The organism is Streptococcus timonensis, from assembly GCF_900095845.1.
In the GTDB taxonomy this organism is placed as follows: Bacteria; Bacillota; Bacilli; order Lactobacillales; family Streptococcaceae; genus Streptococcus; species Streptococcus timonensis.
In genome coordinates, this window is the sequence record NZ_FMIX01000004.1 from 7,501 (window position 1) to 64,807 (window position 57,307).

General features: G+C 39.0%; 59 protein-coding genes, 1 tRNA gene and 1 pseudogene (2 of these 61 running past the window's edge). 52 read left to right on the top strand and 9 right to left on the bottom strand.

Features of this window, described 5'->3' with window-relative positions:
* The 4 genes in view from BQ2679_RS03230 to BQ2679_RS03245 are tightly spaced (at most 59 nt apart) and all read right to left on the bottom strand, a layout consistent with a single transcriptional unit that may run on beyond the window.
* A protein-coding gene (locus BQ2679_RS03230; protein ID WP_000598356.1) for a DUF3173 domain-containing protein crosses the window boundary here: on the bottom strand, positions 1-144 show its 5' portion. Its footprint begins 51 nt before the window's first position; the window shows 144 of its 195 coding nt (coding positions 1-144); it begins with the start codon at positions 142-144; the stop codon falls past the left edge of the window.
* A 59-nt stretch (positions 145-203) separates the two neighbouring features.
* Positions 204-590: a hypothetical protein gene (locus BQ2679_RS03235; protein WP_075566112.1), complete on the bottom strand. Its 387-nt coding sequence runs from the start codon at positions 588-590 to the stop codon at positions 204-206.
* A 2-nt stretch (positions 591-592) separates the two neighbouring features.
* Positions 593-1,789 carry a replication initiation factor domain-containing protein gene (locus BQ2679_RS03240; RefSeq protein WP_075566113.1) on the bottom strand — a complete coding sequence of 399 codons (1,197 nt, stop codon included), beginning with the start codon at positions 1,787-1,789 and terminating at the stop codon, positions 593-595.
* Positions 1,790-1,829: 40 nt separating this feature from the next.
* Positions 1,830-2,303, bottom strand: a complete 474-nt coding sequence (locus tag BQ2679_RS03245) for a hypothetical protein (protein ID WP_061454679.1) — start codon at positions 2,301-2,303, stop codon at positions 1,830-1,832.
* 320 nt (positions 2,304-2,623) lie between these two features.
* Here BQ2679_RS03245 and BQ2679_RS03250 point away from each other — a divergent pair, with 320 nt between their 5' ends.
* The 20 genes from BQ2679_RS03250 (at position 2,624) to rpmH (ending at position 21,636) form a co-directional block, all read left to right on the top strand.
* Positions 2,624-3,070 (top strand): helix-turn-helix transcriptional regulator, encoded by a 447-nt coding sequence (locus tag BQ2679_RS03250; protein WP_006147801.1) that lies wholly within the window; start codon positions 2,624-2,626, stop codon positions 3,068-3,070.
* Positions 3,071-3,322: 252 nt separating this feature from the next.
* Positions 3,323-3,994: a CPBP family intramembrane glutamic endopeptidase gene (locus BQ2679_RS03255; RefSeq protein ID WP_075566115.1), complete on the top strand. Its 672-nt coding sequence runs from the start codon at positions 3,323-3,325 to the stop codon at positions 3,992-3,994.
* 198 nt (positions 3,995-4,192) lie between these two features.
* Positions 4,193-4,813 (top strand): tetratricopeptide repeat protein, encoded by a 621-nt coding sequence (locus tag BQ2679_RS03260; protein WP_075566117.1) that lies wholly within the window; start codon positions 4,193-4,195, stop codon positions 4,811-4,813.
* Between the two features lie 784 nt (positions 4,814-5,597).
* Positions 5,598-6,749, top strand: coding sequence for an N-acetylglucosamine-6-phosphate deacetylase (gene nagA / locus BQ2679_RS03270; RefSeq protein WP_075566119.1), 1,152 nt, complete (start codon positions 5,598-5,600; stop codon positions 6,747-6,749).
* A 195-nt stretch (positions 6,750-6,944) separates the two neighbouring features.
* Positions 6,945-7,307 carry a DUF1033 family protein gene (locus BQ2679_RS03275; protein ID WP_075566121.1) on the top strand — a complete coding sequence of 121 codons (363 nt, stop codon included), beginning with the start codon at positions 6,945-6,947 and terminating at the stop codon, positions 7,305-7,307.
* Positions 7,308-7,376: 69 nt separating this feature from the next.
* Positions 7,377-8,318 carry a competence type IV pilus ATPase ComGA gene (gene comGA / locus BQ2679_RS03280; protein ID WP_075566123.1) on the top strand — a complete coding sequence of 314 codons (942 nt, stop codon included), beginning with the start codon at positions 7,377-7,379 and terminating at the stop codon, positions 8,316-8,318.
* The gene (gene comGB / locus BQ2679_RS03285) at positions 8,266-9,282 is read left to right on the top strand and encodes a competence type IV pilus assembly protein ComGB (protein ID WP_075566124.1); all 1,017 of its coding nucleotides are present in this window, start codon (positions 8,266-8,268) and stop codon (positions 9,280-9,282) included. The genes comGA and comGB overlap by 53 nt, the downstream gene beginning before the upstream one ends.
* A 252-nt stretch (positions 9,283-9,534) precedes the next feature.
* Positions 9,535-9,798: a competence type IV pilus major pilin ComGC gene (gene comGC / locus BQ2679_RS03290; protein ID WP_075566126.1), complete on the top strand. Its 264-nt coding sequence runs from the start codon at positions 9,535-9,537 to the stop codon at positions 9,796-9,798.
* Positions 9,761-10,195: a competence type IV pilus minor pilin ComGD gene (comGD, locus tag BQ2679_RS03295; RefSeq protein WP_075566128.1), complete on the top strand. Its 435-nt coding sequence runs from the start codon at positions 9,761-9,763 to the stop codon at positions 10,193-10,195. The genes comGC and comGD overlap by 38 nt, the downstream gene beginning before the upstream one ends.
* Positions 10,158-10,460: a competence type IV pilus minor pilin ComGE gene (gene comGE / locus BQ2679_RS03300; protein ID WP_075566131.1), complete on the top strand. Its 303-nt coding sequence runs from the start codon at positions 10,158-10,160 to the stop codon at positions 10,458-10,460. Before comGD ends, comGE begins: the two co-directional genes overlap by 38 nt.
* A complete protein-coding gene (comGF, locus tag BQ2679_RS03305) occupies positions 10,423-10,884 on the top strand; it encodes a competence type IV pilus minor pilin ComGF (RefSeq protein WP_075566135.1) in 462 nt (153 codons plus the stop codon). The genes comGE and comGF overlap by 38 nt, the downstream gene beginning before the upstream one ends.
* Positions 10,862-11,299: a competence type IV pilus minor pilin ComGG gene (gene comGG, locus BQ2679_RS03310; protein ID WP_075566137.1), complete on the top strand. Its 438-nt coding sequence runs from the start codon at positions 10,862-10,864 to the stop codon at positions 11,297-11,299. Before comGF ends, comGG begins: the two co-directional genes overlap by 23 nt.
* Before the next feature lie 58 nt (positions 11,300-11,357).
* Positions 11,358-12,059, top strand: a complete 702-nt coding sequence (locus tag BQ2679_RS03315) for a histidine phosphatase family protein (RefSeq protein WP_075566139.1) — start codon at positions 11,358-11,360, stop codon at positions 12,057-12,059.
* A 189-nt stretch (positions 12,060-12,248) separates the two neighbouring features.
* Positions 12,249-13,955, top strand: a complete 1,707-nt coding sequence (locus BQ2679_RS03320; protein WP_075566141.1) for an ABC transporter ATP-binding protein — start codon at positions 12,249-12,251, stop codon at positions 13,953-13,955.
* Position 13,956: 1 nt separating this feature from the next.
* Positions 13,957-15,723 (top strand): ABC transporter ATP-binding protein, encoded by a 1,767-nt coding sequence (locus tag BQ2679_RS03325; RefSeq protein WP_075566143.1) that lies wholly within the window; start codon positions 13,957-13,959, stop codon positions 15,721-15,723.
* Between the two features lie 135 nt (positions 15,724-15,858).
* A complete protein-coding gene (locus BQ2679_RS03330; protein WP_075566145.1) occupies positions 15,859-16,548 on the top strand; it encodes a gamma-glutamyl-gamma-aminobutyrate hydrolase family protein in 690 nt (229 codons plus the stop codon).
* A gap of 175 nt (positions 16,549-16,723) precedes the next feature.
* Entirely contained in the window at positions 16,724-18,073 is a 1,350-nt protein-coding gene (locus tag BQ2679_RS03335) for a glucose-6-phosphate isomerase (protein ID WP_075566146.1), read from the top strand.
* A 129-nt stretch (positions 18,074-18,202) separates the two neighbouring features.
* The gene (gene gltX / locus BQ2679_RS03340; RefSeq protein ID WP_075566148.1) at positions 18,203-19,663 is read left to right on the top strand and encodes a glutamate--tRNA ligase; all 1,461 of its coding nucleotides are present in this window, start codon (positions 18,203-18,205) and stop codon (positions 19,661-19,663) included.
* A gap of 479 nt (positions 19,664-20,142) precedes the next feature.
* Entirely contained in the window at positions 20,143-21,357 is a 1,215-nt protein-coding gene (locus tag BQ2679_RS03345; protein WP_075566154.1) for a pyridoxal phosphate-dependent aminotransferase, read from the top strand.
* Between the two features lie 144 nt (positions 21,358-21,501).
* A complete protein-coding gene (gene rpmH / locus BQ2679_RS03350; protein WP_000831905.1) occupies positions 21,502-21,636 on the top strand; it encodes a 50S ribosomal protein L34 in 135 nt (44 codons plus the stop codon).
* 182 nt (positions 21,637-21,818) lie between these two features.
* On the opposite strand, the gene BQ2679_RS03355 is transcribed toward rpmH, so the two are convergent.
* Positions 21,819-23,663 (bottom strand): APC family permease, encoded by a 1,845-nt coding sequence (locus BQ2679_RS03355; protein WP_075566156.1) that lies wholly within the window; start codon positions 23,661-23,663, stop codon positions 21,819-21,821.
* 156 nt (positions 23,664-23,819) lie between these two features.
* Between BQ2679_RS03355 and BQ2679_RS03360 the strand changes: the two genes are divergently transcribed.
* The 12 genes from BQ2679_RS03360 (at position 23,820) to pflA (ending at position 35,142) form a co-directional block, all read left to right on the top strand.
* A complete protein-coding gene (locus BQ2679_RS03360; RefSeq protein ID WP_075566158.1) occupies positions 23,820-24,596 on the top strand; it encodes a TatD family hydrolase in 777 nt (258 codons plus the stop codon).
* Positions 24,593-25,156: a ribonuclease M5 gene (gene rnmV / locus BQ2679_RS03365; RefSeq protein ID WP_075566165.1), complete on the top strand. Its 564-nt coding sequence runs from the start codon at positions 24,593-24,595 to the stop codon at positions 25,154-25,156. The genes BQ2679_RS03360 and rnmV overlap by 4 nt, the downstream gene beginning before the upstream one ends.
* 133 nt (positions 25,157-25,289) lie before the next feature.
* Complete coding sequence (locus tag BQ2679_RS03370) at positions 25,290-26,699, top strand: SseB family protein (protein WP_075566168.1); 1,410 nt, start codon at positions 25,290-25,292, stop codon at positions 26,697-26,699.
* A gap of 30 nt (positions 26,700-26,729) precedes the next feature.
* A complete protein-coding gene (gene rsmA / locus BQ2679_RS03375) occupies positions 26,730-27,602 on the top strand; it encodes a 16S rRNA (adenine(1518)-N(6)/adenine(1519)-N(6))-dimethyltransferase RsmA (protein WP_075566170.1) in 873 nt (290 codons plus the stop codon).
* 1 nt (position 27,603) lies between these two features.
* Positions 27,604-28,482: a ribosome small subunit-dependent GTPase A gene (gene rsgA, locus BQ2679_RS03380; protein WP_075566172.1), complete on the top strand. Its 879-nt coding sequence runs from the start codon at positions 27,604-27,606 to the stop codon at positions 28,480-28,482.
* Between the two features lie 10 nt (positions 28,483-28,492).
* Complete coding sequence (gene rpe / locus BQ2679_RS03385; RefSeq protein ID WP_000085013.1) at positions 28,493-29,149, top strand: ribulose-phosphate 3-epimerase; 657 nt, start codon at positions 28,493-28,495, stop codon at positions 29,147-29,149.
* Positions 29,112-29,774, top strand: a complete 663-nt coding sequence (locus tag BQ2679_RS03390; protein WP_075566175.1) for a thiamine diphosphokinase — start codon at positions 29,112-29,114, stop codon at positions 29,772-29,774. The genes rpe and BQ2679_RS03390 overlap by 38 nt, the downstream gene beginning before the upstream one ends.
* Position 29,775: 1 nt before the next feature.
* Complete coding sequence (locus BQ2679_RS03395) at positions 29,776-31,032, top strand: DNA recombination protein RmuC (protein ID WP_075566177.1); 1,257 nt, start codon at positions 29,776-29,778, stop codon at positions 31,030-31,032.
* Positions 31,022-31,963 carry a 3'-5' exoribonuclease YhaM family protein gene (locus BQ2679_RS03400; protein ID WP_075566178.1) on the top strand — a complete coding sequence of 314 codons (942 nt, stop codon included), beginning with the start codon at positions 31,022-31,024 and terminating at the stop codon, positions 31,961-31,963. The genes BQ2679_RS03395 and BQ2679_RS03400 overlap by 11 nt, the downstream gene beginning before the upstream one ends.
* 101 nt (positions 31,964-32,064) lie before the next feature.
* Complete coding sequence (purR, locus tag BQ2679_RS03405) at positions 32,065-32,889, top strand: pur operon repressor (protein ID WP_075566180.1); 825 nt, start codon at positions 32,065-32,067, stop codon at positions 32,887-32,889.
* Between the two features lie 72 nt (positions 32,890-32,961).
* Entirely contained in the window at positions 32,962-34,218 is a 1,257-nt protein-coding gene (locus BQ2679_RS03410) for a diaminopimelate decarboxylase (RefSeq protein ID WP_075566182.1), read from the top strand.
* A 129-nt stretch (positions 34,219-34,347) separates the two neighbouring features.
* A complete protein-coding gene (gene pflA / locus BQ2679_RS03415) occupies positions 34,348-35,142 on the top strand; it encodes a pyruvate formate-lyase-activating protein (protein ID WP_075566184.1) in 795 nt (264 codons plus the stop codon).
* A 74-nt stretch (positions 35,143-35,216) separates the two neighbouring features.
* Here the strand turns inward: pflA and yidC are convergent, their stop codons facing one another.
* Together yidC and BQ2679_RS03425 are read right to left on the bottom strand one after the other, a co-directional pair.
* Positions 35,217-36,143: a membrane protein insertase YidC gene (gene yidC, locus BQ2679_RS03420; protein WP_075566186.1), complete on the bottom strand. Its 927-nt coding sequence runs from the start codon at positions 36,141-36,143 to the stop codon at positions 35,217-35,219.
* Between the two features lie 78 nt (positions 36,144-36,221).
* Positions 36,222-36,500: an acylphosphatase gene (locus BQ2679_RS03425; protein WP_075566188.1), complete on the bottom strand. Its 279-nt coding sequence runs from the start codon at positions 36,498-36,500 to the stop codon at positions 36,222-36,224.
* Between the two features lie 33 nt (positions 36,501-36,533).
* Between BQ2679_RS03425 and BQ2679_RS03430 the strand changes: the two genes are divergently transcribed.
* The 12 genes from BQ2679_RS03430 to BQ2679_RS03485 all read left to right on the top strand — a co-directional run bounded on the left by BQ2679_RS03430 (position 36,534) and on the right by BQ2679_RS03485 (position 46,403).
* On the top strand, positions 36,534-37,274 hold the full coding sequence (locus BQ2679_RS03430) for a TrmH family RNA methyltransferase (RefSeq protein ID WP_075566190.1): 741 nt from the start codon (positions 36,534-36,536) through the stop codon (positions 37,272-37,274).
* A 52-nt stretch (positions 37,275-37,326) separates the two neighbouring features.
* Positions 37,327-38,010, top strand: a complete 684-nt coding sequence (locus BQ2679_RS03435; protein ID WP_075566192.1) for a Bax inhibitor-1/YccA family protein — start codon at positions 37,327-37,329, stop codon at positions 38,008-38,010.
* A gap of 95 nt (positions 38,011-38,105) precedes the next feature.
* Positions 38,106-39,098 carry an aspartate--ammonia ligase gene (asnA, locus tag BQ2679_RS03440; RefSeq protein ID WP_075566194.1) on the top strand — a complete coding sequence of 331 codons (993 nt, stop codon included), beginning with the start codon at positions 38,106-38,108 and terminating at the stop codon, positions 39,096-39,098.
* Between the two features lie 61 nt (positions 39,099-39,159).
* Positions 39,160-39,699 carry a 16S rRNA (guanine(966)-N(2))-methyltransferase RsmD gene (gene rsmD / locus BQ2679_RS03445; RefSeq protein WP_075566197.1) on the top strand — a complete coding sequence of 180 codons (540 nt, stop codon included), beginning with the start codon at positions 39,160-39,162 and terminating at the stop codon, positions 39,697-39,699.
* Complete coding sequence (coaD, locus tag BQ2679_RS03450) at positions 39,689-40,177, top strand: pantetheine-phosphate adenylyltransferase (RefSeq protein WP_075566199.1); 489 nt, start codon at positions 39,689-39,691, stop codon at positions 40,175-40,177. Before rsmD ends, coaD begins: the two co-directional genes overlap by 11 nt.
* Positions 40,161-41,198 (top strand): SepM family pheromone-processing serine protease, encoded by a 1,038-nt coding sequence (locus BQ2679_RS03455; protein ID WP_075566201.1) that lies wholly within the window; start codon positions 40,161-40,163, stop codon positions 41,196-41,198. Before coaD ends, BQ2679_RS03455 begins: the two co-directional genes overlap by 17 nt.
* A 56-nt stretch (positions 41,199-41,254) precedes the next feature.
* The gene (locus BQ2679_RS03460; RefSeq protein ID WP_083237576.1) at positions 41,255-41,485 is read left to right on the top strand and encodes a DUF1146 family protein; all 231 of its coding nucleotides are present in this window, start codon (positions 41,255-41,257) and stop codon (positions 41,483-41,485) included.
* A 74-nt stretch (positions 41,486-41,559) separates the two neighbouring features.
* The gene (locus BQ2679_RS03465; protein WP_075566203.1) at positions 41,560-42,591 is read left to right on the top strand and encodes an acyltransferase family protein; all 1,032 of its coding nucleotides are present in this window, start codon (positions 41,560-41,562) and stop codon (positions 42,589-42,591) included.
* Between the two features lie 25 nt (positions 42,592-42,616).
* On the top strand, positions 42,617-43,903 hold the full coding sequence (murA, locus tag BQ2679_RS03470; RefSeq protein ID WP_075566205.1) for a UDP-N-acetylglucosamine 1-carboxyvinyltransferase: 1,287 nt from the start codon (positions 42,617-42,619) through the stop codon (positions 43,901-43,903).
* The gene (locus tag BQ2679_RS03475) at positions 43,890-44,084 is read left to right on the top strand and encodes a DNA-directed RNA polymerase subunit beta (RefSeq protein ID WP_075566207.1); all 195 of its coding nucleotides are present in this window, start codon (positions 43,890-43,892) and stop codon (positions 44,082-44,084) included. The genes murA and BQ2679_RS03475 overlap by 14 nt, the downstream gene beginning before the upstream one ends.
* Before the next feature lie 41 nt (positions 44,085-44,125).
* Complete coding sequence (locus tag BQ2679_RS03480; protein WP_075566209.1) at positions 44,126-44,956, top strand: DNA/RNA non-specific endonuclease; 831 nt, start codon at positions 44,126-44,128, stop codon at positions 44,954-44,956.
* 115 nt (positions 44,957-45,071) lie between these two features.
* Positions 45,072-46,403, top strand: a complete 1,332-nt coding sequence (locus tag BQ2679_RS03485; protein ID WP_075566211.1) for a hemolysin family protein — start codon at positions 45,072-45,074, stop codon at positions 46,401-46,403.
* 84 nt (positions 46,404-46,487) lie between these two features.
* Here the strand turns inward: BQ2679_RS03485 and BQ2679_RS03490 are convergent.
* Positions 46,488-46,558: transfer RNA gene (locus BQ2679_RS03490), tRNA-Cys, on the bottom strand.
* A gap of 178 nt (positions 46,559-46,736) precedes the next feature.
* On the opposite strand from BQ2679_RS03490, the gene BQ2679_RS03495 reads away from it, so the two are divergent.
* The 6 genes from BQ2679_RS03495 (at position 46,737) to BQ2679_RS03520 (ending at position 53,572) form a co-directional block, all read left to right on the top strand.
* Positions 46,737-48,719, top strand: coding sequence for a peptide ABC transporter substrate-binding protein (locus BQ2679_RS03495; protein WP_075566212.1), 1,983 nt, complete (start codon positions 46,737-46,739; stop codon positions 48,717-48,719).
* 65 nt (positions 48,720-48,784) lie between these two features.
* Positions 48,785-50,281 (top strand): ABC transporter permease, encoded by a 1,497-nt coding sequence (locus tag BQ2679_RS03500; RefSeq protein ID WP_075566215.1) that lies wholly within the window; start codon positions 48,785-48,787, stop codon positions 50,279-50,281.
* The gene (gene oppC, locus BQ2679_RS03505) at positions 50,281-51,207 is read left to right on the top strand and encodes an oligopeptide ABC transporter permease OppC (protein WP_075566217.1); all 927 of its coding nucleotides are present in this window, start codon (positions 50,281-50,283) and stop codon (positions 51,205-51,207) included. The genes BQ2679_RS03500 and oppC overlap by 1 nt, the downstream gene beginning before the upstream one ends.
* A gap of 8 nt (positions 51,208-51,215) precedes the next feature.
* Positions 51,216-52,283, top strand: a complete 1,068-nt coding sequence (locus BQ2679_RS03510) for an ABC transporter ATP-binding protein (RefSeq protein ID WP_075566219.1) — start codon at positions 51,216-51,218, stop codon at positions 52,281-52,283.
* A 10-nt stretch (positions 52,284-52,293) separates the two neighbouring features.
* Positions 52,294-53,220: an ATP-binding cassette domain-containing protein gene (locus BQ2679_RS03515; RefSeq protein ID WP_075566225.1), complete on the top strand. Its 927-nt coding sequence runs from the start codon at positions 52,294-52,296 to the stop codon at positions 53,218-53,220.
* A gap of 151 nt (positions 53,221-53,371) precedes the next feature.
* Positions 53,372-53,572 (top strand): mechanosensitive ion channel protein MscL, encoded by a 201-nt coding sequence (locus BQ2679_RS03520; RefSeq protein WP_075566227.1) that lies wholly within the window; start codon positions 53,372-53,374, stop codon positions 53,570-53,572.
* A gap of 226 nt (positions 53,573-53,798) precedes the next feature.
* Here the strand turns inward: BQ2679_RS03520 and BQ2679_RS03525 are convergent.
* Positions 53,799-56,213: pseudogene (locus BQ2679_RS03525) on the bottom strand (glycoside hydrolase family 95 protein); the annotation flags it as partial.
* A 284-nt stretch (positions 56,214-56,497) separates the two neighbouring features.
* Between BQ2679_RS03525 and BQ2679_RS03530 the strand changes: the two are divergent.
* Complete coding sequence (locus BQ2679_RS03530; protein WP_075226808.1) at positions 56,498-56,746, top strand: YneF family protein; 249 nt, start codon at positions 56,498-56,500, stop codon at positions 56,744-56,746.
* Between the two features lie 225 nt (positions 56,747-56,971).
* A protein-coding gene (gene racE, locus BQ2679_RS03535) for a glutamate racemase (RefSeq protein WP_075566231.1) crosses the window boundary here: on the top strand, positions 56,972-57,307 show its 5' end (the start). Its footprint extends 459 nt past the window's final position; 336 of the gene's 795 nt are visible here — the first part of the coding sequence; it begins with the start codon at positions 56,972-56,974; the stop codon falls past the right edge of the window.

Consider the following 57,307-nt stretch of genomic DNA (forward strand, 5'->3'; position numbering starts at 1 on the left):
TGGAATAGTACCAATCCGTTTGTTATCGTAGATATTAAAACCACGATTCACTAATAGTAATTTGCCAGTATGGATAATCTTTCTTGCAGTTCCTGGAGCAAATCCAAGTTCGATAAGGTCATCTTTTGTTACAGTTTTAATCATGTGATCTCCTTTTCTAATTAGATTAAGTAAGGGGAGGATTAACTCCCCTTGTCTAATACTTATTTTTGTTTTACATCTACTAAATGGATAGCATCCGCCTTGTAATACATTGTAGAACTAATCATAGTGGCTTGTAAATTGTCAAATGTGACTGGTACTTGATCCATTGCTTGGATATAGTCATTATCAACCAAGGCATCTGGATTGTCTACTGAGACTTGGGTTGATTTCTTTTTGAATTGTCCATCCTTGATTGTTACATTGTATTTCCAACCAATGATTTTATCGGTATTAAAACGTCTTTCACTACCATCTCGGTTTTTGATAATTTCTCCGTTTGCATCTGCTCGGACTTCCGTTTCAAATTTTGGAATGACTTCATCCAATTCAAATTTTGTTCCAATGTTATTAAAATTCCAGTCATTTTGTGAGAGCATTTTTGCCATATTTAATTTCTCCTTTTGATATTTTCTTTGATTGTGGGGATCAAATCCTCTCTTTTAAAGAGAATTGCTCTTTCTATTAATCCACTTGCTAAATCTGGTGGATATTCCATATTGTTGAGTGCGAGATAGTTAGATTTCTCATACTCATGCAGTAAGTTATTGTCGTATAGAAACTTATACGCTTTTAGAATAGCTCCAGAACCTTTATAGGTAAACCATTCTAATTTTTGTTCTAGTTCTGTTTTTGGTTTTGAAATAATGATAGAGACAGGTTTTGAGTGACCTAAAAACTTTTCCCAAGATCTCAAAGGTTTTGAGAAGTGACTATCACTATAGAACCTCACTTTTTCTTTGAGATATCCCTTGGTAAAGTTGAGAAGATCTATTTCCGAATCCAACCATTCTTGAATGAAGTAGTGAGCTTTTTCTTTCCTAAGTTCTAACTCAGTTCTTATCCAATTTTCTATATACCGCTTGCTGATACCGAGCTTCTCAGCTCGTTCTAAGCGCTTATCGTAAATTCTAAGTCTTTCATCATCATTTGGTTTTCTTAAATATAAGGTCTGACCGATTGTTTCATCTCCATAGGTATTGTAGTAGGTGCTTTTTCCATATATAAAGCGTTTCTTCTGACAGATCTTTAGAAGTTGATTAGGAGTGAAATAGGGTGTTTCATTAAAATCATCTATTGCAATATCAATTCGTCTGATTGAAAAACGATTGTAATTGTAGTAGAGGTTGTCCAGAAACTGTCTTTCGGATAGACTATTTGGATCTAATATCATATCTCTATAGAATTCAAGTGCCTGTCCTGACATGACAAGCATGTAGGACGACTCTTTCGATCCATAGTAGATACGGATATTCCCATAATGAAGCTGGCTATCATAGTTATAGTATTTAAGGCTCCCCTTATTCTCAATAAATAGGTCAAAGTCAAGAAATAGGATATCTTCGATTATTTCTTTTGGCGAAAATTCAGTCTTATCAAACTGAATTTGAATCCAGTCAAATACAGAACGTAAATGCTCATTTTTTGCCATAGATTTTGATTCAACTTTTTGCCTAATTTTGCCACCCTTAAAAACTCCAAAACCCTTGGTAATACTGAATTTTTTCGATGGTACACCTAACTTGCAGAGGGTGGTGTTACTACACACCCTATCGGTCAAAAATGGTCCGTCCGCATCTACGCTCATTTTCGGCTTTCTGCCTCATGGCTCAGCCGAAAACTCGCTATTAGCCGAACCTATTTTTTGACCTCTTGTTAACAAACCCTAGTAAGCCGGTTTGCATCGACTCTTCAATATCTTGGATTTTCTTTTTTAGGTTGGAATTCTCAATTTTTATCAGTCGCATTTCTCGCTTAAATTCCTGTTTTAAGGCGCTCAGTTCATCGTAGAGCTCATCTATTACTTGGTCAAGGGATTCTTGTTCATTGTCTGCTAGACTCCCAAATACGGCTTGTATAGCCTCTTTTAGACCTATTTCAAGTTTTAGTTTAGCTAACTTTTGAAATTGTCTAAGGTCTTCGTCTGTAAAGTCATAGGCAACTGTATAACTTAATTGATGAGTTCTTGGGTTTCTACTGATAGGAATTTTAATTTTCTTAAATTCCTTGCCACTTATCTCTTTAATCAGTTGGATCCAATTTTTAAGAGTAGAGGTAGAGTTTAGGCCAGAAATTTGATTGACTAACTCTTTATTGGTCATCTTTTTGTGAAACCTCCGAAATTTTCTTGTGCAACTGAAGAGTTTTCTGTGGTATAATTGTTACATAATATGTTTTGATCTTGGAACGAACGGCACATTTGTTTCAAGATTTTTTTATTTTGTCGAATCTTACCTCCTTTATTAAAATTTTTTAAATCGACTACTAGTTACATACGCTTTTACCTCCTTTTATGCTATAATATTCTCAATGGAATATTTAATCTTAAAATAAATATTCCTTATGGAATAATTCTATTTTATACCGTTTAGAATATTTTGTCAAGCAAAAATATACGAATAAGAATATCTATAGGAGAATTATGTATACAGAGGATTATAAATTTTCAGAGAGGTTAAAAACTCTCAGAAAATCAAAAAAGTTAACTCAAGTACAAATATCGGAATTAATTGGAGTTCAACAAGGGACATATTCTCGGTGGGAGAATGGAACGTTAGAACCAGGATTAGAATTCGTTGTGAAATTAGCAAATATCTTTGGTACTACTACAGATTATTTGCTGGGACAAAAACCTTATTCAATTATCAGTAGTTTACCTCTAGAACAATTAGATCTTACCAATATTGCAAACTTTTCAAAGGATGAGTTTGATATTTTGAAACATTCAATAGCAGTTTCGGTGGCAAGAAATAAAATAAAGGCAACAGAACTAAAAGATAGAGTTATAGAAAAAAATCAGTTGTCAGAAAAAGATGCAGAACTTTTGAATAAGATTTTTGAAGAAGTTAAAACTTATTGGGAAAAATAGGAGGACGCTAGTCTTCAAAATTTCCTCCCAAAATGTGTCTAAAATATTGACATGATTTAATATATTAAATATAATAGGTTAGGAAAAACATGATATTACAAAAACAGCGAATTGTTGAGTGTGTAACTTTGCTCGTGAAATCCTAGAAATCTTTTGGAGACCGTTTTTTAAGTCTTGAATTGTGCACCTAGTTTGACAATTCAGGACAAATGAATAACCATGTCGCCCTACTAAAGTTGAGGAGAAATATTTATGCCTGATTTTGCTAAAATAGATAAAAAGTCTGTATATACTACGATCATTGGTTTGTTTCTAATGGCAGTATTGTCTTTGACAAAGATAATACCTGAACTTTCTTTGTCAGGTCTCACTGTACTGATTGGTATTCTCTTTTTCTTTGTTCTTGAACATTTTGATAAAAAATCACATATAGAATCAGGTTTGCGCTTTAAATCATTTTTCGATGATCTGAAAAAACAAGGGGTAATTCTTTTGGTCTTGCTTCCTGTAGGAACCGCTGCAGCAACTTTGCTTATCGGCGATATGATATTTAAGGGCGCTTTTGCTAGTCATGTTTTGGGAAGAACGGATGGTATGTTATCCTTCGATAAAATACCGCTCCTTATGGTTCAAATAGTAATCGCAGCCTTAGGGGAAGAAATTGCATGGAGAGGTTTCTTTCTTGGTAAGTCAATGAGAATTATACCATTTTGGCTTTGTGCCATTCTATCTTCTTTATTGTTCGCGATAGCCCATATTTCTAGTGGAAGCGTTGGGCTTGTAAGCTACGATATTTTCATGATTTTTGTTGATAGTATTATCTATGCAATGATTTATAAAAAGTCTGGGAATTGTTTGATTTCTACACTTTCTCATATTCTTGGAAATGCAACAGGAATTCTTTTGCTAATGATGTATAGCTAGACAGATTTTAATGTTATCTAGATAATAAAGGATTTTCATTATAGGGAGGAAATGGTCGCTATCAGCAAAAGTGGGCTAGATGACTTGATTTATAAAAGTATGGTTTATTTGATTAAGTCTCAATAGGTAGAGATTAGTATATTCTTGTTGAATAATTTTATTTAATGAAGGTTGTTTATAGTTGAAAGGGGAAAATAGATGGTTTCTAAACTTGATACAGCTTGGGACTTGTTTCTGAAGGGAAAAACATCAGAAGCTAAAAAGTTGGTTGAACAAGATTTTTCCATTGATACCTGTACAGATTTTAGCCTTTTAAATCTGATGGGGTATTTATTATTGGCAGAAAAAGACTATGCCTCGTGTACTCGTATCTTTGAGAAATACATTTTATTAGCTCAACAAAATGAAGATAAAGAAAATGAACACATTGGATTACATCAATTAGCTATGATCTACAGAGATCAGGGTGATTTTCATAAGGCTTTAAAACTCATTGAAGACGAAGAGAAGATAGTTGAAGAGTATTTTCCAAACGATAATCTAAAGAAAGCTGTGAATAACTACGAACAAGGCTATGTGAGATTTAAATTAAACAACCTTGATGAAGCTCTTACATTCATGAATCTGTCATTGGAACAATCTTTAGAGACTGATGATGTGATTTCTCAAGCTTGTAGCTATAGAGGGTTAGGTGAAATCTATTTAGCCTTGGAAGATACGGAATTATCCAATAGATATTTCAAACGAGCTATAGAACTTTTCGAAAGTGTTGAAGAGTTTGAAGGGATAAAGGAAATTGAGGAATTGATTAACGAATGATTTTACATTTAGTTTTTGTTCTTAGTTTGCCTAAATAAAAAGTTTTAATATGCTATAAATCATGTATTTGATTAAGGGTGATAAGATGAGAGGTTGTGCTAGAAATGGAATTTCTATTTATTTTAATTATTTATATACCTTATTTCTTTTATTTAAATTGGAAGGATAAGCCTAAACAAAAAAATAAGTCCTTTTGCTATCTTTATAAGTTTTACATGATTTACTTGTGGTTTATCCTCATAATTTCCATAATGGCTATCGGTATTTTTTCCCTTGGAGTACTAGCTGTTAGAGGCGAAATACTTACGTTTGGTTTCTTTGTTTTATCTTTTTTAGGTATATTTCTATTTAGTTTATTTATTTTTAGTATTCTAAAAGAGATAAAGGACTTAAAGCAAATAAAAGATAAAATAAATAGATAGACGTAATCTAATTTGAATTGTCTTTATCTGGACTATACATCCGTATCTTGAACAGGTTACCAAAAAGTTACTAAAATTTGAAAAATGAGTCTATTTTGCAAGATTCAAAAGTCCTAAAACCCTATTAAATCAAGGATATAAGATTTAAAAAGTGTATTCATAGAACTCAAAATCCAGTGTCCGCAAGGACGTGCCGGTTCGACCCCGGCCGCCGGTATAGTATTACAGACAAGGTACATCCTTGTCTTTTTTTATAATTTTTTTATTTCAAATAGGTCTAGACCATTTACAAATTCTATAGAAAGGTTTATAATGTAATTGTCATAATAAACGAAGTATAATTTTAAAAGGGGGTTAGTATTATGCCAAAGTATATTAAAGCAGATCAATTCTTTTATCCACATGGTATTCGCCGTGGTGGTTATTTGGAGCTTATTGATGGAAAATTTGGTAAACATGTTGAAGAGTTACCTGATGGTGTCGAAGTTATTGATTATACTGGATACAGTGTTGCTCCGGGTCTTGTAGATACCCATATTCACGGATTTGGCGGTGTCGATGTTATGGATAATAATATTGAAGGAACACTGCATACGATGAGTGAGGGTCTCCTTAGTACTGGTGTTACGAGTTTCTTACCAACTACACTTACTTCTTCTTACGAGCAATTACTTGCGGTGACTGAAAATATTGGGGAACGTTACCAAGAGGCTAGTGGAGCTAAGATTCGTGGAATCTATTTTGAAGGACCATATTTTACAGAAGAATTTAAAGGTGCTCAAAACCCTGCTTATATGAAGGATCCACGTATGGATGAGTTTCGAGCTTGGCAGAAGGCTGCTAATGGTCTTCTAAATAAAATTGCTTTGGCACCTGAACGTGAAGGGGTTGAGGACTTTGTTCGTACTGTAACTGGAGAAGGTGTAACTGTTGCTCTGGGGCACTCCAATGCCACCTTTGATGAGGCTAAGAAAGCCGTTGATGCGGGAGCAAGTGTTTGGGTTCATGCTTATAACGGGATGCGTGGTCTAACACATCGTGAATTGGGTATGGTTGGTGCCATGTATCAACTTCCTCATACTTATGCAGAGCTTATTTGTGACGGTCATCACGTTGATCCTAAGGCTTGCGAAATTCTACTTAAACAAAAAGGTATTGAAAATATTGCTCTGATTACTGACTGTATGACAGCTGGTGGTTTGCAAGATGGTGACTACATGCTTGGAGAATTTCCGGTTGTAGTTGCAAATGGAACTGCTCGTTTGAAATCTTCCGGGAACTTGGCAGGCTCTATTCTTAAGTTGAAAGATGGTTTGAAGAATGTAGTTGAATGGGGAATTGCTAATCCACATGAAGCTGTTATGATGGCCAGCCTTAATCCAGCTAAGTCAGTAAATATCGATGATGTATGTGGACAAATTCGAGAAGGCTATGATGCTGACTTCATTGTTCTGGATAAAGATTTGGAATTGGTGGCAACCTACCTTGATGGTGAAAAACGTTATCAAGCATAAGAATAAGCAGAAACTGGTTTACAGTTTCTGTTTTTATTTTTTTAAAGAAAAGAGAGAATCCTTTAACATTTTTTGATTTTAAATACATGTATGTCTTTTTATTATGGAAATGTCAGACTATTCGTGAAAATAAGCAAATTTCTTTCATTGTTCTTAAAATTTCGCTATAATATACGATACAAAGGAAATGAAACTATGTATCGAGTTATAGAAATGTACGGAGATTTTGAACCTTGGTGGTTCATAGAAGGATGGGAAGAAGACGTCATTAGTAGTAAGAAATTTGAAAATTACTATGATGCCTTGAAGTATTATAAATCTTGCTGGTTTGAACTGGAAAAGAAAATTCCACTATATAAAAGTCGAGGAGACTTAATGACCATATTTTGGAATCCGGAGGATAAGCGTTGGTGTGAGGAATGTGATGAATTTCTGCAGCAATATTATTCCTTGGCTTTACTGGAAGATGGTCAAGTTATTCCGGATGAAAAATTTCGACCTGGATATGAAAAACAAACAGGTCTTGAAGCTCACAGAACTTGTCACATTAAAAAATGATGAACAACTTTTTAAAGAAGTTGTTCTTTTTTTATATTTTCTTCGAATAATAAGAATGAGGAGGAAGATATGGTACAAGAACTTGCGCAAGAATTAATTACTCTTGCAAAGAAAAAAGGGGCCCAGGATATCTATTTCGTTCCCAAAGATAGGGTGTATGAGGTACATATGCGAATTGGTGATAAAAGATGTTTGATTGATTCTTATGACTTTGATAAGCTAGGTGCTGTTATTAGTCATTTTAAATTTATTGCGGGTATGAATGTTGGAGAAAAGCGTCGTAGTCAGCTTGGGTCCTGCGATTATCAGCATAATGGCAAGGTTTCTTCACTACGCTTATCGACGGTAGGAGATTATCGTGGTCATGAGAGTTTAGTTATTCGTCTTTTGCACGATGAAGAACAAGAGTTGCGCTTCTGGTTTCAAGACCTTAAGGAACTGGAAAAGGGCTTTAGGCAACGCGGTCTTTATCTTTTTGCAGGCCCTGTAGGAAGTGGGAAAAATACCTTAATGCATGAATTAGCTAAGTCATTGTTCAAGGGACAACAAGTCATGTCCATTGAGGACCCAGTCGAGATTAAGCAAGAAGAGATGCTGCAATTACAACTCAATGAAGCTATTGGACTGAGTTATGAAAACTTGATAAAACTTTCTTTGCGACACCGCCCAGATCTTTTAATCATTGGAGAAATCCGGGATAGTGAGACGGCACGAGCAGTTGTTAGGGCTAGTTTGACGGGTGCTACAGTATTTTCGACCATCCATGCCAAGAGTATTCGAGGAGTTTATGAACGTCTCCTAGAATTAGGGGTCAGCGAGGAAGAATTAGCGGTGGTTTTACAAGGTGTTTGCTACCAGAGACTAATCGGGGGAGGAGGAATTATTGATTTTGCAAACCAAAATTATTCAGAACACCAGGCAGAAAAGTGGAATGAGCAAATTGATCAGCTTCTTAAAGATGGACATATCACTGCCCTTCAAGCTGAAACGGAGAAAATTAGCTACCAGTAAGCAGAAGAAAATTATCACTCTCTTTAACAATTTGTTTTCTAGTGGTTTTCACTTGGTAGAAATCATTTCCTTTCTTGATAGAAGTCTTTTGTTGGAGAAGGAATATGTTTCACAGATGCGCCTAGGACTATCGAAAGGAAAATCTTTCTCGGAAATGATGGGGAATTTAGGTTTTTCGAGTGCGATTGTCACTCAACTTTCATTGGCTGAAGTTCATGGAAATCTCCATTTGAGTTTGGGGAAAATTGAAGAATATTTGGATAATCTTGCTAAGGTCAAGAAGAAGTTAATTGAAGTTGCAACCTACCCAGTTATTTTGCTAGCTTTCTTATTGCTTATAATGTTAGGGTTGCGAAATTATCTCTTGCCCCAACTGGATAGTAGTAACATAGCTACCTTAGTGATTAGTAACCTGCCACAGATTTTTCTTGGGCTTGTTCTAGCGTTAGGTTTACTATCTTTAACAGGTCTGATTTTCTACAGGAAATCTAAGAAGATACAAGTCTTTTCTTATCTGGCTAGGATCCCCTTTTTAGGTGTGTTTGTTCAGTATTATCTAACTGCCTATTATGCTCTGGAATGGGGAAATATGATTGGACAAGGTTTAGAGTTGGCACAGATTTTCCAGATGATGCAAGAGCAAGGGAATCCTCTTTTTAAGGAAATTGGATACGATTTAGATCAATCTTTGCAAAATGGGCATGAATTTTCTAAGGTTGTTCAGACCTATCCCTTCTTTAGAAAGGAGTTGGGATTAATCATTGAATATGGAGAGGTTAAATCCAAGTTAGGAAGCGAATTGGAAATCTATGCGGAAAAAACCTGGGAATCCTTCTTTACCCGAGTCAATCGGGCCATGAACCTTGTTCAACCACTGGTCTTTATTTTTGTAGCCCTGCTAATCGTTTTATTGTACGCAGCCATGTTGCTGCCAATGTATCAAAATATGGAGGTAAATTTTTAGATGAAAAAAATGATGATGAAATTAAAAGAAACGAAGGCAAAAGCTCTTACACTGGTAGAAATGAGGGATAGTAAAATTATTGATTTTTTAAGAAAATAAAGAAAATAGCACACCTTGATTTGAAATGAGGGATAGTAAAATTATTGATTTTTTAAGAAAATAAAGAAAATAGCACACCTTGATTTGAAATGAGGGATAGTAAAATTATTGATTTTTTAAGAAAATAAAGAAAATAGCACACCTTGATTTGAAATGTTGGTGGTATTGCTTATCATTAGCGTCCTACTCTTGCTGTTTGTGCCAAATCTTACTAAGCAAAAGGATGCAGTCAATGATAAGGGGAAAGCAGCTGTCGTCAAGGTGGTAGAAAGCCAAGCAGAACTGTATAGTCTGGATAAAAATGAAGATGCTAGTCTAGGTAAATTACAGGCAGATGGACGCATTACTGCTGAGCAAGCAAAATCCTATAAAGAGTATCATGCCAAGCAAAATAAGAGTCAGTCAGTTGCAGATTAGGGCCTTTACCATGCTAGAAAGTTTATTGGTCTTAGGAATAGTCAGCCTGTTAGCCTTGGGCTTGTCGAGTTCAGTTCAATCAACTTTTGCATCTGTGGAAGAGCAAATTTTCTTTATGGAGTTTGAGGAACTTTATCGAGAAACCCAGAAGCGAAGTCTGGCTAGTCAGCAAAAGATGAACTTAATGCTAGAAGAGAGAAGTATTGGGAATGGCTATCAGAAACTAGCCATCCCTAAAGGAATTCAATTGCAGTCCAATCAGTCAATTACATTTGATAAGGCTGGAGGGAATTCCTCTCTAGCCAGTGTCCGATTTCGCACAAGGAAAGAAGTGGTTCGCTACCAATTATATTTAGGAAATGGAAAAATTAAACGCATTCAAGAAGCAAAAAATTAAGGCAGTTATTTTACTGGAAGCAGTGATTTCACTAGCCATTTTTACCAGTACAGCAACCCTCTTGCTGGGACAAATTCAAGAAAGTAGAAAAAGAGAAGTAGAACTTCTAAAACAGGAAGAAATTTTGCGAGTGGCTCGTATAGCTTTGCAGACTGGACAAAAGCAGTTAACTGTCAATGGACTTACGGTTCATGTTGTCTCGAATGAGCGAAGTTTGGAGGTGTACCATGGAACGGAGAAATTACTGGCGATTCAAGACAAGTAGGGTCAGAGCTTTTACACTTTTAGAATCCTTGGTTGCCCTTATCGTTATTAGTGGTAGCTTGCTTCTTTTTCAAGCTATGAGCCAACTCTTGGTTTCAGAAGTTCGCTATCAGCAGAGAAGTGAGCAAAAAGAGTGGCTCTTATTTGTGGATCAGCTGGAAGGAGAGCTGAATCGAGCCCAATTTGAAAAAGTGGAGAATGATAGGCTTTACCTCAAACAGGACGGCAAACCCATTTCCATGGGTAAATCAAAGTCAAATGATTTCCGGAAAACAGATGCTAGTGGACGTGGTTATCAACCCATGGTCTACGGTCTAAAATCAGCTCGAATTCAAGAAAAAGGGCAGGAGCTGCACTTTCACTTTCAGTTTGAAAAGGGACTAGAGAGGGAATTTATCTATCGTGTTGAAAAAGAAAAAAGTTAGAGCAGGAGTTCTCCTATACGCTATCACTATTGCTGGAATTTTTAGTCTTTTGTTGCAGTTTTATCTAAATCGGCAAGTAGCACATCATCAGGATTATGCCTTAAATAAAGAAAAACTTCTTGCATTTGCTATGGCTAAGAGAACCTATGAAAAAGCTTCTTCTGAAAATGGAGAGCAGTCATTTAATGTAGGGAAGTCAACTTATCGAAATGACGAAAAATTCTTCACAACGACTATTGACACAGGAAAAAATAAGTTTGAATTTCACTTTTCTCCTTTTAAAAAAACCGGTCAAAAGTCTGAGAAAACAGAAAACAAGTCCAAAGAAGGAAATGAGGAGAAAACAGAAGAAGGGAGCAAAAAAGAGACTGCTAGGTCTTCCAAATTAGCACCTTCAAAGAACAGCACAGAGTAGTTTGGACGAGGTTTTTACCTGAAATCATGCTATAATAGATACATATGGAGGACGGAAAATGGCAAGTGTAAAATTGTATCTAGTGCGTCATGGGAAAACAATGTTTAATACGATTGGGCGTGCTCAAGGCTGGAGTGATACTCCTTTAACAGCTGAAGGTGAGCGAGGTATTCACGAATTGGGAATTGGTTTGCGTGAGTCAGGCCTAAAGTTTGAGCGTGCTTATTCAAGTGACTCAGGACGTACCATCCAGACTATGGGAATTATCCTTGAGGAACTAGGTCTGACAGGGCAAATTCCTTATCGTATGGATAAGCGAATCCGTGAATGGTGCTTTGGTAGTTTTGATGGTGCTTATGATGGGGACTTATTTATGGGGATTATTCCTCGTATCTTCAACGTTGATCATGTTCACCACTTGTCTTATGCAGAACTTGCAGAAGGTTTAGTCGAGGTTGATACTGCAGGCTGGGCTGAAGGTTGGGAGAAACTAAGTAGTCGTATCCGTGAAGGTTTTGAAGCCATTGCCAAGGAAATGGAGGAACAAGGTGGTGGCAATGCCCTTGTAGTCAGCCATGGAATGACTATTGGTACCATTGTTTATTTAATTAACGGCATGCATCCGCATGGTCTTGATAATGGAAGTGTGACGATTCTTGAGTACGAAGATGGTCAGTTCTCAGTCAAGATTGTTGGGGACTGTAGCTACCGTGAAATTGGACGAGCTCAATTAGACGAGCAAGCTAGTTCAGAACAATAAAATTCAGCACTAAATGTAGAAGAATTTTTAAAGGATTGATAGAATGCTAATGTCGTGTTTGCACAAGCTTCTGAGAGCTGAGTGCTTTGACAATAGCATTCTTTTTTGTTAGAATAGTATCAACATGAAAGCATAAGAAGGGACTGACAGAATTGTCGTCCCCTTTTGTCTATCTTATAAGGGGGAAATATGCTGTTTCAGAAAATAAAAGCCTATAAATGGCAAGCCCTGGCTTCTTTGATTATGACAGGTTTAATGGTAACGAGTTCACTCTTGCAACCACGTTATTTGCAGGAGGTTTTAGAGGCACTGCTAACGGGCGATAATGAAGCTATTTATACTATCGGTTTTTGGTTAATTCTTGTTGCCTTGATTGGTTTGGTTGCAGGTGGGATCAATGTAGTGTTAGCAGCTTACATTGCTCAAGGAGTTTCGTCTGACTTACGTGAAGATGCCTTTCGTAAGATTCAAACTTTTTCATACGCCAATATTGAGAAGTTTAATGCAGGGAACCTCGTTGTGCGTATGACCAACGATATCAATCAGATTCAAAACGTCGTTATGATGACCTTCCAAATCCTCTTTCGACTACCGATTTTATTTATTGGTTCCTTTATATTAGCCGTTGTCACTCTGCCTTCGCTGTGGTGGGTGCTGGTTCTTATGGTCGTTTTGATCGTCGCTATGACAGGTCTTATGATGGGGATGATGGGACCGCGCTTTGCAAAATTCCAGACCTTATTGGAGCGTATCAATGCCATTGCTAAAGAAAATTTACGTGGTGTGCGCGTGGTTAAGTCTTTTGTTCGAGAAAAAGACCAGTTTGCTAAATTTACGCAGGTATCAGATGAATTGCTGGGAGAAAACCTTTATATCGGTTACGCCTTTTCTATCGTTCAACCTGTAATGATGATGATTTCATACGGGGCTGTCTTTCTTTCAATTTGGCTTGTAGCAGGTATGGCAGAGTCAGATCCATCAGTAGTTGGTTCCATTGCTTCCTTTGTAAACTACCTGAGTCAGATTATCTTTACCATCGTCATGGTTGGATTTTTGGGGAACTCAGTCACTCGTGCCATGATTTCCCTCCGTCGTATTCGTGAAATCCTTGATACAGAACCGGCTATGACCTTTGAGGATGTGGACGATGAAGAATTGGAAGGAAGTCTCAGTTTTGAAAATGTGACCTTTACCTATCCAAATGATGAAGAGCCTATCCTAAAAGATGTATCCTTCGATATCGCAGCTGGTGAAATGGTTGGGGTTGTCGGAGCAACTGGTGCAGGGAAATCAACCTTGGCTCAGTTGATTCCACGATTATTTGATCCTCAGCAAGGTTCGATCAAGATTGGTGGAAAGGACATTCGGACAGTTAGTGAAGGGATGCTTCGTAAGACAGTTTCTATCGTCCTACAAAGAGCCATTCTCTTTAGTGGAACCATCGCAGATAATCTCAGACAAGGTAAGGGAGATGCGACAGTTTCAGAAATGGAACGCGCGGCTCGCATCGCCCAGGCCAGTGAATTTATTAGTCGTATGGACTTGGCCTTTGAAAGTCCGGTTGAGGAACGTGGGACTAACTTTTCTGGTGGACAAAAACAACGAATGTCTATTGCGCGTGGGATTGTCAGCAATCCTCGTATCTTGATTTTTGATGATTCAACCTCTGCCCTTGATGCCAAATCGGAACGTTTGGTTCAAGAAGCCCTCAACAAGGATTTGAAGGGGACAACTACGATTATCATCGCGCAAAAGATTAGCTCTGTTGTACATGCCGATAAAATCTTAGTGCTTGACCAAGGGCGTTTGATTGGTCAAGGCAAACACGCTGACTTGGTTGCAACAAACGCAGTTTATCGAGAAATTTACGAAACGCAAAAAGGAAAGGAGGAGTAGGATGAAGACATTTCGATTCTTTTGGAACTATTTTAAAGTTTATAAGATATCCTTTATCGTTGTCATTGCTATGATTATCATTGCAACGATTGCACAAGCCCTCTTTCCAGTATTTGCAGGTCAAACAGTCACAGAACTGGCTAATTTGGTTATAGCTTATCAAAATGGAAATCCTGATATGGTTTGGCAAAGTCTATTAGGACTCCTAATCAATCTTGCTTATATTTTGATTGTGCTAGTGGTGTCGAGTCTTATCTATATGGTTTTGATGAGCCGTATCATTGCCGAATCGACAAATGAGATGCGTAAGGGACTTTTTGGCAAGCTTTCTCGCTTGACTGTTTCCTTCTTTGACCGCCATCAAGATGGTGATATCCTGTCACGTTTTACCAGTGATTTGGATAACATCCTACAGGCTTTCAACGAAAGTTTGGTGTCTGTTATGACCAATATTGCCCTTTATATTGGTTTGTTGATTGTCATGTTCGCAAAAAATGTGACCTTGGCTTTGATTACGATTGCTAGCACTCCGATAGCTGTTATCATGTTGATTGTCATTTTGAAATTGGCAAGAAAATATACCAATCTTCAGCAAAAAGAGGTTGGGAAGCTCAACGCCTACATGGATGAGAGTATTTCAGGTCAAAAAGCCGTTATTGTTCAAGGCATTCAAGATGATGTGATCGCAGGTTTTGTTGAGCAAAACGAGCGTGTCCGTAAAGCAACCTTTAAGGGCAGACTGTTTTCTGGAATTCTCTTTCCTGTCATGAACGGAATGAGCTTGGTCAATACAGCTATTGTTATTTTTGTCGGTTCAGCTGTCTTACTGAATGATAAGAACATCGAGACAGCAACTGCTCTGGGTTTGATTGTCATGTTTACCCAGTTTTCTCAACAGTATTATCAACCCATTATCCAATTAGCGGCGAGCTGGGGAAGTTTGCAACTGGCCTTTACAGGTGCAGAACGTATCCAAGAAATGTTTGATGCAGAAGAAGAAGTTCGCCCCCAAAATGCTCCAGCTTTCAAAGAATTACGAGAGGGTGTGGAGATTCGTAACGTGGACTTCTCCTACCTGCCAGGGAAACCAATTCTAAAAGATGTCAGCATTTCAGCTCCAAAAGGGAAGATGATTGCAGTGGTTGGGCCAACAGGGTCAGGAAAAACGACCATCATGAACTTAATCAATCGTTTTTATGATGTGGATGCAGGAAGTATCCGTTTTGATGGTAGAGATATCCGAGAATTTGATTTGGATAGCTTGCGAAGCAAGGTGGGAATTGTCTTGCAGGATTCAGTTTTATTTAGCGGAACCATCCGAGACAATATTCGCTTTGGTGTCCCTGATGCTAGTCAAGAAATGGTAGAAGCGGCAGCTAAGGCTACACACATCCATGACTACATCGAAAGCCTGCCAGATAAGTATGATACTTTGATTAATGATGACCAGAGCGTCTTCTCAACTGGCCAAAAACAGTTGATTTCCATTGCTCGAACCCTGATGACAGATCCCCAGGTCTTGATTTTAGATGAGGCAACTTCTAACGTGGACACTGTAACCGAAAGTAAGATCCAGCATGCTATGGAGGCGATTGTAGCAGGAAGAACTAGTTTTGTGATTGCCCATCGCTTGAAGACCATTCTCAATGCCGATCAGATTATCGTTCTCAAAGATGGTCAAGTCATTGAGCAAGGAAATCACCAGAAATTGCTGAAACTTGGTGGATTCTACGCAGAATTGTATCATAATCAATTTGTATTTGAATAAACAGAAGGTTGTCCTAGACTAGGGCAACTTTTTCTGATAAAAGAAACCTATCACAGTCTTTTAAAATACATATTAGACAGGAAGGAGTTGGAGTGATAAGATAGATTTATCAAAGGAAATTGAAAGGAAAACAGTATGGCGAGAACGGTTGTTGGAGTAGCTGCGAACCTATGTCCTGTGGACGCAGAAGGAAAAAATATTCATTCATCAGTCTCTTGTAAATTTGCTGAGAGTATTCGTCAGGTTGGCGGACTTCCTTTGGTCATTCCGGTTGGTGATGAGTCGGTGGTCCATGACTATGTAGAAATGATTGATAAGCTCATCTTGACTGGGGGACAAAATGTTCATCCTCAGTTTTATGGTGAGGAAAAAACAATTGATAGCGACGACTATAACCTAACTCGCGACGAGTTTGAGATAGCTCTTCTACAAGAAGCCTTGCGTCAGAACAAGCCAATCTTAGCCATTTGCCGTGGCGTTCAGCTTGTCAATGTTGCCTTTGGTGGGACACTCAATCAGGATATTGAAGGTCATTGGCAAGGTCTACCTTTTGGGACTTCACATTCTATTGAGACAGTGGATGGCAGTGTAGTGTCTAAATTATTTGGTAAAGAAAGTCAGGTTAATTCAGTGCATCGTCAGAGCATTAAAGATCTGGCACCCAATTTCCGTGTGACGGCTGTGGATCCACGTGATCAAACTGTTGAAGCAATTGAATCCATTGATGAGCACCGTATTATTGGTCTTCAGTGGCATCCAGAGTTTCTAGTCAATGAAGAAGATGGCAATTTAGAATTATTTGAGTATTTATTAAATGAATTATAATGACTAGAATCCTAGTCGTTTTTTTCGTAGGGTTTAATTCTTCAAGTTTTTTTATTTTGTAAGATTTTACGCAAACGTTTGAATTGTGATAAAATTTGAGGAAATTCAGTATAAAAACTTGAAAAAATTGCTGGTAAGCGTTATGATAGTAAAGAAGAAATTATGGAGGAATAACATGTCACATATTAAATTTGATTATTCAAAAGTGTTAGATAAATTTGTAGCTCCGCATGAAGTGGAATACATGCAAGCACAAGTAACAGCAGCAGACGAATTGATCCGTAAAGGAACTGGTGCTGGTAGCGACTTCTTGGGTTGGTTGGACCTTCCTGAAAATTACGACCGCGAAGAATTTGACCGTATCTTGAAAGCTGCTGAGCAAATCAAAGCAGACAGCGATGTTTTGGTGGTTATCGGTATCGGTGGATCTTACCTTGGAGCAAAAGCTGCCATTGACTTCTTGAACCACCACTTTTCAAACTTGCAAACAAAAGAAGAACGTAAAGCACCACAAATCCTTTACGCTGGGAACTCAATCTCATCAACATACCTTGCTGACTTGGTAGAGTATGTTGCAGATAAAGAGTTCTCAGTAAACGTGATTTCTAAATCAGGTACAACAACTGAACCAGCGATTGCATTCCGTGTCTTCAAAGAACTTTTGGTTAAGAAATACGGTCAAGAGGAAGCTAACAAACGTATCTACGCAACAACTGACCGCCAAAAAGGTGCTGTTAAGGTTGAAGCAGATGCTAACGGTTGGGAAACATTTGTTGTTCCAGATGATATCGGTGGACGCTTCTCAGTATTGACAGCAGTTGGATTGCTTCCAATCGCTGCATCAGGTGCAGACATCAAAGCCCTTATGGAAGGTGCGAATGCTGCTCGTAAAGACTACACTTCAGATAAGATTGCTGAAAATGAAGCTTACCAATATGCTGCAGTGCGTAACATCCTTTACCGTAAAGGCTATGCAACTGAAATCTTGGTAAACTACGAGCCATCGCTTCAATACTTCTCAGAATGGTGGAAACAATTGGCTGGTGAGTCAGAAGGGAAAGACCAAAAAGGGATTTACCCAACTTCAGCTAACTTCTCAACAGACCTACACTCGTTGGGTCAATTTATCCAAGAAGGAACTCGTATCATGTTTGAAACAGTTGTCCGCGTTGACAAACCACGTAAGAATGTGATTATCCCTACTTTGGAAGAAGACCTTGACGGACTTGGCTACCTTCAAGGAAAAGACGTTGACTTCGTTAACAAAAAAGCAACTGACGGTGTTCTTCTTGCCCACACTGACGGTGACGTGCCAAACATGTACGTAACTCTTCCTGAGCAAGACGCCTTCACTCTTGGTTACACGATCTACTTCTTCGAATTGGCTATCGCCCTTTCAGGTTGCTTGAACGCTATCAACCCATTTGACCAACCAGGTGTTGAAGCATACAAACGAAATATGTTTGCCCTTCTTGGTAAACCAGGATTTGAAGAATTGAGCAAAGAACTTAATGCTCGTCTATAATTGACTAAAAAGAGTGGATTTACCACTCTTTTTGCTATTTCTTGAAAAGAGAAATTGGACTCTGGCAAGACTTGTGATATAATATAGAGAGCAAAAAGGCAGACGCCTAGAGACTTTATAGGAGAAGATATGTCAAAAGATATTCGTGTGCGTTACGCACCAAGTCCAACAGGACTATTACACATCGGTAATGCCCGTACAGCATTGTTTAACTATTTGTATGCACGCCACCATGGTGGAACTTTTATCATCCGTATCGAAGATACTGACCGCAAACGTCATGTCGAAGACGGAGAACGTTCACAGCTTGAAAACCTTCGTTGGTTAGGCATGGACTGGGATGAAAGTCCAGAAACTCATGAAAACTACCGCCAGTCTGAGCGTTTGGAACTCTATCAAAAATATATCGACCAACTCTTAGCTGAAGGAAAAGCCTACAAATCTTACGTTACAGAAGAAGAATTGGCAGCAGAACGTGAACGTCAAGAAGCAGCCGGTGAAACGCCTCGCTACATCAACGAATACCTTGGTATGAGTCAAGAAGAAAAAGCAGCTTACGTTGCAGAACGTGAAGCAGCGGGGATTATTCCGACGGTTCGTTTGGCAGTGAATGAGTCTGGTATTTACAAGTGGCATGACATGGTCAAAGGTGATATCGAATTTGAAGGTGGCAATATCGGTGGTGACTGGGTCATCCAGAAGAAAGATGGTTACCCAACATACAACTTTGCCGTTGTCATCGATGACCACGATATGCAAATCTCTCACGTAATCCGTGGGGATGACCACATTGCCAATACACCAAAACAGCTTATGGTTTATGAAGCACTTGGATGGGAAGCACCTGAGTTTGGTCACATGACCTTGATTATCAATTCTGAAACTGGTAAGAAGTTATCTAAACGTGATACTAACACCCTTCAATTTATCGAAGATTACCGTAAGAAAGGGTACCTTCCAGAAGCAGTCTTTAACTTCATCGCCCTTCTTGGATGGAATCCTGGTGGGGAAGACGAAATCTTCTCTCGTCAAGAGCTTATCAAGCTCTTTGATGAAAACCGCCTCAGCAAATCTCCAGCGGCTTTTGACCAGAAGAAACTAGACTGGATGAGTAATGACTACATCAAGAGAGCTGACTTGGCAACTATCTTTGAAATGGCCAAACCATTCCTTGAAGAAGCAGGACGATTGACTGATAAGGCTGAGAAATTAGTAGAACTCTACAAACCACAAATGAAGTCAGTGGACGAAATTGTTCCATTGACAGACCTTTTCTTCTCAGACTTCCCAGAATTGACAGAAGCTGAACGAGAAGTCATGGCTGGTGAAACAGTGCCGACTGTACTTGAAGCCTTTAAAGCCAAACTTGAAGCTATGTCAGATGATGAATTTGTAGTAGAAAATATCTTCCCACAAATCAAAGCAGTTCAAAAAGAAACAGGTATCAAAGGGAAAAATCTCTTCATGCCAATCCGTATCGCTGTTTCAGGTGAAATGCATGGTCCAGAATTGCCAGATACCATCTATTTACTTGGACGTGAAAAATCCATCCAACACATCGAAAAAATGTTGGCAGAGATTGCAAAATAGTAGATAAAAAGAGCTCAAGTATTGAGTTCTTTTTATCTGCATGCTTATTTGAAAATGCAAAAATTTTAGTGTATAATGTTAAATATCAGAGCAGGGGAAGAAGCCAGAGATATGGGAAAATTCTTTACAATTAGACTCGAATTAGCCCAGACATCTTTTATGTTGTTTGTTGAGTCAACTTATTTTTTCTTTGCGTTTTGCTGAGCACAGGAAGAGATTCCTGAGTTTCTGCAACTATCATCCATTATCAAGCCTTCCTTATCGGTTCAAAGGAGTTTTTATGTATTCTTTAAATGCAGATTGTCTATTTTTGGAGGACCATATTTACTCTAACTTCTCCTAGTTTAAAGAAAAAGAATCGATTTTGCTCTGTTTACCTTGTGTTATGCAAGGTTTTTTTGTGGATTGAAACTCGGAAATTTACGATTTCAATATCTAGTGGTATAATATTAAGTATCCTGATGAATAGAGGAAGTCACATGAAAGAATTTAATAAATCCATCAAATTAGAACACGTAGCATATGATATTCGTGGTCCAGTTCTCGAAGAGGCTATGCGTATGCGAGCAAACGGGGAAAAAATCCTTCGTTTAAATACAGGGAATCCTGCAGAGTTTGGTTTCACAGCTCCTGACGAAGTTATTCATGACTTGATTATGAATGCGCGTGATAGTGAAGGTTATTCAGATTCAAAAGGGATTTTCTCAGCTCGTAAGGCTATTATGCAGTACTGCCAATTGAAAAAAATTCCAAATGTTGGTATTGAAGATATTTATGTAGGAAATGGTGTCAGTGAGCTAATCGTTATGTCTATGCAAGGACTTTTGGATACTGGTGATGAAGTTTTAGTACCAATGCCTGACTATCCATTATGGACTGCAGCTGTCAGCTTGGCTGGAGGAAATGCTGTTCACTATATCTGTGATGAAGAAGCTGAATGGTATCCAGACCTGGAAGATATTAAGTCTAAGATTAGTTCAAATACCAAGGCTATTGTCTTAATCAACCCAAATAATCCAACAGGAGCCCTATATCCTAAAGAACTTTTACTAGACATTATCGAGATTGCTCGCCAAAATGACTTGATTATCTTTGCGGATGAAATCTACGATCGTATGGTTATGGATGGCCTTGTCCATATACCAGTTGCAAGTTTAGCTCCAGATCTTTTCTGTGTCAGCATGAATGGTCTTTCAAAATCTCACCGAATCGCAGGTTTCCGTGTAGGTTGGATGGTCTTGTCTGGACCTAAACGTCATGTAAAAGGATACATTGAGGGTCTCAACATGCTCTCTAACATGCGACTCTGTTCTAACGTTTTAGCTCAACAGGTTGTTCAAACTTCATTAGGTGGTCACCAATCGGTTGATGAACTGCTTCTTCCTGGTGGTCGCATCTATGAACAAAGAAACTTTATTTATAATGCTATTCAAGATATCCCTGGTTTATCAGCTGTTAAGCCAAAAGCGGGTCTTTATATCTTCCCTAAAATCGACCGCAATATGTACCGCATCGATGACGATGAACAGTTTGTCCTAGATTTCTTGAAGCAAGAAAAAGTACTCTTGGTACATGGACGTGGCTTTAACTGGAAAGAACCAGACCACTTCCGTATTGTTTATCTCCCTCGTGTGGATGAATTGGCACAAATCCAAGAAAAGATGACTCGTTTCTTGAGACAGTATCGTAGATAAGGCTTTCATGGGAAAAAGCTGGAAACATTTGCTCCAGGCTATTGACAAATGAATCAAAATCATATAGAATAGTAAAGTATGTTTAGTAACTGATCACTTTATAGCCGGCTAAACGAATACAAAATCTATGAGGAGGTATTCATCGTGAAACGTACTTATCAACCAAGTAAACTACGTCGTGCGCGTAAACACGGATTCCGTAACCGTATGTCAACTAAAAACGGTCGTCGCGTATTGGCAGCTCGTCGTCGTAAAGGACGCAAAGTTTTGGCTGCATAATCCAAACGAATGAAATAAAGAAATCAGTAGGAACTCGAGCCTACTGATTTTTCTTTTATCTAAAAGATAGAATTTTCTAAAGTCATTGGTCGAGAATGGAAATTTTAGAAGATATATTGGAAATAACACATATAGAAAAAGCTCAAGATCAGAAGATAATTTCTCTGATTTTGAGCTTTTCTTTATTCTTTCAAATGATATGAATAGCTAGCAACGACGACATCTTCGTGCCATCTGAGAGCATATTTTAATTTAAGGCTCATTTGATTGTGGAGGATATTTTGCCAAGGTTTGTTAGGGATAAATTGGGGTACTAGAACTGTAACCGTGTAGTTCTTTTTCTTGGCTTCTTGAGAAATCTTTCGAACATATCGAACTGTAGGTGTGATAATATCGCGATAGCTGGTATTAATGTTTTTTAGAGTAATATTTGGGAAGTAGTCGGAGAATTCTTGGAGGATTTCTTGGTCTTTTTCTTCGGTCTCCTTGGTAGAAATGTGCATGGCCAAAACTTCATCTCCTATGCTTTGAGCGTAATTAATCGCTCCGACGCTTACTCGAGTAACATTTCCCACTAAGACAAGGACGACATTGCCGTCGTAGGTTTTCTTTTGAATTCCTTCATAAAGTCGAAGTTGTTTGGCTACTTTTTGGTAATGACTGTGGATGGACAGAAATAGGAAGGTTAGGACCAGGATAATTGGGAAGAATGGCCAGATATCTCCAAGCCTGAAGAGGAGTAGAATAAGGACGATGGCGTAACAAATGATAGCGCCGAGGATATTAGCAAAGGCAGATTTTAAGAAATGAGAGCCTTTTTCTTTTTTCCAGTGGCGAATCATCCCTGTTTGAGAAAGTGCAAAAGGAACGAAAACTCCGATAGTATAGAGAGGAATCAAGCGTTCTGTATTTCCGTTAAAAATGAGCAGAAGAATCATAGCACCAAAGGCTAGTGTTAAGATACCGTTTGAGTAACCTAGGCGGTCCCCCTTCTCCATAAAGAGATGGGGCATGTACTTGTTCTTAGCCATATTGTAAGCCAACATTGGAAAGGCTGAAAAACCAGTATTTGCAGCGACAGCTAGGATTAGGGCTGTTGAGAATTGGAAGAGATAATAAACAATCTGACCGAGAGCTGAATCCCCTAAAATCCCTTTAGCCATTTGTGAGAGGATTGTTTCTCCGTGTTGAGGTGTAATGCCCATCCAGTAGTTTAAGAAGGTAATCCCTGCAAATAGAAATCCGAGAATCAGAGACATGATGGTCAGTGTCTGAGCAGCGTTCTTCTCTTTGGGAGTTTTGAAAAATGGAACGGCATTTGAGATGGCTTCAACCCCTGTTAGTGAAGCCGAACCGCTGGTAAAGGCTCTTAAAATTAGGACAATTGAGAGACTTGGGACAGTTTGACCAATTGCAGAAGTTGCATGATAGCTGAGAGAACCTGTCAACAGTTGGAAGATACCAAACAATAAGAGGAAGACGGTACTAAAGATAAAGAGATAGACAGGGATCATCAGAGAACTGGCGGATTCCTTCAAACCTCGTAGATTTAAAAGCATGAGCAAACATACTAGAAAAATGGAGATGTGGAGGTTATAGGGGTGGAGGGCAGGAAGTGCGGCAGTGATAGCGTCAGCGCCTGCAGCCACTGATACGGCTACTGTTAGCATATAGTCAACAAGCAGACTTCCCCCAGCAATCAAACCTAACTCAGGGGAGAGGTTTTCTCGAGTAACCATATAGGCACCTCCACCTTGAGGGTAGGCATGGATGATTTGTCTATAAGAAATGGTCAGGCTAGCTAATAGTAAGAGGACAAAAATGCCGATAGGAAGACTCCACCAGATAGCAAGCGGAGAAAGGCTGGCCAAGACGAGAACTACCTGTTCAGGTCCGTACGCAATAGATGATAGAGCATCGCTTGATAGCATTGCGAGTGCCTGTGTTTTTCCAAGTAGTCCTCCCTCGCCTTCAGTTAAGGACTTAAGGGGACGACCAATAAAGGTATATTTTAGTTTTGTAAACATTTTCTTTCCTTTTCTGAAAAATTTCAACAAGAGTTATTATACTGCTATGAAAAAAAGCCGTCAAGAAAAAATGAATGATTTCAAAATATTTTTTCCTATAAGGATGAGACTAGTTTTTTTGGTATAATAGAAGGTAGAAAAAACGAGGAAATATAAATGATTTTTGATACTCATACACATTTAAATATAGAAGATTTTGCAGGAAGAGAAGATGAAGAATTAGCCTTGGCTGCTGAAATGGGCGTGACTCGGATGAATATCGTGGGTTTTGACAAACCGACTATTGAGCGTGCTCTTGAACTAGTGGACAAGTATGACCAACTCTATGCGACGATTGGCTGGCATCCGACAGAGGCAGGAACCTACACAGAGGAAGTTGAGTCTTACTTGCTAGAAAAACTAAAACATCCTAAAGTTGTTGCCTTGGGTGAGATTGGTTTGGACTATCATTGGATGACAGCGCCTAAAGAAGTGCAGGAACAAGTTTTCCGTCGTCAGATTCAGCTATCTAAGGAACTGGACTTACCTTTTGTAGTTCACACCCGTGATGCGCTAGAAGACACCTATGAGATTATCAAGAGTGAAGGAGTTGGTCCTCGTGGTGGCATCATGCACTCCTTCTCAGGTTCTCTAGAGTGGGCTGAGAAGTTTGTGGAGTTAGGTATGACCATTTCATTTTCCGGGGTGGTGACCTTTAAAAAAGCGACAGACATTCAGGAGGCTGCAAAAGAGTTACCTTTGGATAAGATTTTGGTAGAGACAGATGCACCTTATCTAGCCCCTGTACCCAAGCGTGGTCGCGAAAACAAGACAGCTTACACGCGCTATGTAGTGGACTTTATCGCCGATTTGCGTGGCATGACGACAGAAGAATTGGCAGCAGTGACAAGTGCCAATGCAGAAGGCATCTTTGGATTGGAAAGTAAATCATGAAAGAGAAAATTTCCCAAGTCATCGTAGTTGAAGGACGCGATGATACGGCCAATCTTAAACGTTATTTTGATGTAGAGACCTATGAGACTCGTGGCTCGGCTATCAATGAACAGGACCTTGAACGAATCCAACGTCTACATGAACGCCATGGGGTGATTGTCTTTACAGATCCTGATTTTAACGGGGAACGCATTCGTCGGATGATTATGACGGCAATTCCGACAGTCCAACACGCCTTTCTCAAACGTGACGAGGCCGTGCCTAAGTCCAAGACCAAGGGACGTTCGCTGGGAATCGAGCATGCCAGCTACGAGGACTTGAAAACAGCACTAGAACAAGCCACTGAGCAGTTTGAAGTAGAAAGCGACTTTGATATTAGCCGTAGTGACTTGATTCGTCTTGGTTTTCTAGCCGGAGCAGATAGCCGAAAACGCAGAGAATATCTAGGAGACTGTCTTCGTATCGGTTATTCCAATGGGAAACAACTCCTTAAACGTTTAGAATTATTTGGGATCAGTTTAGCTGAAGTTGAAGAAGCTATGAAATCATATGAGAATTGAGAAACTCCCCCAAAATGTGGAGGGAATGTGATACAATAGAAGTAATCATATACGGTTTAATCAGGCTTGGTAGCAAGCATTAGAAAAGTGACTCCATAGGAATTGTGCTAAGTGGAGATAATGAGGAGAATTTATGGGAATCTTTGATTATTTGAAAAAGGCAGAAACAACTGAATCCAATAAGGAAGCAGAAGAGGCGAAAGGCAATGCTTGCGTGGGTGTTCTAGATTTGTTTCCGATGAAGGAAACGAATCAATTATTGATTGTTGGGAGTCTAGAAGGTAGTATCAAGGTTGGAGATCAGTTGCAGTTTTGCAATCCCGACCAAGGAATGGAAAGTCTTGGTACTGTAGAGGTTAAAAAACTCAGCAGTCAAAACAAAGATGCAGATAGTCTAACGGATCAAGTTCTTGCCCATCTAGTGGTTGATAGGAATCCTTCTTTGGATAAATTGAAAAAAGGAAGTGTACTCTTTAGTTCAGGTGTTGAGGAAGAGCAAAAATTATCTAGCTATTCAGATGCTCTTTACCGTGCTTTTGTAGCCATCCAAGAGGGGCAATTGACTAATGAAGACTATTTGGCAGCTAGCCTTGATGACAGCGTAGAGATTTCACGTCTCTTTTTATGGAAATGCCGTCAAAATCAGGAAACTGAAAGTGAAGAAAGCTATCAAGCCAACACTCGCAAGTTGGAACGTCTCGCGAAAATCGTCAAGGACAAGTTGTTAGCAGCAGATTCAGTTTATGCAGTTTATTCAGAAAAAACAGGCGAACCCTATCTTTTTTCAACGACCTATGACAGGGGAGAAGAGGGCTATCTTTGCACGGATCCCATGATTATGCTTTTGACACCATCTTGGTATCGCCAATTCAAGGAAACCATTGACAGCCGACCAAACTCAGTCGTCAAACTGATTGAAAATACGGAAGATAAAAAAGGGATTGAAAATTTCCTTGGAACAGCTTTTTACTTAAATGGTGCCTTGGGAGCAATCTTTAATTCCAAGGAAGTTAGCATCAGTGCTTCAGCTTTGGTTCAAAAACCAGATTTTTCTGATTTACCAGAAATACAAGTGCCTGTTATGAATCCCGACCTGGTAAGGTGGATGCTCTTGATGGGGCAGATGGACCAACCGACTACAGAAGAGCAAGAACTAGTTTATGGACTTTACTACAAGTTCTTCTCTATGGCTATGCCTAAAGCAAAATTCTTGCTTCCATTAGATGCAGCATCAGGATTCCCAGAGGATAATTCAGAAGGGAATTCCTTTGTTTTGGAAAAAGACGCTAACTTTAATATTCCCGTTAGAGAAGGAAAAGATGGACGAAATTCCGTCCCAGTCTTTACCGATTGGAAACGTCTGAGAATGGTCTTTGATGAAAAGTGGAATGGCATGATTGAAGAAGCTGGAGGCATGATTGAAGGTTTTGACTATGCCATAAACCCCACGGAATACTATGAAGCAGGTGCTTATGTTAGTCTAACAGCTTTTAAAGAAATGCAAGAGCTCAGTGACAAGCAAAGAGGAAGAGCTCAAGATTAGAAAGTTCTTTAAAATTAGAAAAGAGAATAGATGAGAATTGCAGATTATAGCGTGACCAAGGCAGTACTGGAGCGTCACGGTTTTACCTTTAAAAAATCCTTCGGGCAAAATTTCTTGACCGATACCAATATCCTTCAAAAAATTGTGGATACGGCTGAGATTGATGATCAAGTCAATGTTATCGAAATCGGGCCAGGAATTGGTGCTTTGACGGAATTTCTAGCTGAACGTGCAGCTCAAGTTATGGCCTTTGAGATTGACCACCGTTTGGTGCCAATCCTAGCTGATACTCTGCGTGATTTTGATAATGTGACCGTAGTCAATGAGGATATTCTCAAGGTTGATTTGGCGCAGCATATCCAAAATTTTAAAAATCCTGACTTACCAATTAAGGTAGTAGCAAACTTGCCTTACTATATCACGACGCCTATTCTCATGCACTTGATTGAAAGTGGCATTCCTTTTAGTGAGTTTGTGGTCATGATGCAAAAAGAGGTGGCAGATCGTATCTCTGCTAAGCCAAATACCAAGGCTTACGGTAGTTTGTCAATTGCAGTTCAGTATTATATGACGGCTAAGGTTGCCTTTATCGTGCCTCGTACAGTATTTGTGCCAGCGCCCAACGTGGACTCAGCTATCCTAAAAATGGTGCGCCGTCCAGAACCGGCTGTAGCAGTGGAAGACGAGAACTTCTTCTTTAAGGTTTCCAAGGCTAGTTTTACTCATCGTCGTAAAACCCTGTGGAACAACTTGACAGGTTACTTTGGGAAATCTGAAGAAGTCAAGGATAAATTGACCAAGGCTTTGGACCAAGCAGGCTTGTCACCATCTGTACGTGGTGAAGCTCTTGGTTTAGAAGAATTTGCCAGTCTAGCAGACGCACTTAAAGAACAAGGACTCTAAGATGCAGGGACAAATTATTAAAGCCTTAGCGGGTTTCTACTATGTAGAGAGTGATGGCAAGGTTTATCAAACACGCGCACGTGGGAATTTTCGTAAAAAAGGTCACACACCCTATGTTGGGGATTGGGTAGATTTTTCTGCGGAAGAGAACTCAGAAGGCTATATATTAGAAATTCATGAACGAAAAAATAGTCTGGTTCGTCCACCCATTGTCAATATTGACCAAGCCGTTGTCATTATGTCCGTTAAAGAACCTGACTTTAATAGCAACTTGTTGGATCGCTTCTTGGTTCTTTTAGAGCACAAGGGGATTCATCCTATCGTCTATATTTCCAAGATGGACTTACTGGAAGATGGGGGAGAACTGGATTTTTACGAGCAGACCTATGGTGCTATTGGATACGACTTTATGACTAGTAAAGAGGAACTCTTGCCCTTGTTGACAGACAAAGTGACAGTCTTTATGGGGCAGACAGGTGTTGGGAAGTCAACCCTGCTTAATAAAATTGCACCTGACCTCAATCTCGAAACAGGAGAAATCTCAGACAGTCTAGGTCGTGGTCGCCATACTACTCGAGCTGTTAGTTTTTACAACCTTAATGGTGGCAAAATCGCAGATACACCAGGTTTTTCGTCGCTAGATTATGAAGTATCAAGTGCTGAAGAGCTGAACCAGGCCTTTCCAGAGATTGCCTCTGTAAGCCGAGACTGCAAGTTCCGTACTTGTACGCATACTCATGAGCCATCTTGTGCAGTGAAACCAGCAGTAGAAGAGGGCGTCATTGCAAACTTCCGTTTCGACAACTATCTGCAATTCCTCAGTGAGATTGAAAATCGTAGAGAAACCTATAAAAAAGTCAGCAAAAAAATTCAAAAATAAGGAGAAACCTATGTCTCAATACAAGATTGCTCCGTCAATTCTGGCAGCAGATTATGCCAACTTTGAACGTGAAATTAAACGCCTAGAAGCAACTGGGGCAGAATACGCCCATATCGATATCATGGATGGTCACTTTGTACCTCAGATCAGCTTTGGTGCAGGTGTAGTCGAAAGTCTTCGACCTCATAGTAAGATGGTCTTTGACTGCCACTTGATGGTATCAAATCCTGAACACCATTTAGAAGACTTTGCGCGTGCAGGAGCAGATATCATCAGCATTCACGTAGAGGCAACACCTCACATCCATGGAGCTCTTCAAAAGATTCGCTCTCTTGGTGTCAAACCTTCGGTCGTCATCAATCCTGGTACGCCTGTTGAAGCTATTAAGCATGTGCTTCACCTAGTTGACCAAGTTTTGGTCATGACGGTGAATCCTGGTTTTGGTGGGCAAGCCTTTCTACCTGAGACCATGGATAAGATACGTGAGCTAGTAGCCCTTCGTGAAGAAAAAGGATTGAACTTTGAGATTGAAGTGGATGGCGGGATTGATGATCAAACTATTGCTCAAGCCAAAGAAGCTGGTGCTACAGTCTTTGTAGCAGGGTCTTATGTTTTTAAGGGAGATGTCAATGAACGAGTGCAAGCACTCCGAAAACAATTGGACTAAAGTAGCGGTTTTTGCTGGTGGGGACCGAGGACATTATCGGACAGATTTTGATTGTTTTGTCGGTGTGGACCGTGGGTCACTCTGGATACTGGAGGAAAAACTTCCTCTTGCTCTAGCTGTTGGGGATTTTGATTCTGTGACTGTGGAAGAACGTCAGTTGATTCAAAAGCATGCTCAATACTTTGTACAAGCTCAGCCAGAAAAAGATGATACGGATCTGGAACTAGCACTTTTAACGATTTTTGAAAAAAATCCTCAAGCACAAGTGACCATTTTTGGTGCCCTAGGTGGTCGTATTGACCATATGCTGGCCAATGTCTTTCTTCCGAGCAATCCCAAGTTGGTAGCTTTTATGCGCCAAATAGAGATTGAGGATGGGCAAAATTTGATTAGCTATTGCCCAGAAGGCACCAGTCGGTTAGAACTACGTTCGGACTATAATTATCTAGCTTTTATGCCTGTGAGGGATAGTCAGTTGACTATTATCGGAGCCAAGTATGAATTGACTGAGGCGAATTTTTTCTTTAAGAAAGTTTACGCTTCTAACGAATATATAGATAGGGAAGTTTCGGTGACTTGCCCAGATGGCTATGTAGTCGTGCTGCATAGCAAGGACAGGAGATAGGATGGAGATTATATTACTACTGTTACTAATTGCTAACCTAGCCGGCCTCTTTCTTATTTGGCAGAGGCAGGAAAAGCAGGAGAACTATCTGACTAAAAGTTTAGAAGACCAGGCAGATAACCTTTCAGACCAGTTAGATTATCGTTTTGAACAAGCGCGACAAGCAAGTCAGCTGGACCAAAAAAATCTAGAAGTGGCTGTTAGCGACCGTTTGCAGGAGGTGCGAATCGAATTGCACCAAGGTCTAACCCAGGTTCGACAGGAGATGAATGAAAACCTCCTCCAAACCAGAGATAAGACTGACCAACGCCTTCAGGCCTTGCAGGAGTCAAATGAGCAACGTTTGGAACAGATGCGTCAAACGGTTGAGGAAAAGTTAGAAAAAACCTTGCAGACACGCTTGCAGGCGTCTTTCGAGACAGTTTCCAAGCAATTGGAATCTGTCAATCGCGGCCTTGGAGAAATGCAGACGGTTGCCCGTGATGTAGGAGCCCTTAATAAGGTCTTATCTGGTACAAAATCTCGAGGAATTCTAGGAGAATTACAACTGGGGCAGATTATCGAAGATATCATGACACCTGCCCAGTATGAGCGAGAATTTGCAACGGTTGAAAATTCGAGTGAGCGAGTCGAGTACGCCATCAAGTTGCCTGGGCAAGGTGACCAGGAATATGTTTATCTACCAATTGACTCTAAGTTTCCACTGGCAGATTATTACCGCCTTGAAGAAGCCTATGAAGCAGGTGATAAGGATGAGATTGAGCGTTGTCGTAAATCTCTCCTAGCAAGTGTTAAACGTTTTGCTAAAGATATCAAGAGTAAGTATCTGGCACCGCCACAGACGACAAATTTTGGTGTCTTGTTTGTTCCAACAGAAGGACTCTATTCAGAAATCGTTCGTAATCCGATTTTCTTTGATGATTTGAGACGGGAGGAGCAGATTATTGTCGCAGGTCCAAGTACCTTGTCAGCCCTCCTTAATTCACTTTCTGTTGGGTTCAAGACTCTCAATATCCAAAAGAGTGCAGATCATATTAGTAAAACCCTAGCTAGTGTCAAGACTGAATTTGGAAAATTTGGTGGCATCTTAGTCAAGGCCCAAAAACATCTGCAACATGCCTCTGGCAATATTGATGATCTATTAAACCGTCGCACCACAGCTATCGAGCGAACTCTCCGGCATATTGAGTTATCAGAAGGAGAGCCAATGCTTGACCTACTCCAGTTCCAAGAAGATGAGGAAGATTATGAAGATTAGTAACATGAAGAAAGACGAGTACTTTGAAGGTTTTTACCTGATTAAGTCAGCTGATTTAAGGCAAACTCGTGCAGGAAAAAACTACCTTGCTTTTACCTTCCAGGATGATAGTGGGGAAATCGAAGGCAAGTTATGGGATGCTCAACCGCACAACGTTGCAGCCTTTACAGCAGGTAAAGTAGTCCATATGCAAGGACGAAGGGAAGTGTATAATAACACTCCACAAGTCAATCAAATTACACTGCGTTTGCCTCAGCCTGGAGAGCCTAATGATCCAGCTGATTTTAAGATAAAATCTCCAGTAGACGTCAAGGTAATCCGTGATTACATGGCTCAGATGATTTTCAAGATTGAAAATCCTATCTGGCAACGTATCGTTAGGAGTCTTTATACTAAGTACGATAAGCAGTTTTATTCGTACCCAGCTGCTAAAACTAATCACCATGCCTTTGAAACAGGTTTGGCCTATCATACAGCTACAATGGTACGTTTGGCTGATGCAATAGGAGAAGTTTATCCTCAACTCAATAAAAGTCTATTATATGCAGGAATCATGCTCCATGATTTAGCTAAAGTCATCGAGTTAACGGGCCCTGATCAGACTGAGTATACAGTGAGAGGAAATCTTTTAGGGCACATTGCTTTGATTGATAGTGAAATTACAAAAACAGTCTCAGAGCTTGGAATCGATGATACCAAAGAAGAGGTTGTCCTTCTTCGTCATGTCATTCTCAGTCACCATGGTCTCCTTGAGTACGGAAGCCCAGTCCGTCCACGCATTATGGAGGCAGAGATTATTCACATGATTGACAATCTTGACGCAAGTATGATGATGATGTCAACGGCTCTCGCTCTTGTCGATGAGGGAGAAATGACCAATAAGGTCTTTGCTATGGACAATCGTTCCTTCTACAAACCAAAATTAGACTAGAAACTAAAAAAATGAACTTTATTTTGATAATAAAGTTCGTTTTTTTACTGTATTATGTTATAATGAGAAAAAGACTAAATAAAAAGAACGGTGAATACGTAATGAAATTAAGAAGAAGTGACCGGATGGTTGTGATTTCTAATTATTTGATCAACAATCCCTATAAATTAACTAGCCTAAATACTTTTGCAGAAAAGTATGAATCAGCTAAATCTTCTATTTCAGAAGATATCGTCATCATCAAACGCGCTTTTGAAGAGATTGAAATTGGTCATATCCAAACAGTGACAGGTGCAGGTGGAGGAGTTATTTTTACACCATCGATTTCTACCCAAGATTCTAAAGAAATTATTAATGAGTTACGTGAAAAACTCTCAGAAAGCGACCGTATCCTTCCAGGTGGCTACATTTATCTATCGGATCTGCTCAGCACACCGTCCATTTTGAAAAATATTGGTCGCATTATTGCTAAGAGCTTCATAGATCAAAAGATTGATGCAGTTATGACTGTGGCAACCAAAGGGGTTCCGCTTGCTAATGCAGTTGCAAATGTCCTCAATGTACCTTTTGTCATTGTCCGTCGAGACTTGAAAATCACAGAAGGTTCGACCGTAAGTGTCAACTACGTTTCAGGTTCTAGCGACCGTATTGAAAAAATGTTCCTTTCAAAACGTAGCCTCAAAGCGGGAAGTCGTGTTTTAATCGTCGATGACTTCTTGAAGGGTGGAGGAACCATTAACGGGATGATTAGCCTTTTAACTGAGTTTGATTCAGAGTTGGCTGGTGTAGCTGTTTTTGCTGACAATGCTCAGGAAGATCGTGAACAGCAGTTTGACTATAAATCACTCCTAAAAGTTACTAATATTGATGTGAAGAATCAACGAATTGATGTTGAAGTTGGAAATATCTTTGACGCAGAAAAATAAGAGATAATAAGATACTTAAAGGTTGGAACTTTGGTCCCAGCCTTTCTTTAATAATGAGTATGAAGGAGTCCTATGAAAACACCATTTATTAAACGTGAAGCATTAGAAAAGATTGTTGAAGAGTTTCCAACCCCTTTTCATCTCTACGATGAAAAAGGAATCCGAGAGAAAGCACGCGCAGTAAATAAAGCCTTTTCTTGGAATAAAGGCTTTAAAGAGTATTTTGCTGTCAAGGCAACCCCTACTCCAGCCATCTTAAAAATTTTGAAAGAAGAGGGTTGTGGAGTAGATTGTTCTAGTTATGTGGAACTCTTGATGAGCCATAAACTTGGATTTGCAGGCTCTGATATCATGTTCTCGTCAAATAATACTCCTGACCAAGAGTATGCCTATGCCCGTGAATTGGGTGCCACAATCAATTTGGATGCCTTTGAAGATGTTGAACATCTGGAGCGTGCAGCAGGTATTCCTCATATTATCTCCTGCCGTTACAATCCTGGTGGCGTATTTGAACTAGGAACGGACATTATGGATAATCCTGGTGAAGCTAAGTTCGGGATGACTAAGGATCAGCTCTTTGAAGCCTTTGCTATTCTGAAAGAAAAGGGAGCTAAAACCTTTGGCATTCATTCCTTCCTAGCTTCTAATACTGTGACTCATCTCTATTATCCAGAATTGGCACGCCAGCTTTTTGAATTAGCTGTAGAAATAAAAGATAAATTAGGAATCTCCCTTGATTTCATCAATCTTTCTGGAGGAATCGGGGTCAACTACCGCCCAGAACAAGAGTCCAATGATATTGCTTTAATTGGTGAGGGTGTTCGTCAGGTTTATGAAGAAGTTCTTACGCCAGCAGGTCTTGGTCAAGTTAAGATTTTTACAGAACTAGGACGCTTTATGTTGGCACCTCATGGTGTCTTGGTTACAAAAGTAACTCATAAAAAGAAGACTTATCGGACTTATCTCGGAGTAGATGCATCAGCTGTCAATCTAATGAGGCCGGCTATGTATGGCGCTTACCATCACATCACCAATATGATGAATCCTGATGGTCAGACTGAAATAGTCGATGTTGTGGGGTCTCTCTGTGAAAATAATGACAAGTTTGCAGTTATTCGGGAACTGCCTCAGACAGAAATTGGAGATCTGTTGATTATTCATGATACAGGAGCTCATGGATTTTCTATGGGTTATCAGTATAATGCTAAACTACGCTCAGCTGAAATCCTCTACACAGAAGATGGAAAGGCAAGAAAAATCCGCCGAGCTGAGCGACCGGAAGATTATTTTGCAACCTTATATGGCTTTGATTTTGACAAGGATGAATAGAGTTTTTGAAAATCGTGAAAGTTGAAAGAAAAAAATAGCTTGTTTTCTAAAAAGTAAACAAAAATTCTTGTTTTTCCTTTTAGTCGTGATATAATAAAGCTATAAAACGGTTTCATGAAAGGGAACGATATGAGTGAAGAAACAATTGATTATGGACAAGTGACAGGGATGGTACACTCAACAGAGAGTTTTGGTTCTGTTGATGGACCGGGTATTCGTTTTATTGTGTTTCTTCAGGGCTGTCAAATGCGTTGCCAGTACTGTCATAACCCAGATACATGGGCTATGGAAACTAATAAATCTCGTGAACGAACAGTGGACGATGTTTTAGAAGAAGCTCTTCGTTATCGTGGCTTCTGGGGCAAAAAGGGTGGTATTACAGTCAGCGGTGGAGAAGCTCTACTTCAAATTGATTTTTTGATTGCCCTCTTTACAAAGGCAAAAGAAAAAGGTATACACTGCACCCTTGATACTTGTGCTCTTCCATTCCGTAATAAACCACGGTATCTTGAAAAATTCAATAAGCTTATGGATGTGACAGATTTGGTTCTTCTTGACATCAAGGAAATCAATGAGGAGCAACATAAGATCGTAACCAGTCAGACCAATAAAAACATCTTAGCTTGTGCTCAGTATCTATCAGATATTGGCAAGCCTGTTTGGATTCGTCACGTGCTAGTCCCTGGATTGACAGACCGTGATGAAGATTTGATTGAACTTGGTAAGTTCGTAAAAACTCTTAAAAATGTTGATAAGTTTGAAATCCTACCTTACCACACCATGGGAGAGTTCAAATGGCGCGAGCTTGGTATTCCGTATTCTCTTGAAGGAGTTAAACCTCCGACAGCAGAACGTGTGAAGAATGCTAAGGAATTGATGGATACAGAAAGCTATCAAGATTACATGAAACGTGTACATGGATAAAAAGAAGCCTGATGGGAACATCGGGCTTTTGTGATATTAAAAAAGCTTAGCTAGGATGCTAAGCCTTTTATTTTTTATCTAGAATGTTGTTTTCCAGAATTGCGTTTTTTATTTTTCTTCTTAGCAGAAGTTGAGATAACTGCTGCTGATTCAGGAGTTACATCTTTACGAGCAGCTGAAGCTTTACTTGCTTTTGGTGGGTTCTTGGCATATTCTTCACGTACTTTTTTACGAAGTTTTGGACGAACAATGTAGTTGATAATGAATTGTTGAAGAATCATCATGAAACCACCGACAACCCAGTAAAGAGTTACACTGGCTGGTGAGAAGATTGAAAACATGACGATCATCATCGGACTCATGTAAATCATCTTCTTGATTTGTTCCCTTTGAGTCTCGTCTTCAACCCCATGAAGAGAAAGAAGTGATTGTAGATAGTAGAGAACACCTGCGAAGGCCACTAAAATCCAACTTGGTGAGCCAAGTTCAATTCCTAGGAAGCTAGCTTCAGCAACTCCTTCTGTATGTTGAGCTGCAAAGTAGATAGCTGAGAAGAACGGCATTTGAAGCAAGAGTGGGAAACATCCGACTCCGCCAAACATGCTGATACCGTGCTCTTTTTGAGCGGCGAAGAGAGCTTGTTGGGCTTCGAGTTTTTCTTCTTGTGTTTCTGCTTCCTTGAGTCGAGTTTGGTGTGGTTCAAGGACATGTTTGAGAGCGTTCATCTTTTCAGAATGAAGCGTTGCTTTCCAAGATTGATAAATACCAAGCGGTAAAATAATCAAGCGGACAATAATGGTCACGATGATGATTCCGAGACCAAAACCAAGTCCCTGGTCGTTAGCGAAGTACTTGATGGCTTCAGCCATAGGTGCTCCGATTGTATTCCAAATCAATCCTGTAGGCTGTCCTGTTGCTTTATCAACCTGAACACAACCTGTCAAGACTAATAGCATAGCCATTCCCATAGCTGAAATGGCAAAACGTTTTAATAATTTCACTATTTTTTATTCCTTATCTAAAAATTATACCTTTCTATTCTACTGTTTTTTTAGAAAATATACAATAGTTCTAGAGACCTAATTTGCGACTTTGAAATCCGGATAGGAAGGGAAGTTGCTCAGTTGCACATCTAGGTAGGTTACTTTTGAGAAGGGAGTTGGTCCTTTTCTGATTTCTTGGATAAACTTGGCCATAATAGCTGAAGACTTCGCCTGGGCAAGGATTTCAACAGTTCCATCATCATTGTTCCAGACACGTCCAGTGATTCCGCCTAATTCTAGAGCAAGACTATAGACACCCCAGCGAAAACCGACTCCTTGGACTCGTCCTTGAGCAATCATTCTCACCTTTTGCATACCAAACCTCCTTGAGTGTGTTATAATATATCTATGACTATTATAACCTCTAAAGCCAATTCTGTGGTGAAAAAGGCTAAGAAATTACATCAAAAAAAATATCGAAAAAATAGTTACCTGATAGAAGGTTGGCATTTGTTTGAGGAGGCTATTCAAGCAGGTGCTACAATTGAAACAATATTTGCTCTGATTGAACATGGTGAAAAATTAGGGACTTATCCTCAGACTGTGTTTGTGTCTGAAGAAGTCTTACTCGATTTAGCAGATTCGAAGACTCCTCAGGGACTCGTTGCCATTGTAAAAAAGGAGGAGGAGCAAGTACCGGATTTGAGTCAAGGGAAATATCTTTTCTTGGAAGACGTGCAGGATCCTGGAAATGTTGGTACAATGATCCGGACGGCAGATGCAGCAGGATTTTCGGGAGTCATTGTCTCGAGTAAATCAGCCGATATTTATAGCTTGAAAACACTTCGTTCCATGCAAGGAAGTCATTTCCATTTGCCGATTTATCGAATGGCTGTTGAAACATTTATTGAAGAGGCTAAAAAGGGCAATTTACCAATTCTGGCAACTACTTTGTCCCAAAATTCTAAAGATTATCGTGAACTTGTTCGGCTAGAAGATTTTGCCTTGGTTATGGGAAATGAAGGTCAAGGTATTAGTCCATTAATGGCGGAGCAAGCTGACCAGCTAGTTCACATAAGCATGAAAGGGCAAGCGGAAAGTCTCAATGTGGCTATTGCGGCAGGCATCCTCATTTTTTATTTGAGTTAAATTGTTTTAATTTTGTTATAATCAGTAAAAAGATTTTATAAGGAGAAGTAATATGAATCAAACAATTATTCAAGAACGTTCTGGTTTAAATCAGTTTTATGCAAAAGTTTATGCTTTTGTAGGTATAGGAATTGCCTTATCTGCTCTTGTTTCAGCTTTAATGCTAACAACCTTCCAAGATGTTCTCGTACAGTTAATGTTAAATGCACGTATATGGTTAATCGTGACAGGTGTGGTGGAAGTTGCTCTTGTAATTGCAGCCAGTAATATGGCTTATAAAAATAGTCCAGCAGCTCTTCCTATTTTCCTCGTTTATTCTGTAATAAATGGTTTTTCGCTTAGTTTTATTGTGTCCCTATACCTTCCTGGGACTGTTTTGACAGCTTTTATTTCTAGTGCAGCTCTCTTCTTTGTAATGGCTATTGTGGGGATTGTTATTAAAAAAGATTTAAGTGGCTTGGGTCGAGCTTTGATTGCAGCCTTAATCGGACTCATTCTTGCCATGATTGTTAATATCTTCTTGAATAGTGGTCTATTTGACTATATCATTAGTATTGTCATGGTTCTTGTCTTTTCAGGTTTGATTGCTTGGGATAACCAAAAGATTCGCTATGTCTATGAAGAGTCAGAAGGTCAGGTAGCTACAGGTTGGGCTATTTCTTTAGCTCTTGCACTTTATCTTGATTTTATTAACCTCTTCCTTAGCTTCTTGCGTATCTTTGGAAGTGACGATTAATACTTTTAGAGCTCAAATGAGCTCTTTTTTATTTTTTGCTTTCAATTTTACTGTCAAAAGGGTATAATCATCTTATTATTCAAAAGGAGAGATGTATGAAGAAAAGTTTTATCCTCCAACAAGAGGAAATTTCATTTGTAAAAAACACCTTTACCCAGTATTTGAAAGATAAATTGGAAGTGGTTGAAGTTCAAGGCCCAATCTTGAGTAAGGTTGGTGATGGGATGCAGGACAACCTTTCAGGTATTGAAAATCCAGTTTCAGTTAAGGTTTTGCAGATTCCTAATGAAACTTATGAGGTAGTTCATTCACTTGCCAAATGGAAACGTCATACCTTGGCTCGTTTTGGTTTTGGCGAAGGAGAGGGTCTCTTTGTTCATATGAAGGCTCTTCGCCCGGATGAAGATTCGCTAGATGCGACTCATTCGGTTTATGTTGACCAATGGGACTGGGAGAAAGTCATTCCAAATGGGCAACGTAATCTTGCTTACCTTAAAGAGACTGTAGAGAAAATATATAAGGCTATTCGCTTGACGGAACTTGCTGTGGAAGCTCGTTATGATATTGAGTCAATCTTACCCAAACAGATTACCTTTATCCACACAGAAGAACTGGTAGAGCGTTATCCAGACTTGACTCCAAAAGAACGTGAAAATGCTATTTGTAAAGAGTTCGGTGCTGTTTTCTTGATTGGTATTGGGGGAGAGTTATCAGATGGTAAGCCTCATGATGGACGTGCACCTGACTATGATGACTGGACAACAGAGACTGAAAATGGCTATAAGGGACTGAATGGGGATATTCTAGTTTGGAATGAGAATCTTGGTGCAGCTTTTGAGCTTTCTTCAATGGGGATTCGTGTTGATGAGGATACTCTTCGCCGTCAAGTTGCAATCACAGGAGATGAAGATCGCTTGGTTCTAGAATGGCATAGAGCACTTTTAAATGGGCTTTTCCCGCTGACAATCGGTGGAGGAATTGGTCAATCACGTATGGCAATGTTCCTGCTACGTAAGAAGCATATTGGTGAAGTCCAAACCAGTGTTTGGCCTCAAGAAGTCAGAGATACTTATGACAATATTCTGTAAGGAATCGAACCACAAGGTTCGGTTTTTTTCTTTTTTGCAAGAATTTGGTATAATATAGTTTATGAAAATTGTATCAGGAATCTATGGAGGGCGTCCTCTAAAGACGCTTGATGGTAAAACGACCAGACCTACTTCAGATAAGGTTAGGGGTGCTATTTTTAATATGATTGGTCCCTACTTTGATGGGGGACGTGTATTAGACCTCTATGCAGGGAGTGGCGGTTTATCTATTGAGGCTGTTTCAAGAGGCATGTCAAGCGCAGTACTAGTGGAGAAAGATCGAAGAGCTCAAAGTATTGTGAAAGAAAACATTCAGATGACAAAAGAAAGTTCTAAGTTTCAGTTATTGAAAATGGAAGCTGAACGGGCTTTGGGACAAGTGGAAGGTGTCTTTGATCTCATCTTTTTGGACCCTCCCTATGCAAAGGAACAGATCGTTTCCGACATTGAAAAAATGGCTGAGAGAAATCTTTTAGCAGATGATGTCATGGTGGTCTGTGAAACAGATAAATCAGTAGAGCTTCCAGAAGAAATCGCCTGTTTGGGAATCTGGAAAGAAAAAATATATGGTATTAGTAAGGTGACGGTTTATGTCAGATAAAATTGGGCTATTTACAGGTTCTTTTGATCCAATTACCAATGGACATTTGGAACTAATTGAGCGCGCCAGCAAGCTATTTGATAAGTTGTACGTGGGGATTTTCTATAATCCTCATAAAACAGGTTTTTTGTCGATAGAAAGTCGAAAAAAAACTGTCGAAAAAGCAGTGGCGCATCTGGATAATATTGAAGTGTTGGCATCTCATGACGAGTTGGTTGTTGATGTTGCTAGGAGACTGGGTGTCCATGTTCTTGTTCGTGGGTTACGTAACGCTGGGGACTTACAGTATGAAGCAAGTTTTGACTATTACAATCATCAGTTGGCAAGAGAAATTGAGACAGTCTACCTCCACAGTCGACTAGAACACTTATATCTCAGTTCTTCAGCGGTAAGAGAATTATTAAAATTTAATCGAGATATTAGTGAGTATGTGCCAGATGCTGTCTTAGAGGAGTTAAAAAATGAAGAAAAAAACTAGATGGCCCATATACCTGATTATAAGTTTGGTTATGACTTTTCTTGCATTTACAGTGCCTCTTCCTTACTATATAGAGGTTCCGGGGACATCGGAGGATATTAGACGTATTTTGCAAGTAAATGAGAAGTTAGATAGCGAACCAGGGTCCTATCAATTTGTAACAGTTGGAGTTCAAAAAGCTAGATTAGCTCATTTGATTTATGCTTGGTTGACTCCATTCACAGATATCCATAGCGCTAAAGAGATGACAGGTGGTTCATCAGACGCAGAATTTGTCCGAATCAATCAATTTTACATGGAAACTTCTCAGAATATGGCAAAATACCAGGGACTAAAGACTGCTGGTAAAAAGATAGAGCTCAATTATTTGGGTGTCTACGTTTTAACCGTAACTGATAATTCAACCTTTAAAGGGATTCTCAATATTGCAGATACAGTAACAGCCGTCAATGATAAAACTTTTGAGAGTTCCAAAGAAATGGTTGAGTATGTCAACTCTCAAAATCTAGGAGATAAGGTTAAGGTCACCTATGAAGAAGACGGACAAATCAAATCTGCTGAGGGGAAAATTATTACTTTAGAAAACGGAAAAAATGGAATCGGAATAGGGTTGATTGACCGTACAGAAGTAACGAGCGATGTGCCTATTCAGTTTTCAACAGCAGGAATCGGTGGACCTAGTGCAGGATTAATGTTTAGTTTATCGATTTATACACAAATTGCTGAGCCAACTCTTCGTAACGGTCGTATCGTCGCAGGTACAGGAAGTATCGATAGGGATGGAAATGTCGGTGATATTGGTGGGATTGATAAAAAGGTTGTTGCTGCTTCTAAAAAAGGGGCTACAGTATTCTTTGCTCCAAATAATCCAGTCAATGAAGAGACTAAAAAAGCTAATCCTTATGCTAAAAACAACTATGATACAGCTTTAGAAGCTGCTGAAATGATTAAGACAGATATGAAGATTGTTCCAGTAAAAACACTTCAGGATGCGATAGACTATCTGAAAAACAATCCTTAAAAAGATAGTTAGTCCATAAACTAGCATAGAGCAAAAGAAGATGGTATAATAAGCCGATGATTCAATTATTTTTTACCCTTAGTAGTCATATGTTCTTTATTTACCTTGTCTTTCAACTTTTGAAGGATTTAGTCAAATGGAATCAGATTTTGAAGGTAACAAAGGAAAACGCAGGGAAAGTTCGACTCTTAGTAGCATTGATTAGTTTAGGATTAGGCTATCTTATTAGCTCCTTTTTCCTAAGTCTATTCCAACTATGGCAAGAAGCTGTTAGAGGACTACTATAATTTGTGTTATAGAAATAAATTTAATGAGAAAACTTCTTACAGAATTAATAAAATTATAGGGAGAAATAGAGTTCATGGATATTGTAATCTTATTATCGATAACGCTTTTAATTTATTTGTTACCACAAAATAAGGAATATCTATGTGTTAAATCTACATCTGGACTTAGAGGTTTTTTAGCACTAGGGATAATATTTCATCATTTATCACCATGGGTTACGACTGGTAGTGAGTTCTCTAATTTTTCATATATGGGAGCTTATATCGTTTCTATATTTTTCTTTTTATCTGCTTATGGATTGTATAATCAAAATGAAAATAAAAAAAATTACTTAGATAAATTTTTGGTCACGAGACTTTCTAAAATTTTACTTCCATTTTTTGCTGTATCTTTGATTTATCTGTTATACAGATTCGTAGACGGACAATTACTGGATTTGAATTTTTTTATTAGTTTATTTAAAAATGGAAGTACAATTATTTTTAACGGTTGGTTTGTTAATGTCATAATTTTATTGTATATATTTTTCTATACATCATTTAACTTTCTTCAGAACAAACTCTTATCAATTATTCTTAATTCAATATTGATTATCTTTTATATCTGTTTGTCGATAAAAATGGGTTACGGTTTTTGGTGGTATAACAGTACTTTAGCCTTTATCCTTGGGCTAATATGGGCTAAATATCAAGATGTGATTGATAAAGTATTAGATAGATATTATTTTGTTGTGCTTTTTTCAGTTGCTGTACTACTATTTGTTTCGCATCATTACGGTAATTTATTAAGCTATTTACATATTGAAGATAGTTATAGTTATGCGCTAGCAGCTAATATTAATAATATTATTTTTACGATTTATTTTGTTGTTTCTTTCCTGAAAAAAATAAATTTTTCAAATATTTTTTTGATTTTGTTAGGTGGCATATCATTTGAATTATATATGATACATGGATTAGTAATTTCTATGTTAGGGAAAATATTTGTGTCGTCTCCCGTTAATGATGTTTTGTTAACAATTTTTACTTTAATCATTAGTATAAGTTTGGCTTGGATTGTTAATAAATTAGTTAATACGATTACCACAAAAGTTAACTTATTATAAACTCAAAAGCAAAGGAAAATATTTTATGGAAAAAATTGTAGTCCAAGGTGGGGATAATCGCTTGGTAGGAAGTGTCACCATTGAGGGTGCAAAAAATGCAGTCTTACCCTTACTTGCTGCAACTGTTTTAGCAAGTGAAGGAAAAACTGTCTTAAAAAATGTCCCTATCTTATCAGATGTGTTTACCATGAATCAGGTAGTTCGTGGCTTGCATGCTCAAGTTGATTTCGATCAGGATGCTCATATTATCGAAGTTGATGCGACAGGTGATATCACAGAAGAAGCGCCATATAAGTATGTGAGCAAGATGCGTGCCTCTATTGTAGTTTTAGGACCAATTTTAGCACGTGTGGGACATGCAAAGGTTTCTATGCCTGGTGGCTGTACGATTGGTAGTCGTCCGATCGACCTTCACCTAAAGGGATTAGAGGCAATGGGCGCTCAGATTACTCAAACTGCTGGTTATATCGAGGCTAAGGCAGAACGCTTGCAGGGGGGCCATATTTATATGGACTTCCCTAGTGTTGGGGCAACTCAAAACTTGATGATGGCGGCTACTCTTGCTAATGGTGTCACTGTCCTTGAAAATGCTGCGCGTGAGCCAGAGATTGTGGATTTGGCTGTTCTACTAAATAAAATGGGTGCGAAAGTTAAGGGTGCTGGTACAGAAACTATTACCATCACTGGTGTTGAGAAGCTACACGGTGCTATACATAATGTTGTACAGGATCGTATTGAAGCGGGAACCTTCATGGTTGCAGCTGCTATGACTGGTGGAGACGTCTTAATACAAGATGCCATTTGGGAACATAACCGTCCCTTGATTGCCAAGTTATTGGAAATGGGTGTTGAAGTAATCGATGAAGATGAAGGGATTCGTATCCGTTCTCAACGCGAGAAACTGAAAGCAGTTCATGTTAAGACCTTGCCACATCCAGGATTTCCAACAGATATGCAGGCTCAATTTACTGCCTTGATGACAGTTGCTCAAGGGGAGTCTACCATGGTGGAGACTGTGTTTGAAAATCGATTTCAGCATTTAGAAGAGATGCGTCGGATGGGCTTACACTCAGAAATTATCCGTGATACTGCTCGTATCATTGGTGGTCAACGTCTCCAAGGTGCTGAAGTTCTATCAACAGACTTACGAGCTAGTGCGGCTTTGATTTTAACTGGCCTAGTTGCTGAAGGTGAAACTGTTGTTGGTAAACTTGTCCATTTGGATAGAGGTTACTATCGTTTTCATGAAAAATTGGCTCAGCTAGGGGCTAAGATTGAACGGGTAAGTGTGGAAGCAGATGAAGATGAATAAGCAAGTCACATATGTATTACATCGCTTTTTGTTGGTGATTATAGTTCTTCTAATAGGTATTTTAGCGCTTGGTATTGGTTTGATGGTTGGCTATGGTATCTTAGGCAAAGGACAAGATCCATGGGCTATTTTGGCACCAGCAAAATGGCAAGAACTCATAACAAAATTTACAGGAAAATAGGCTGGGAGACCAGTCTTTTTCTAGGAAATTAAGGAGAAACAATGGAAAAAAATACAAGACAGGCTCTAGTTGGTTTACTAATATTTCTGCTCTTGTCTGCAGGAAGTTACTACATCAAAGAGATGCAGGATTCCAATTCTGCGCCTCAGACGCAAGTAAAACAGAAGTCGCAATCGTCGGATGCCCCAAGTAGAGAACTAGCGGAAAGCGTTCTGACAGATTCGGTTAAGAAACAAATAAAAGGTTCAATTGAATGGAACGGAGCAGGGGCTTTTATCATCAATGGAAATAAAACGAATCTAGATGCAAAGGTCTCAAGTCAACCCTATGCTGATAACAAAACCAAGACTGTGGGTGGTGAGATAGTTCCAACAGTAGCTAATGCCTTAATGTCTAAGGCAACAAGGCAGTATAAGGACCGTGAAGAAACCGGAAATGGTTCGACATCATGGACGCCAGCAGGATGGCATCAGGTTAAAAATTTAAAAGGGAATTACAATCATGCAGTTGATAGAGGTCATTTACTGGGCTATGCCTTGATTGGAGGTCTAGATGGTTTTGACGCCTCTACAAGTAATACTAAAAATATTGCCGTTCAGACAGCTTGGGGCAATCAGGCCCGTGCAGAGGACTCGACAGGTCAAAACTATTACGAAAGTTTAGTTCGAAAGGCCTTGGATCAAAATAAACGGGTTCGTTACCGTGTTACCCTTCTCTATGCGACAGACAAGGACTTAGTTCCATCTGCATCACAGATTGAAGCCAAATCTTCAGACGGAGAATTAGAGTTTAATGTAGTTGTCCCAAATGTACAGACAGGTATCAAACTAGATTATCGTACAGGTGAAGTTACAGTGACAAAGGCTAAATAGATGAATGCCCTCATCTGACAAGATGGGGGATTTATTGTTGAAATCATAAGATAATGTGTAGTAGAGGAAAAATATGGTATAATAGTGTCAATTATACTATTTAGGAGAAGGTAAAATGGAAGACCCGAGCAGTCAGGATTTGTTACTGCAATTTGTATTATTAGTTGTTTTGACCTTTTTAAATGCTTTTTTCTCTGCTACAGAGATGGCTATGGTTTCTCTTAGTCGCTCACGTGTTGAACAAAAGGCTGAAGAGGGGGATAAACGCTATATCCGTTTGCTAAAGGTACTTGAAAACCCCAATCACTTTTTATCAACCATTCAAGTTGGTATTACTTTAATTACGATCTTATCAGGGGCTAGGTTAGCAGATTCTCTTGGCGAATTGATTGCCTCTTGGATGGGGAATAGCGAGACTGCGTATGCAGTAGCTTCTTTCTTATCACTTGCTTTTTTGACCTATATTTCAATCGTTTTTGGTGAACTTTATCCTAAACGCATTGCTCTAAATCTTAAGGATGCTTTGGCAATCCGAACTGTACCATTTATTATTGCTATCGGTAAGATTGTGAGTCCCTTTGTTTGGTTGCTATCTGCATCAACCAATCTTTTGAGCCGTTTGACGCCGATGACATTTGACGATGCAGACGAAAAAATGACTCGTGATGAGATTGAGTACATGCTGACTAAAAGCGAAGAAACTTTGGATGCTGATGAAATCGAGATGTTGCAGGGGATTTTCTCACTAGATGAGCTTATGGCGCGTGAAGTCATGGTTCCTCGAACAGATGCTTTCATGGTAGATATCCAAGATGACACTAAGACCATTATCGAAAGTATCTTAAAACAAAACTTTTCTCGAATTCCTGTTTATGACGGCGATAAGGACAATGTCATTGGTTTGATTCATACAAAGAGTCTCCTTAAAGAAGCCTTTGTCAGTGGGTTCGATAATATCGTCTGGAAGCGAATCTTACAAGATCCACTCTTTGTGCCTGAAACCATTTTTGTGGACGATTTGTTAAAAGAACTAAGAAATTCACAAAGACAGATGGCTATTCTTCTTGATGAATACGGAGGAATGGCTGGTTTGGTAACACTTGAGGATCTCCTTGAAGAGATTGTTGGTGAGATTGATGATGAAACTGACCGTGCTGAAGTCTATGTTCATACTATCGGCGAGGACACTCATATTGTCCAAGGGACAATGAATTTGAACGATTTCAATGATTATTTTGATGTCGAGCTTGAAAGTGACAATGTAGATACCATTGCTGGTTATTATTTGACAGGTGTGGGAACTATTCCAACATCAGAAAAACTCAGTTATGAGTTAGATAGTGGCAACAAGCATATCACCTTGACAAATGACAAGGTCAAAAATGGTCGTGTCACCAAGCTTAAGGTTCAAATTCAAGAACTTGAATCAGAAGAAGAAACTGATTAACAAAAAGCTTTACTAATATTAGGTTAGTAAAGCTTTTTCTAATTTTTAAAAAGAAAAAGACTCCTTTTGGAGTCTTTTTATATAAGGCGGTAGACGGATTTGAACCGACGATCAAGCTTTTGCAGAGCCGTGCCTTACCACTTGGCTATACCGCCTTAACTTTTAATATTATACCTTGAAAACTTCCTTACGTCAATACTTTCTTTTCTGAAAAGTGATTATTCAATGTTTCAAAAAAATGCGACAAAATATTCTGAAAATTCGTTTACTTTTTTAAGAATCTGTGGTATAATAATCACTATCATATAATTTTTATCAAAGGAGTTAGATAATATGAAAAAAAGTCGGATTTTTGCTCTAGCAGGCGTTGCTTTAGTTGCAGCTGGAGTTCTTGCTGCATGTGGTTCATCAAAGTCATCTAATGATGCAGAAGCTCCAAAAGCTTACGGTTATACATATACCGCTGATCCAGAAACTTTGGATTATCTTATCTCAGGTAAACAAAGTACAAAAGTGGCTACTTCAAATGGTATTGATGGCCTATTTACAAATGATAAATATGGAAACCTTACACCAGCAGTCGCAGAAGACTGGTCTGTATCAAAAGATGGTTTAACTTATACTTACAAGATTCGTAAGGGAGTAAAATGGTTCACATCTGATGGTGAAGAGTACGCAGAAGTAACTGCTAAAGACTTCGTAAATGGTTTAAAACACGCAGCTGATAAGAAATCAGCAGCAATGTATCTAGCAGAAAATTCAGTTAAAGGTCTAGCTGACTATGTAGCTGGAAACAATAAAGATTTTGCATCAGTTGGTGTCAAAGCAGTTGATGATTACACTCTTGAATATACTTTGAACAAACCTGAGCCATACTGGAATACTAAAATGGCTTACTCAATTTTCTGGCCTTTGAACGAGGAATTTGAAAAATCAAAAGGAGCTGACTTTGGTAAAGCAACTGACCCTACTTCATTGCTTTATAATGGTCCATTCTTGCTTAGAGGTTTGACTGCTAAGTCTTCTATTGAGTTTGTTAAGAATGAAAACTATTGGGATAAAGATAATGTTCATTTGGATACTGTAACCCTTGCATACTACGATGGTTCAGACCAAGAGTCACTTGAACGTAACTTTACAAGTGGAGCATACAGCTATGCTCGTCTTTTCCCAACTAGCTCAAACTTCTCAAAAGTTGAAGAAACATATAAAGACAATATTTACTACAATCCACAAGGTCCTGGTATCGCTGGTTTGGGTGTCAATATTGACCGTCAATCATACAAATACACTTCAAAAACTACTGACGAAGAAAAGATTGCTACTAAGAAAGCCCTTCTTAACAAAGATTTCCGTCAAGCTTTGAACTTTGCATTTGATCGTAAGGCTTACTCTGCTCAACTTAATGGTGAAAAGGGAGCTCCTCTTGCTGTTCGTAACCTTTTTGTAAAACCAGAGTTTGTGTCTGCTAACGGTAAAACATTTGGTGACATGGTTACTGAAAAAGTTGCTACTTATGGTGATGAATGGAAAAATGTAACCCTTGCTGATGGTCAAGATGGACTCTTCAATGCTGAAAAAGCTAAAGCAGAACTTGCGAAAGCCAAAACTGCTCTAGAAGCAGAAGGTGTGAAATTCCCTATCCATATTGATATTCCAGTAGACCAAACATCTAAAAACTATATTGCTCGTATCCAATCCTTCAAACAATCTGTTGAGACGGCTTTGGGCACAGACAATGTAGTGATTGATATCCAACAAATCACTACAGACGAACTACACAATATTACATACTACGCAGCTAGCGCCGCTGCAGAGGATTGGGATCTTTCAGGTGCAGTTGGATGGAACCCTGACTATGAAGACCCATCAACATACCTTGATATCTTGAAAACAACTAATAGCGAAACAACTAAGACTTACATGGGATATGACAATCCATCTAACCCAGCAGTTGCTCAAGTTGGTTTGAAAGAATATGATAAATTAGTTGATGAAGCTGGAAATGAAACAAGCGACCTTGCGACTCGTTATGAAAAATACGCAGCAGCTCAAGCTTGGTTGACAGATAGCTCACTCTTCCTTCCTGCAATGTCTTCAAGTGGTGCAGCACCAATTATTTCTCGTGTAGTACCATTTTCAGCATCTTACACTCAATCTGGTGATAAAGGTTCAGATGTTTACTTCAAGTACCTCAAGTTACAATCAAATACTGTAACAACTAAAGAATATCAAGAAGCTCGTGAGAAATGGCTTAAAGAAAAAGCAGAAGCAAATGAAAAAGCTCAAAAAGAATTAGCGAGCCATGTGAAATAAATAATGCTCATTAGAACTTTCTCTCCACAAGGAGAAGGTTCTTTTGGGATTTTAAAGGAAATAATATGAAAAAATATGTTTTTATGCGTATCTTGCGGTCGCTGGTCTCTATCTTTTTAGTGACGACCTTGATCTACACGATTATCTATACGTTAGTTCCACGGAAGTTGATTTTCAAACAAGATACTAACTACAATAAAATTGCAACAACAGCTGATAAACGGGATAATTATGAAAACACTGTTTTTGAGCGTATGGGGTATATTGAATACTACGATACAAAAGAGTTGCAAGAAAAAGCTAGTAGCATTGACTCTTCAGTGACAGTAGATGCAAATGATACAAATAAAGCTATCTATGAAAAATATATCCAACAACTTGGTAACGGTTGGACTTTGGGTGTATTCACAGAGAGCGGTCAATTCTATGCAACACGTGAAATTCCTATTTTTGAACGTGTATTCCACTTCTATGCAAACTTGCTTGATATTGACCATACAAATAAAATTCAAGATCCAGAAAATCCAAACTTGGAGCGTTATTTACGTTTTGAAAATGACCCTGCTATCGGTTGGTCTCTAGTTGGATCAGGTACAAAACATAAGTACCTCTTGTATTTCAACAGCCAGTTTCCATTTGTTCACCAAAACTTTGTCAACTTGAACTTAGGAGATTCTTACCCAACTTATGCCAATACTCCTGTTCTTCAAGTTATCACACAAGGTCAAGGACAAACCAAGACTTCAGAAGTTCAATTCCCAACAGGTAAGAAAACTTCATCAGTCAACATTTACTCAAGAACATACAAATCTCCAAGTCAAGCAGATGCACGTGAAGTAGCAAACTATGGTAAGGATGATCCTTATACAGCTACTGAAAGCAATTATCAGTATCCTTCAATGATTACAAGCTCTGCTATTACAGGTTTAATTGGTCTTGTAATTTCATACTCTATTGCGATTCCGCTTGGTTCTGCAATGGCTCGATTCAAGAATACCTGGATTGATAGTTTCTCAACAGGAACTTTGACTTTCTTGCTTGCCCTTCCAACCATTGCCTTGGTTTACATCATTCGTTTGATTGGTTCATCTATCGGATTCCCTGATTCATTCCCAATCTTGGGTGCAGGTGATTGGCGGTCATATGTCCTTCCTGCAGTGATTCTGGGCTTGTTGGGTGCACCTACTATGGCAATTTGGATTCGTCGTTACATGATTGACTTACAATCTCAAGACTTTGTTCGTTTTGCACGTGCAAAAGGTCTATCTGAGAAAGAAATTTCAAACAAACACATCTTTAAGAACGCCATGGTCCCATTGGTTTCAGGAATTCCAGGTTCTATCATTGGAGTTATTAGTGGAGCAACTCTTACGGAAACAGTCTTCGCCTTTCCAGGTATGGGTAAAATGTTGATTGACTCTGTAAAAGCATCAAATAACAACATGGTAGTTGGTCTTGTCTTTATCTTCACTTGTATCTCAATCTTCTCAAACCTTATTGGGGATATTTGGATGACTATGATTGACCCACGTATTAAATTGACAGAGAAAGGAGGCAAATAATGTCTACAATTAGTAATGATAAATTTCAGTTCGTAAAACGTGATGACTATGCCTCTGAAGTAATTGACGCTCCTGCCTATTCATACTGGGGTTCTGTCTTTAGACAGTTTTTGAAGAAAAAATCAACAGTAATCATGCTCGGTATTTTGATTTCTATTGTCTTGATGAGTTTCATCTATCCAATATTTTCTGATTTTGACTTTAATGATGTAAGTAAAGTTAACGACTTTAGTGCTCGTTTCATTAAGCCAAATGCTGAGCATTGGTTCGGTACAGACAGTAACGGGAAATCACTCTTTGATGGTGTCTGGTTTGGAGCACGTAACTCAATCCTGATTTCGGTAATTGCAACTACTATCAACCTTGTTATTGGTGTTATTGTCGGCGGAATTTGGGGTATCTCAAAATCAGTTGACCGTATCATGATGGAAGTCTACAACGTTATCAACAATATTCCATCGCTTTTGATCGTTATCGTTTTGACTTACTCTATCGGAGCAGGTTTCTGGAACTTGATTTTTGCCATGAGTGTAACAACCTGGATTAATGTTGCTTTCTCAATTCGTATCCAGATGTTACGTTACCGTGATTTGGAGTACAACCTTGCTTCACGAACTTTGGGAACACCAAGTTACAAAATTATTGTGAAAAACATTATGCCACAATTGGTATCTGTTATTGTTACGAGTTTGACACAAATGCTTCCAGCATTTATCTCATATGAAGCCTTCCTATCATTCTTTGGACTTGGTTTGCCAATTACGGTACCTAGTTTGGGACGCTTGATTTCAGACTATTCTCAGAATGTAACTACAAATGCCTACCTCTTCTGGATTCCATTGACAACTTTGGTTTTGGTTTCCTTATCACTTTTCATTGTTGGACAAAACTTAGCCGATGCTAGTGATCCACGTACACATAGATAGGAGTAGAAATGACAAAAGAAAAAAATGTAATTTTATCTGCTCAAGATATTGTCGTGGAATTTGACGTTCGTGACAAAGTATTGACAGCTATTCGTGGAGTTTCTCTTGAGTTGATTGAAGGAGAAGTTCTTGCCTTAGTGGGAGAATCCGGATCTGGTAAATCTGTTTTGACAAAAACATTCACAGGAATGTTGGAAGAAAATGGACGTATTGCTTTTGGTAACATTGACTACCGTGGTCAAGACCTAACAGCACTTTCTTCACACAAGGATTGGGAACAGATTCGTGGGGCTAAGATCGCAACGATCTTCCAAGATCCTATGACTAGTTTGGACCCAATAAAAACAATCGGAAGCCAAATTACCGAAGTTATCATTAAACACCAAGGTAAAACAGCTAAAGAAGCAAAAGAAATGGCTATCGACTATATGAATAAGGTTGGTATTCCGGATGCTGAGAAGCGATTTGAAGAGTACCCATTCCAATATTCTGGAGGGATGCGTCAACGTATCGTTATCGCTATTGCACTTGCGTGTCGTCCAGATGTTCTTATCTGTGATGAGCCAACTACGGCCCTCGATGTTACTATTCAAGCTCAGATTATTGACTTGCTGAAGTCGCTTCAAAATGAATATCACTTTACAACTATCTTTATCACCCACGACCTAGGTGTTGTAGCAAGTATTGCAGATAAAGTAGCAGTTATGTATGCTGGTGAGATTGTTGAGTACGGTACTGTTGAAGAAATATTTTATGATCCTCGTCATCCCTATACTTGGAGCCTATTATCAAGTTTGCCACAGTTAGCTGATGATAAAGGAGAACTATATTCAATTCCAGGTACTCCTCCGTCACTATATACAGAATTAAAAGGTGATGCATTTGCTCTTCGTTCAGATTACGCAATGAAGATCGATTTTGAAGAAAAAGCACCTCAATTTGCTGTGTCAGATACTCATTGGGCTAAAACTTGGTTGCTTGATGAACGAGCTCCAAAAGTTGAAAAACCAGCAGTAATTTCAAATTTACATGACAAGATTCGTGAGAGAATGGGTCTTGTTCATCTAGAAAACTAGGAGGAAGGAAATGTCTGAAAAATTAGTAGAAATTAAAGACTTAGAGATTTCCTTCGGTGAAGGAAGCAAAAAGTTTGTAGCCGTTAAAAATGCTAACTTCTTTATCAACAAAGGTGAAACTTTCTCTCTAGTTGGTGAGTCGGGTAGTGGTAAAACAACGATTGGTCGTGCAATTATCGGTTTGAATCATACCAGTAAAGGGGATATCCTCTTCGAAGGTAAAAAGATCAACGGTAAAAAATCACGAGCTCAAGAAGCTGAAGTAATCCGTCGTATTCAAATGATTTTCCAAGACCCTGCTGCTAGTTTGAATGAGCGTGCAACGGTTGACTATATCATTTCTGAAGGTCTTTATAATTTCCATCTATTTAAGGATGAGGAAGAAAGACAAGAGAAAGTTAAAAAGATTATTAGTGAAGTTGGACTTTTGGCTGAACATTTGACACGTTATCCTCATGAGTTTTCAGGTGGACAACGTCAACGTATTGGTATCGCTCGTGCCTTGGTTATGCAACCTGACTTTGTTATCGCAGATGAGCCGATTTCAGCCTTGGACGTTTCAGTTCGTGCCCAAGTTTTGAACTTGCTCAAGAAATTCCAAAAAGAACTTGGCTTGACTTACCTCTTTATTGCCCATGACTTGTCAGTTGTTCGTTTCATCTCTGACCGTATTGCAGTTATTTACAAAGGGGTCATTGTTGAAGTCGCGGAAACGGAAGAATTGTTTAATAATCCAATCCATCCGTATACTCAAGCTCTCTTGTCTGCAGTACCGATTCCAGACCCAATTTTGGAACGTAAAAAAGTCTTAAAAGTCTATGATCCAAACCAACACGACTATGAGACTGATAAACCATCTATGGTTGAAATCCGACCAGGTCATTATGTTTGGGCTAACCAAGCTGAATTGGAACGCTATAAAAATGATTTGAAATAAGAAAAGGTTTTATAATTTTTGTAGATTAATTCTATGAAGATTATGAAACTTTTTTCTTTTAGTTATAAACTTGATTATCTTTAACAATTTGATATACTGAATACAATAAGAAGTAAGCGATTAGAAGTGTGATTAACCAAGGGAGAATCAAATGGATCATCAACGAAATTTATTTACTGATCTTGCTAGAACTGTTGGAGCATGCCTTTGGGTAAAGGGGATGGAAGTTTTAACTGAAAAGAAGGAATCAGAGCCAGAAGTGTTAGAGTTGACTAGATTTATTCTAGCTTTAAAACTAAGTTCTTCCTTACCAGGGATTCTTGGGCTTCCTAGAAAGGAAGATAAGAAATGAAATTGATTTGGGATATTCTATTTTTTATCTTGATTAAACCAATTATAATTTTAATAGAAATTATTTGGTATATCATTTGCTCTGTAGTATACAATTTCTTTATAGACATAGGGACATCAATTTTAGATTGGATTATAAAATTACTTTAGTTTATCGCAATACTAGAGTTGAAACTGATGATAACTTCGTAGAGTTTTTATCATATAGATGATACTTAGTTTAGTTCAGAAGATATAGGGGTAGGCAAATGTTCAAAGGTTATGACATCGCCCTTTTGAGTAGCAAGCTGGATGCGATTGTCTTTGATGCGGGTAGCTTGTACTTCCTTACCGTTTACCTTGACAATGCTAGCTTCGATATTTGGATAGTCTAAGACTAAGTCTCCACCCACATTAGAAAGGAAGGATAGTGTTTCAAGATTCTTTTCTTTCCATTTTATGCTGACTTCAAAGTTACCACGAGCTACTAGACCTGAGACTTGACCATCTTTCCATGCATCTGGAAGGGCTGGTAATGGGGCAATGTAGCCGGTGTGAGACTGAAGGAGCATTTCTGCCATCCCGCTGGTTGCACCAAAGTTTCCATCGATTTGGAAAGGCGCGTGCGTATCCCAGAGGTTTTCTAGAGTTGAGGATCTGAGTTGTTCTGCCAGCAAACGATGGGCACGATTTCCATCTAGGAGACGAGCCCAGAGGTTGATTTTATTAGCCTTAGACCAACCGGTACCATCATCTCCACGATGGTTTAGGGTTGCGCGTGCTGCTTCCAGATATTCAGGCTGATCTTTGCCGAATAAGGTTCCTGGGAAGAGCCCAACCAGATGAGAAACGTGTCGGTGATGGTTTTCAATTCCTTCATTAGTGAATTGAGGACTGTCTTCTTCGTACCATTCCTTGATTCGGCCATCTTGGTTGATATGAAGTGGTTTGAGCTTGTCAAATTTAGCCTTCACTTCTATCACCAAATCTTGGTCGACATTGAGATGATTGGCCGCTTCCATATAGTCGTGGAATAACTGCCAAACTAGAGATTGGTCAAAGGTATTTCCAATCGTGATAGTTCCATGCTCTGGTGAGTAGGATGGAGAAGAAACCCAACGATCACTATATTTGTCGTAGTGCAAGAAGGAATTCCAGAACTTGGCTGTTTCCTTGAGCATTGGATAAATCTTTTCTTTGAGATAGGTTTCATCCTTGGTGAATTTGTAGTAGTCATAGATGTTCTGCATCATCCAAGCATTGGCAGCAGGAGACCACCCCCAGTAATAATTCCAACCTGGAGTTGTCCAGCCAAATGGTGTTGCCTGAGTATGAACCAACCAACCGTTTTCTTGGCCTTCTTTGGATTCGATACCTGCATATTCTTTAGCAGCGATACGACCATAGTAGCGCATGTCATCAATATAATTGACCATTGGCTTAGCAGTTTCTGCAAGATTGTTCATGTAGGCAGGCCAGTAGTTCATCTGAAGGTTGACATTGAGGTGGTAATCTGAGTTCCAAGGTGGATTGTCTACAGCATTCCAGACTCCTTGCAAGTTGGCAGGAAGGGCATCTGTCCGGTCACGAGAAGAACTGATGAGTAGATAACGTCCGTATTGGAAGAAGAGTTCTTCTAGTTGTTGCCCTTTTTCTGGGTTGTAGGTATGCAGAGCTTCTTTTGTAGTTTGGCTAGACTTGCTACCGCCAAGATTTAGTTGAACACGATTGAAGAGACTTTGATAATCCTTGATGTGGTTATTTTTTAGGGTTTCATAATCTTTTGCCTTGGCAGCTTCTACGATAGACTTGACAGTATTTTCTACGTCAATATCCTTGCGATAGTTGGTTTTTGGATTTTGAGCAAAGTTGGTCTTGGCACTGAGTAAAAGGGAAGCATAGCTAGCTCCAGTGACAGTCAAATAGCCATCTTGGGCCGTAATCTGTCCATCTGTCTTGATTACAAGATAGGAAGCAAATTGAAGACCATTATCTTTGACACTGCCTTTGAGTAGAATACCGTTGGTATCGACATTAACACTTCCTTCTTTAAAATTTGATTCTTCCATAGAGTACTCTCCATTAGCAATCAAATCTTTTGTCAAGCTATTCCAGAGTGTAAAATCAAGGGTTTTATCCCCTTTTTTACTCAAGTGGATCACAGTAACATCGTCAGGATAGCTAGAGAAGGTTTCGCGTTTAAAGTTCGTACCGTCTTGGGTATAAGAAGTGGTCGAGATGGCCTCAGAAATATCTAAACCACGATGATAGTCGGTAACATTCTCCAAGCCTTTCTTTTGGTTGTTAAAGACCATAAAGATATCACCAAAAGATAAGTAACGACCATACTGAGCATTGTTTGGTCCGACTAGGTTGCGCTCCGCTAATTGTTTTGCTTTTTGGCGGTTTCCTTCTTCTAATGCCTTACGAATTTCTGCTAAAACCTTATATCGGTCTTGATAGTTCCCCCCATTGTAATCGATGCTATCCGGCTGCGGTCCACCAGACCAGAGAGTTTTTTCATTGTATTGGATTCTTTCTTCACCGATGAGCCCAAAAACTTTTGCCCCCATCTCACCGTTTCCGACTGGCAGGGCTTGTTTTTCCCATCCATCATAAGAAGGAGCAGTTGGTTGGTCGTATATTAGTTGATAGTTATTTTTATTTTTCATAGATTTTTTAATTATTGAAGCAAGTAGTAGAGTGAATTCTATGCTTTTACTATAGCAGACACATTAACTTATTGCAAGGCTTTAAAGGCCTCATTTGTTTATTTTAAGGACAGTGTATATTCTAGATTTTATAATGGATAGTAAGCAAGCCTTTTTTATAGGTAAAGTGAATTAAAATGTTGCATAGTTGCTTTCTGAAAGCGCAAATCAAACTAGTCAGCAGTGGGACTTTATGGTATAATATAGTAGACTTTAAAAGAAACAGGAGAAATATTATGGATCTTATTTTAGCGATTGTCTTGATTGTTTTAGCTTTTCTAGGAGGTGCTCTTGGGGGCATGTACTTGGTGCGTAAACAAATTGAAAAAGAATTTGCTGACAACCCACGTCTGAATGCAGAAGCAGTTCGTACTCTTTTGAGTGCTAATGGTCAAAAACCAAGCGAAGCTAAGGTACAACAAGTGTATCACCAAATTATTCGTCAACAAAAAGCAGCTCTTGCTAACAGCAAAAAGAAAAAATAAAAGCTTCTTGTCACTATAAATAGGAAAAGTCTGGGATGAAAGTTCCAGACTTCTCACTATGTTCACATTTATTGAAGTTTGAAGCATTTTGCTTGCATTCTATTGATATTTGATTATGATTAAGAGGGAGACAGTTGGAACCTTACCAAACTGTCAGAAATTTCAGTAAGAAATGTAATGATAATGAACTATCAATCAGAAACATAAGACTAGAAAGAAGACTATATGGATAATCGACCAATTGGTTTTTTGGATTCGGGTGTCGGAGGCTTGACGGTTGTACGTGAACTCATGCGCCAGCTTCCCCATGAAGAAATCGTCTATATTGGAGATTCAGCACGGGCGCCCTATGGTCCTCGTCCTGCTGAGCAAATTCGTGAATACACTTGGCAACTGGTCAACTTTCTTTTGACCAAGGATGTCAAAATGATTGTCATTGCCTGCAATACTGCAACAGCAGTTGTTTGGGAAGAAGTCAAGGCTAGGTTGGACATCCCTGTCCTGGGTGTCATCTTACCGGGTGCGTCAGCGGCTATCAAATCCAGCCAAGGTGGTAAAATT

What these genes read in the sequence shown, in the direction of transcription:
- comGC (WP_075566126.1), top strand. Translation starts at nt 9,535, where the DNA reads ATGTTGGTGGTATTGCTTATCATTAGCGTCCTACTCTTGCTGTTTGTG.
- BQ2679_RS03425 (WP_075566188.1), bottom strand. Translation starts at nt 36,500, where the DNA reads ATGCAAAAGGTGAGAATGATTGCTCAAGGACGAGTCCAAGGAGTCGGT.
- BQ2679_RS03370 (WP_075566168.1), top strand. Translation starts at nt 25,290, where the DNA reads ATGGGAATCTTTGATTATTTGAAAAAGGCAGAAACAACTGAATCCAAT.
- gltX (WP_075566148.1), top strand. Translation starts at nt 18,203, where the DNA reads ATGTCAAAAGATATTCGTGTGCGTTACGCACCAAGTCCAACAGGACTA.
- pflA (WP_075566184.1), top strand. Translation starts at nt 34,348, where the DNA reads ATGAGTGAAGAAACAATTGATTATGGACAAGTGACAGGGATGGTACAC.
- BQ2679_RS03520 (WP_075566227.1), top strand. Translation starts at nt 53,372, where the DNA reads ATGGATCATCAACGAAATTTATTTACTGATCTTGCTAGAACTGTTGGA.
- asnA (WP_075566194.1), top strand. Translation starts at nt 38,106, where the DNA reads ATGAAGAAAAGTTTTATCCTCCAACAAGAGGAAATTTCATTTGTAAAA.
- BQ2679_RS03465 (WP_075566203.1), top strand. Translation starts at nt 41,560, where the DNA reads ATGGATATTGTAATCTTATTATCGATAACGCTTTTAATTTATTTGTTA.
- rnmV (WP_075566165.1), top strand. Translation starts at nt 24,593, where the DNA reads ATGAAAGAGAAAATTTCCCAAGTCATCGTAGTTGAAGGACGCGATGAT.
- BQ2679_RS03275 (WP_075566121.1), top strand. Translation starts at nt 6,945, where the DNA reads ATGTATCGAGTTATAGAAATGTACGGAGATTTTGAACCTTGGTGGTTC.
- BQ2679_RS03395 (WP_075566177.1), top strand. Translation starts at nt 29,776, where the DNA reads ATGGAGATTATATTACTACTGTTACTAATTGCTAACCTAGCCGGCCTC.
- BQ2679_RS03355 (WP_075566156.1), bottom strand. Translation starts at nt 23,663, where the DNA reads ATGTTTACAAAACTAAAATATACCTTTATTGGTCGTCCCCTTAAGTCC.
- BQ2679_RS03455 (WP_075566201.1), top strand. Translation starts at nt 40,161, where the DNA reads ATGAAGAAAAAAACTAGATGGCCCATATACCTGATTATAAGTTTGGTT.
- BQ2679_RS03325 (WP_075566143.1), top strand. Translation starts at nt 13,957, where the DNA reads ATGAAGACATTTCGATTCTTTTGGAACTATTTTAAAGTTTATAAGATA.
- coaD (WP_075566199.1), top strand. Translation starts at nt 39,689, where the DNA reads ATGTCAGATAAAATTGGGCTATTTACAGGTTCTTTTGATCCAATTACC.
- rpe (WP_000085013.1), top strand. Translation starts at nt 28,493, where the DNA reads ATGTCTCAATACAAGATTGCTCCGTCAATTCTGGCAGCAGATTATGCC.
- oppC (WP_075566217.1), top strand. Translation starts at nt 50,281, where the DNA reads ATGTCTACAATTAGTAATGATAAATTTCAGTTCGTAAAACGTGATGAC.
- rsmA (WP_075566170.1), top strand. Translation starts at nt 26,730, where the DNA reads ATGAGAATTGCAGATTATAGCGTGACCAAGGCAGTACTGGAGCGTCAC.
- BQ2679_RS03390 (WP_075566175.1), top strand. Translation starts at nt 29,112, where the DNA reads ATGAACGAGTGCAAGCACTCCGAAAACAATTGGACTAAAGTAGCGGTT.
- BQ2679_RS03430 (WP_075566190.1), top strand. Translation starts at nt 36,534, where the DNA reads ATGACTATTATAACCTCTAAAGCCAATTCTGTGGTGAAAAAGGCTAAG.
- murA (WP_075566205.1), top strand. Translation starts at nt 42,617, where the DNA reads ATGGAAAAAATTGTAGTCCAAGGTGGGGATAATCGCTTGGTAGGAAGT.
- BQ2679_RS03495 (WP_075566212.1), top strand. Translation starts at nt 46,737, where the DNA reads ATGAAAAAAAGTCGGATTTTTGCTCTAGCAGGCGTTGCTTTAGTTGCA.
- BQ2679_RS03240 (WP_075566113.1), bottom strand. Translation starts at nt 1,789, where the DNA reads ATGAGCGTAGATGCGGACGGACCATTTTTGACCGATAGGGTGTGTAGT.
- BQ2679_RS03360 (WP_075566158.1), top strand. Translation starts at nt 23,820, where the DNA reads ATGATTTTTGATACTCATACACATTTAAATATAGAAGATTTTGCAGGA.
- rsgA (WP_075566172.1), top strand. Translation starts at nt 27,604, where the DNA reads ATGCAGGGACAAATTATTAAAGCCTTAGCGGGTTTCTACTATGTAGAG.
- BQ2679_RS03475 (WP_075566207.1), top strand. Translation starts at nt 43,890, where the DNA reads ATGAAGATGAATAAGCAAGTCACATATGTATTACATCGCTTTTTGTTG.
- BQ2679_RS03260 (WP_075566117.1), top strand. Translation starts at nt 4,193, where the DNA reads ATGGTTTCTAAACTTGATACAGCTTGGGACTTGTTTCTGAAGGGAAAA.
- BQ2679_RS03315 (WP_075566139.1), top strand. Translation starts at nt 11,358, where the DNA reads ATGGCAAGTGTAAAATTGTATCTAGTGCGTCATGGGAAAACAATGTTT.
- rsmD (WP_075566197.1), top strand. Translation starts at nt 39,160, where the DNA reads ATGAAAATTGTATCAGGAATCTATGGAGGGCGTCCTCTAAAGACGCTT.
- nagA (WP_075566119.1), top strand. Translation starts at nt 5,598, where the DNA reads ATGCCAAAGTATATTAAAGCAGATCAATTCTTTTATCCACATGGTATT.
- purR (WP_075566180.1), top strand. Translation starts at nt 32,065, where the DNA reads ATGAAATTAAGAAGAAGTGACCGGATGGTTGTGATTTCTAATTATTTG.
- BQ2679_RS03320 (WP_075566141.1), top strand. Translation starts at nt 12,249, where the DNA reads ATGCTGTTTCAGAAAATAAAAGCCTATAAATGGCAAGCCCTGGCTTCT.
- BQ2679_RS03250 (WP_006147801.1), top strand. Translation starts at nt 2,624, where the DNA reads ATGTATACAGAGGATTATAAATTTTCAGAGAGGTTAAAAACTCTCAGA.
- BQ2679_RS03400 (WP_075566178.1), top strand. Translation starts at nt 31,022, where the DNA reads ATGAAGATTAGTAACATGAAGAAAGACGAGTACTTTGAAGGTTTTTAC.
- BQ2679_RS03410 (WP_075566182.1), top strand. Translation starts at nt 32,962, where the DNA reads ATGAAAACACCATTTATTAAACGTGAAGCATTAGAAAAGATTGTTGAA.
- BQ2679_RS03435 (WP_075566192.1), top strand. Translation starts at nt 37,327, where the DNA reads ATGAATCAAACAATTATTCAAGAACGTTCTGGTTTAAATCAGTTTTAT.
- BQ2679_RS03345 (WP_075566154.1), top strand. Translation starts at nt 20,143, where the DNA reads ATGAAAGAATTTAATAAATCCATCAAATTAGAACACGTAGCATATGAT.
- comGD (WP_075566128.1), top strand. Translation starts at nt 9,761, where the DNA reads ATGCCAAGCAAAATAAGAGTCAGTCAGTTGCAGATTAGGGCCTTTACC.
- BQ2679_RS03515 (WP_075566225.1), top strand. Translation starts at nt 52,294, where the DNA reads ATGTCTGAAAAATTAGTAGAAATTAAAGACTTAGAGATTTCCTTCGGT.
- BQ2679_RS03460 (WP_083237576.1), top strand. Translation starts at nt 41,255, where the DNA reads ATGATTCAATTATTTTTTACCCTTAGTAGTCATATGTTCTTTATTTAC.
- comGE (WP_075566131.1), top strand. Translation starts at nt 10,158, where the DNA reads ATGGAAAAATTAAACGCATTCAAGAAGCAAAAAATTAAGGCAGTTATT.
- BQ2679_RS03335 (WP_075566146.1), top strand. Translation starts at nt 16,724, where the DNA reads ATGTCACATATTAAATTTGATTATTCAAAAGTGTTAGATAAATTTGTA.
- BQ2679_RS03530 (WP_075226808.1), top strand. Translation starts at nt 56,498, where the DNA reads ATGGATCTTATTTTAGCGATTGTCTTGATTGTTTTAGCTTTTCTAGGA.
- BQ2679_RS03255 (WP_075566115.1), top strand. Translation starts at nt 3,323, where the DNA reads ATGCCTGATTTTGCTAAAATAGATAAAAAGTCTGTATATACTACGATC.
- BQ2679_RS03510 (WP_075566219.1), top strand. Translation starts at nt 51,216, where the DNA reads ATGACAAAAGAAAAAAATGTAATTTTATCTGCTCAAGATATTGTCGTG.
- comGF (WP_075566135.1), top strand. Translation starts at nt 10,423, where the DNA reads ATGGAACGGAGAAATTACTGGCGATTCAAGACAAGTAGGGTCAGAGCT.
- BQ2679_RS03245 (WP_061454679.1), bottom strand. Translation starts at nt 2,303, where the DNA reads ATGACCAATAAAGAGTTAGTCAATCAAATTTCTGGCCTAAACTCTACC.
- BQ2679_RS03330 (WP_075566145.1), top strand. Translation starts at nt 15,859, where the DNA reads ATGGCGAGAACGGTTGTTGGAGTAGCTGCGAACCTATGTCCTGTGGAC.
- BQ2679_RS03500 (WP_075566215.1), top strand. Translation starts at nt 48,785, where the DNA reads ATGAAAAAATATGTTTTTATGCGTATCTTGCGGTCGCTGGTCTCTATC.
- comGA (WP_075566123.1), top strand. Translation starts at nt 7,377, where the DNA reads ATGGTACAAGAACTTGCGCAAGAATTAATTACTCTTGCAAAGAAAAAA.
- BQ2679_RS03480 (WP_075566209.1), top strand. Translation starts at nt 44,126, where the DNA reads ATGGAAAAAAATACAAGACAGGCTCTAGTTGGTTTACTAATATTTCTG.
- BQ2679_RS03485 (WP_075566211.1), top strand. Translation starts at nt 45,072, where the DNA reads ATGGAAGACCCGAGCAGTCAGGATTTGTTACTGCAATTTGTATTATTA.
- BQ2679_RS03235 (WP_075566112.1), bottom strand. Translation starts at nt 590, where the DNA reads ATGGCAAAAATGCTCTCACAAAATGACTGGAATTTTAATAACATTGGA.
- comGB (WP_075566124.1), top strand. Translation starts at nt 8,266, where the DNA reads ATGGACATATCACTGCCCTTCAAGCTGAAACGGAGAAAATTAGCTACC.